73 protein-coding genes and 6 pseudogenes (2 of these 79 running past the window's edge) are annotated in these 57,671 nt (G+C 44.9%); 19 read left to right on the plus strand and 60 right to left on the minus strand.

Annotated elements, in window-relative coordinates; all coding sequences use genetic code 4:
- From tuf to rpsP, 29 genes and pseudogenes are all read right to left on the minus strand, one after another.
- Positions 1–897, minus strand: the 5' portion of a protein-coding gene (gene tuf / locus CSH31_RS00580) for an elongation factor Tu (RefSeq protein ID WP_127942601.1). Its footprint begins 291 nt before the window's first position; 897 of the gene's 1,188 nt are visible here — the first part of the coding sequence; its start codon is at positions 895–897; the stop codon falls past the left edge of the window.
- Between the two features lie 152 nt (positions 898–1,049).
- Positions 1,050–1,703, minus strand: a complete 654-nt coding sequence (locus CSH31_RS00585; protein ID WP_128008446.1) for a PhoU domain-containing protein — start codon at positions 1,701–1,703, stop codon at positions 1,050–1,052.
- Positions 1,704–1,705: 2 nt separating this feature from the next.
- A pseudogene (locus tag CSH31_RS00590) lies at positions 1,706–2,221 on the minus strand (phosphate ABC transporter ATP-binding protein); the annotation flags it as partial.
- The gene (locus CSH31_RS00595; RefSeq protein ID WP_128008448.1) at positions 2,212–2,850 is read right to left on the minus strand and encodes an ATP-binding cassette domain-containing protein; all 639 of its coding nucleotides are present in this window, start codon (positions 2,848–2,850) and stop codon (positions 2,212–2,214) included. The pseudogene CSH31_RS00590 and the gene CSH31_RS00595, both read right to left, overlap by 10 nt.
- Entirely contained in the window at positions 2,840–4,951 is a 2,112-nt protein-coding gene (locus CSH31_RS00600) for an ABC transporter permease subunit (protein ID WP_127942605.1), read from the minus strand. Before CSH31_RS00600 ends, CSH31_RS00595 begins: the two co-directional genes overlap by 11 nt.
- A gap of 60 nt (positions 4,952–5,011) precedes the next feature.
- A complete protein-coding gene (locus tag CSH31_RS00605) occupies positions 5,012–6,190 on the minus strand; it encodes a hypothetical protein (protein WP_128008449.1) in 1,179 nt (392 codons plus the stop codon).
- A 107-nt stretch (positions 6,191–6,297) separates the two neighbouring features.
- Positions 6,298–7,155: a hypothetical protein gene (locus CSH31_RS00610; RefSeq protein ID WP_128008450.1), complete on the minus strand. Its 858-nt coding sequence runs from the start codon at positions 7,153–7,155 to the stop codon at positions 6,298–6,300.
- A gap of 80 nt (positions 7,156–7,235) precedes the next feature.
- Complete coding sequence (locus CSH31_RS00615; protein WP_128008451.1) at positions 7,236–7,898, minus strand: hypothetical protein; 663 nt, start codon at positions 7,896–7,898, stop codon at positions 7,236–7,238.
- Positions 7,899–7,990: 92 nt separating this feature from the next.
- On the minus strand, positions 7,991–8,812 hold the full coding sequence (locus tag CSH31_RS00620) for a hypothetical protein (RefSeq protein WP_128008452.1): 822 nt from the start codon (positions 8,810–8,812) through the stop codon (positions 7,991–7,993).
- Positions 8,736–9,416: a hypothetical protein gene (locus CSH31_RS00625; RefSeq protein ID WP_128008453.1), complete on the minus strand. Its 681-nt coding sequence runs from the start codon at positions 9,414–9,416 to the stop codon at positions 8,736–8,738. Before CSH31_RS00625 ends, CSH31_RS00620 begins: the two co-directional genes overlap by 77 nt.
- Positions 9,417–9,500: 84 nt before the next feature.
- The gene (locus CSH31_RS04525) at positions 9,501–9,899 is read right to left on the minus strand and encodes a hypothetical protein (RefSeq protein ID WP_236630678.1); all 399 of its coding nucleotides are present in this window, start codon (positions 9,897–9,899) and stop codon (positions 9,501–9,503) included.
- Between the two features lie 159 nt (positions 9,900–10,058).
- The gene (locus CSH31_RS00635; protein ID WP_128008454.1) at positions 10,059–11,333 is read right to left on the minus strand and encodes an FAD-dependent oxidoreductase; all 1,275 of its coding nucleotides are present in this window, start codon (positions 11,331–11,333) and stop codon (positions 10,059–10,061) included.
- A 198-nt stretch (positions 11,334–11,531) separates the two neighbouring features.
- Positions 11,532–11,852 (minus strand): lipoate protein ligase C-terminal domain-containing protein, encoded by a 321-nt coding sequence (locus tag CSH31_RS00645; protein WP_128008456.1) that lies wholly within the window; start codon positions 11,850–11,852, stop codon positions 11,532–11,534.
- 74 nt (positions 11,853–11,926) lie between these two features.
- Positions 11,927–12,352, minus strand: coding sequence for a lipoate--protein ligase family protein (locus CSH31_RS00650; RefSeq protein WP_128008457.1), 426 nt, complete (start codon positions 12,350–12,352; stop codon positions 11,927–11,929).
- Positions 12,353–12,442: 90 nt separating this feature from the next.
- Positions 12,443–13,657: a transketolase C-terminal domain-containing protein gene (locus CSH31_RS00655; RefSeq protein ID WP_161565615.1), complete on the minus strand. Its 1,215-nt coding sequence runs from the start codon at positions 13,655–13,657 to the stop codon at positions 12,443–12,445.
- Complete coding sequence (locus CSH31_RS00660) at positions 13,545–14,579, minus strand: thiamine pyrophosphate-dependent enzyme (RefSeq protein WP_128008459.1); 1,035 nt, start codon at positions 14,577–14,579, stop codon at positions 13,545–13,547. The genes CSH31_RS00655 and CSH31_RS00660 overlap by 113 nt, the downstream gene beginning before the upstream one ends.
- Positions 14,580–14,622: 43 nt before the next feature.
- Positions 14,623–14,922 carry a hypothetical protein gene (locus CSH31_RS00665; RefSeq protein ID WP_128008460.1) on the minus strand — a complete coding sequence of 100 codons (300 nt, stop codon included), beginning with the start codon at positions 14,920–14,922 and terminating at the stop codon, positions 14,623–14,625.
- A gap of 332 nt (positions 14,923–15,254) precedes the next feature.
- Positions 15,255–15,857 (minus strand): annotated as a pseudogene (locus tag CSH31_RS04530) (FAD-dependent oxidoreductase); the annotation flags it as partial.
- A 137-nt stretch (positions 15,858–15,994) separates the two neighbouring features.
- Positions 15,995–16,297, minus strand: coding sequence for an FAD-dependent oxidoreductase (locus CSH31_RS00680; protein WP_128008463.1), 303 nt, complete (start codon positions 16,295–16,297; stop codon positions 15,995–15,997).
- A gap of 55 nt (positions 16,298–16,352) precedes the next feature.
- Positions 16,353–16,553, minus strand: coding sequence for a 2-oxo acid dehydrogenase subunit E2 (locus CSH31_RS04815; RefSeq protein ID WP_128008464.1), 201 nt, complete (start codon positions 16,551–16,553; stop codon positions 16,353–16,355).
- Positions 16,481–16,966, minus strand: a complete 486-nt coding sequence (locus tag CSH31_RS00690; protein ID WP_128008465.1) for a 2-oxo acid dehydrogenase subunit E2 — start codon at positions 16,964–16,966, stop codon at positions 16,481–16,483. The genes CSH31_RS04815 and CSH31_RS00690 overlap by 73 nt, the downstream gene beginning before the upstream one ends.
- A gap of 94 nt (positions 16,967–17,060) precedes the next feature.
- The gene (locus CSH31_RS00695) at positions 17,061–17,702 is read right to left on the minus strand and encodes a biotin/lipoyl-containing protein (RefSeq protein WP_128008466.1); all 642 of its coding nucleotides are present in this window, start codon (positions 17,700–17,702) and stop codon (positions 17,061–17,063) included.
- Positions 17,703–17,713: 11 nt separating this feature from the next.
- Entirely contained in the window at positions 17,714–17,959 is a 246-nt protein-coding gene (locus tag CSH31_RS04820; protein WP_128008467.1) for a phosphate acyltransferase, read from the minus strand.
- Positions 17,960–18,316: 357 nt separating this feature from the next.
- Positions 18,317–18,601 (minus strand): hypothetical protein, encoded by a 285-nt coding sequence (locus CSH31_RS00715; protein WP_128008469.1) that lies wholly within the window; start codon positions 18,599–18,601, stop codon positions 18,317–18,319.
- A complete protein-coding gene (locus tag CSH31_RS04825; protein WP_345775193.1) occupies positions 18,594–19,421 on the minus strand; it encodes a hypothetical protein in 828 nt (275 codons plus the stop codon). The genes CSH31_RS00715 and CSH31_RS04825 overlap by 8 nt, the downstream gene beginning before the upstream one ends.
- A 64-nt stretch (positions 19,422–19,485) precedes the next feature.
- Positions 19,486–19,716 (minus strand): hypothetical protein, encoded by a 231-nt coding sequence (locus CSH31_RS04830; RefSeq protein ID WP_128008471.1) that lies wholly within the window; start codon positions 19,714–19,716, stop codon positions 19,486–19,488.
- Between the two features lie 156 nt (positions 19,717–19,872).
- A complete protein-coding gene (gene rplS, locus CSH31_RS00740) occupies positions 19,873–20,268 on the minus strand; it encodes a 50S ribosomal protein L19 (protein WP_127942625.1) in 396 nt (131 codons plus the stop codon).
- Positions 20,258–20,927 (minus strand): annotated as a pseudogene (gene trmD / locus CSH31_RS00745) (tRNA (guanosine(37)-N1)-methyltransferase TrmD). The gene rplS and the pseudogene trmD overlap by 11 nt, the downstream one beginning before the upstream one ends.
- Before the next feature lie 24 nt (positions 20,928–20,951).
- Positions 20,952–21,236: a 30S ribosomal protein S16 gene (gene rpsP, locus CSH31_RS00750; RefSeq protein WP_128008473.1), complete on the minus strand. Its 285-nt coding sequence runs from the start codon at positions 21,234–21,236 to the stop codon at positions 20,952–20,954.
- Between the two features lie 29 nt (positions 21,237–21,265).
- On the opposite strand from rpsP, the gene CSH31_RS00755 reads away from it, so the two are divergent.
- Genes CSH31_RS00755 through CSH31_RS00770 form a run of 5 tightly spaced genes read left to right on the plus strand, consistent with a single transcriptional unit; the run spans position 21,266 to position 23,885 of the window.
- Positions 21,266–21,694: a hypothetical protein gene (locus CSH31_RS00755; RefSeq protein WP_128008474.1), complete on the plus strand. Its 429-nt coding sequence runs from the start codon at positions 21,266–21,268 to the stop codon at positions 21,692–21,694.
- Entirely contained in the window at positions 21,657–22,415 is a 759-nt protein-coding gene (locus tag CSH31_RS00760) for a hypothetical protein (protein WP_148668991.1), read from the plus strand. The genes CSH31_RS00755 and CSH31_RS00760 overlap by 38 nt, the downstream gene beginning before the upstream one ends.
- Positions 22,415–23,104 (plus strand): lipoprotein 17-related variable surface protein, encoded by a 690-nt coding sequence (locus tag CSH31_RS00765; protein WP_128008476.1) that lies wholly within the window; start codon positions 22,415–22,417, stop codon positions 23,102–23,104. The genes CSH31_RS00760 and CSH31_RS00765 overlap by 1 nt, the downstream gene beginning before the upstream one ends.
- A gap of 8 nt (positions 23,105–23,112) precedes the next feature.
- Positions 23,113–23,274, plus strand: coding sequence for a hypothetical protein (locus tag CSH31_RS04295; protein ID WP_161565620.1), 162 nt, complete (start codon positions 23,113–23,115; stop codon positions 23,272–23,274).
- Positions 23,208–23,885: an alpha/beta fold hydrolase gene (locus CSH31_RS00770; protein ID WP_128008477.1), complete on the plus strand. Its 678-nt coding sequence runs from the start codon at positions 23,208–23,210 to the stop codon at positions 23,883–23,885. The genes CSH31_RS04295 and CSH31_RS00770 overlap by 67 nt, the downstream gene beginning before the upstream one ends.
- A 75-nt stretch (positions 23,886–23,960) precedes the next feature.
- Here the strand turns inward: CSH31_RS00770 and CSH31_RS00775 are convergent, their stop codons facing one another.
- The 3 genes from CSH31_RS00775 to CSH31_RS00785 all read right to left on the minus strand — a co-directional run bounded on the left by CSH31_RS00775 (position 23,961) and on the right by CSH31_RS00785 (position 26,156).
- Positions 23,961–24,566: a non-canonical purine NTP pyrophosphatase gene (locus tag CSH31_RS00775; protein ID WP_128008478.1), complete on the minus strand. Its 606-nt coding sequence runs from the start codon at positions 24,564–24,566 to the stop codon at positions 23,961–23,963.
- A gap of 196 nt (positions 24,567–24,762) precedes the next feature.
- Positions 24,763–25,398, minus strand: coding sequence for a methionyl-tRNA formyltransferase (locus CSH31_RS00780; protein ID WP_128008479.1), 636 nt, complete (start codon positions 25,396–25,398; stop codon positions 24,763–24,765).
- 2 nt (positions 25,399–25,400) lie between these two features.
- On the minus strand, positions 25,401–26,156 hold the full coding sequence (locus CSH31_RS00785) for a nuclease-related domain-containing protein (protein ID WP_128008480.1): 756 nt from the start codon (positions 26,154–26,156) through the stop codon (positions 25,401–25,403).
- Between the two features lie 49 nt (positions 26,157–26,205).
- Here CSH31_RS00785 and rpsT point away from each other — a divergent pair, with 49 nt between their 5' ends.
- Positions 26,206–26,523: a 30S ribosomal protein S20 gene (rpsT, locus tag CSH31_RS00790; protein WP_128008481.1), complete on the plus strand. Its 318-nt coding sequence runs from the start codon at positions 26,206–26,208 to the stop codon at positions 26,521–26,523.
- 13 nt (positions 26,524–26,536) lie between these two features.
- Here rpsT and CSH31_RS04550 read toward each other — a convergent pair whose 3' ends face one another.
- On the minus strand, positions 26,537–26,692 hold the full coding sequence (locus tag CSH31_RS04550) for a YebC/PmpR family DNA-binding transcriptional regulator (RefSeq protein WP_236630680.1): 156 nt from the start codon (positions 26,690–26,692) through the stop codon (positions 26,537–26,539).
- Positions 26,656–27,273: a YebC/PmpR family DNA-binding transcriptional regulator gene (locus CSH31_RS00795; protein WP_236630681.1), complete on the minus strand. Its 618-nt coding sequence runs from the start codon at positions 27,271–27,273 to the stop codon at positions 26,656–26,658. Before CSH31_RS00795 ends, CSH31_RS04550 begins: the two co-directional genes overlap by 37 nt.
- Positions 27,274–27,293: 20 nt before the next feature.
- Here CSH31_RS00795 and CSH31_RS00800 point away from each other — a divergent pair, with 20 nt between their 5' ends.
- A complete protein-coding gene (locus CSH31_RS00800; protein ID WP_127942639.1) occupies positions 27,294–27,746 on the plus strand; it encodes a hypothetical protein in 453 nt (150 codons plus the stop codon).
- Here the strand turns inward: CSH31_RS00800 and nadE are convergent.
- From nadE to CSH31_RS00820, 4 genes are read right to left on the minus strand one after another with little or no spacing between them, the layout of a single operon-like run.
- Positions 27,691–28,425 carry an NAD(+) synthase gene (gene nadE, locus CSH31_RS00805; RefSeq protein WP_128008483.1) on the minus strand — a complete coding sequence of 245 codons (735 nt, stop codon included), beginning with the start codon at positions 28,423–28,425 and terminating at the stop codon, positions 27,691–27,693. The two genes, CSH31_RS00800 and nadE, sit on opposite strands and share 56 nt — an antisense overlap.
- Positions 28,426–28,441: 16 nt before the next feature.
- The gene (gene obgE / locus CSH31_RS00810) at positions 28,442–29,713 is read right to left on the minus strand and encodes a GTPase ObgE (protein WP_128008484.1); all 1,272 of its coding nucleotides are present in this window, start codon (positions 29,711–29,713) and stop codon (positions 28,442–28,444) included.
- Positions 29,714–29,740: 27 nt separating this feature from the next.
- A complete protein-coding gene (gene glf / locus CSH31_RS00815; RefSeq protein ID WP_128008485.1) occupies positions 29,741–31,750 on the minus strand; it encodes a UDP-galactopyranose mutase in 2,010 nt (669 codons plus the stop codon).
- Positions 31,740–31,985, minus strand: a complete 246-nt coding sequence (locus CSH31_RS00820; protein WP_345775149.1) for an FAD-dependent oxidoreductase — start codon at positions 31,983–31,985, stop codon at positions 31,740–31,742. The genes glf and CSH31_RS00820 overlap by 11 nt, the downstream gene beginning before the upstream one ends.
- A 127-nt stretch (positions 31,986–32,112) precedes the next feature.
- Between CSH31_RS00820 and gyrB the strand changes: the two are divergent.
- Together gyrB and gyrA are read left to right on the plus strand one after the other, a co-directional pair.
- Positions 32,113–34,031 (plus strand): annotated as a pseudogene (gene gyrB / locus CSH31_RS00825) (DNA topoisomerase (ATP-hydrolyzing) subunit B).
- Between the two features lie 10 nt (positions 34,032–34,041).
- A complete protein-coding gene (gene gyrA, locus CSH31_RS00830) occupies positions 34,042–36,708 on the plus strand; it encodes a DNA gyrase subunit A (protein ID WP_128008487.1) in 2,667 nt (888 codons plus the stop codon).
- A gap of 25 nt (positions 36,709–36,733) precedes the next feature.
- Here the strand turns inward: gyrA and CSH31_RS04300 are convergent, their stop codons facing one another.
- Genes CSH31_RS04300 through CSH31_RS00840 form a run of 3 tightly spaced genes read right to left on the minus strand, consistent with a single transcriptional unit; the run spans position 36,734 to position 39,030 of the window.
- On the minus strand, positions 36,734–36,904 hold the full coding sequence (locus tag CSH31_RS04300; protein WP_161565621.1) for a hypothetical protein: 171 nt from the start codon (positions 36,902–36,904) through the stop codon (positions 36,734–36,736).
- A complete protein-coding gene (locus tag CSH31_RS00835) occupies positions 36,874–37,305 on the minus strand; it encodes a hypothetical protein (protein WP_128008488.1) in 432 nt (143 codons plus the stop codon). Before CSH31_RS00835 ends, CSH31_RS04300 begins: the two co-directional genes overlap by 31 nt.
- 9 nt (positions 37,306–37,314) lie before the next feature.
- Positions 37,315–39,030, minus strand: coding sequence for a hypothetical protein (locus tag CSH31_RS00840; RefSeq protein ID WP_128008489.1), 1,716 nt, complete (start codon positions 39,028–39,030; stop codon positions 37,315–37,317).
- A gap of 131 nt (positions 39,031–39,161) precedes the next feature.
- Between CSH31_RS00840 and trmB the strand changes: the two genes are divergently transcribed.
- The 5 genes from trmB to tilS all read left to right on the plus strand — a co-directional run bounded on the left by trmB (position 39,162) and on the right by tilS (position 42,738).
- Positions 39,162–39,764 (plus strand): tRNA (guanosine(46)-N7)-methyltransferase TrmB, encoded by a 603-nt coding sequence (gene trmB, locus CSH31_RS00845; protein WP_128008490.1) that lies wholly within the window; start codon positions 39,162–39,164, stop codon positions 39,762–39,764.
- 155 nt (positions 39,765–39,919) lie between these two features.
- A complete protein-coding gene (locus tag CSH31_RS00850; protein WP_128008491.1) occupies positions 39,920–40,324 on the plus strand; it encodes a hypothetical protein in 405 nt (134 codons plus the stop codon).
- Complete coding sequence (gene tsaD / locus CSH31_RS00855) at positions 40,312–41,271, plus strand: tRNA (adenosine(37)-N6)-threonylcarbamoyltransferase complex transferase subunit TsaD (RefSeq protein ID WP_127942649.1); 960 nt, start codon at positions 40,312–40,314, stop codon at positions 41,269–41,271. The genes CSH31_RS00850 and tsaD overlap by 13 nt, the downstream gene beginning before the upstream one ends.
- Positions 41,272–41,287: 16 nt before the next feature.
- Positions 41,288–41,695, plus strand: coding sequence for an aminoacyl-tRNA hydrolase (pth, locus tag CSH31_RS00860; RefSeq protein WP_128008492.1), 408 nt, complete (start codon positions 41,288–41,290; stop codon positions 41,693–41,695).
- A 149-nt stretch (positions 41,696–41,844) separates the two neighbouring features.
- Positions 41,845–42,738, plus strand: coding sequence for a tRNA lysidine(34) synthetase TilS (tilS, locus tag CSH31_RS00865; RefSeq protein WP_128008493.1), 894 nt, complete (start codon positions 41,845–41,847; stop codon positions 42,736–42,738).
- On the opposite strand, the gene CSH31_RS00870 is transcribed toward tilS, so the two are convergent.
- The 11 genes and pseudogenes from CSH31_RS00870 to CSH31_RS00920 all read right to left on the minus strand — a co-directional run bounded on the left by CSH31_RS00870 (position 42,691) and on the right by CSH31_RS00920 (position 48,337).
- Positions 42,691–43,587 carry a hypothetical protein gene (locus CSH31_RS00870; RefSeq protein ID WP_128008494.1) on the minus strand — a complete coding sequence of 299 codons (897 nt, stop codon included), beginning with the start codon at positions 43,585–43,587 and terminating at the stop codon, positions 42,691–42,693. The genes tilS and CSH31_RS00870 overlap by 48 nt on opposite strands.
- A gap of 336 nt (positions 43,588–43,923) precedes the next feature.
- A complete protein-coding gene (locus tag CSH31_RS00875; protein ID WP_128008495.1) occupies positions 43,924–44,127 on the minus strand; it encodes a hypothetical protein in 204 nt (67 codons plus the stop codon).
- 233 nt (positions 44,128–44,360) lie between these two features.
- Positions 44,361–44,552: pseudogene (locus CSH31_RS04835) on the minus strand (phospho-sugar mutase); the annotation flags it as partial.
- The gene (locus CSH31_RS04310; protein WP_161565622.1) at positions 44,522–44,668 is read right to left on the minus strand and encodes a hypothetical protein; all 147 of its coding nucleotides are present in this window, start codon (positions 44,666–44,668) and stop codon (positions 44,522–44,524) included. The pseudogene CSH31_RS04835 and the gene CSH31_RS04310, both read right to left, overlap by 31 nt.
- 269 nt (positions 44,669–44,937) lie before the next feature.
- Positions 44,938–45,357 (minus strand): hypothetical protein, encoded by a 420-nt coding sequence (locus tag CSH31_RS00895; protein WP_128008498.1) that lies wholly within the window; start codon positions 45,355–45,357, stop codon positions 44,938–44,940.
- A 55-nt stretch (positions 45,358–45,412) separates the two neighbouring features.
- Positions 45,413–45,592: a hypothetical protein gene (locus tag CSH31_RS00900; RefSeq protein ID WP_128008499.1), complete on the minus strand. Its 180-nt coding sequence runs from the start codon at positions 45,590–45,592 to the stop codon at positions 45,413–45,415.
- 1,751 nt (positions 45,593–47,343) lie between these two features.
- Positions 47,344–47,487 (minus strand): hypothetical protein, encoded by a 144-nt coding sequence (locus CSH31_RS04315; RefSeq protein WP_161565624.1) that lies wholly within the window; start codon positions 47,485–47,487, stop codon positions 47,344–47,346.
- A gap of 8 nt (positions 47,488–47,495) precedes the next feature.
- A complete protein-coding gene (locus CSH31_RS00905; RefSeq protein ID WP_161565625.1) occupies positions 47,496–47,792 on the minus strand; it encodes a JAB domain-containing protein in 297 nt (98 codons plus the stop codon).
- On the minus strand, positions 47,786–47,992 hold the full coding sequence (locus tag CSH31_RS00910; RefSeq protein ID WP_128008501.1) for a hypothetical protein: 207 nt from the start codon (positions 47,990–47,992) through the stop codon (positions 47,786–47,788). The genes CSH31_RS00905 and CSH31_RS00910 overlap by 7 nt, the downstream gene beginning before the upstream one ends.
- Positions 47,980–48,168: a UPF0758 domain-containing protein gene (locus CSH31_RS00915; protein ID WP_128008502.1), complete on the minus strand. Its 189-nt coding sequence runs from the start codon at positions 48,166–48,168 to the stop codon at positions 47,980–47,982. The genes CSH31_RS00910 and CSH31_RS00915 overlap by 13 nt, the downstream gene beginning before the upstream one ends.
- Positions 48,158–48,337, minus strand: coding sequence for a hypothetical protein (locus tag CSH31_RS00920; RefSeq protein ID WP_128008503.1), 180 nt, complete (start codon positions 48,335–48,337; stop codon positions 48,158–48,160). Before CSH31_RS00920 ends, CSH31_RS00915 begins: the two co-directional genes overlap by 11 nt.
- Positions 48,338–49,434: 1,097 nt before the next feature.
- On the opposite strand from CSH31_RS00920, the gene CSH31_RS00940 reads away from it, so the two are divergent.
- The 5 genes from CSH31_RS00940 to CSH31_RS00960 all read left to right on the plus strand — a co-directional run bounded on the left by CSH31_RS00940 (position 49,435) and on the right by CSH31_RS00960 (position 52,251).
- The gene (locus CSH31_RS00940) at positions 49,435–49,740 is read left to right on the plus strand and encodes a hypothetical protein (protein WP_161565627.1); all 306 of its coding nucleotides are present in this window, start codon (positions 49,435–49,437) and stop codon (positions 49,738–49,740) included.
- 12 nt (positions 49,741–49,752) lie between these two features.
- On the plus strand, positions 49,753–50,172 hold the full coding sequence (locus CSH31_RS00945; protein WP_128008505.1) for a hypothetical protein: 420 nt from the start codon (positions 49,753–49,755) through the stop codon (positions 50,170–50,172).
- Positions 50,173–50,287: 115 nt separating this feature from the next.
- Positions 50,288–50,626 carry a hypothetical protein gene (locus tag CSH31_RS00950; protein WP_128008506.1) on the plus strand — a complete coding sequence of 113 codons (339 nt, stop codon included), beginning with the start codon at positions 50,288–50,290 and terminating at the stop codon, positions 50,624–50,626.
- 763 nt (positions 50,627–51,389) lie between these two features.
- Positions 51,390–51,716 carry an ATP-binding protein gene (locus CSH31_RS00955; RefSeq protein ID WP_128008507.1) on the plus strand — a complete coding sequence of 109 codons (327 nt, stop codon included), beginning with the start codon at positions 51,390–51,392 and terminating at the stop codon, positions 51,714–51,716.
- A 130-nt stretch (positions 51,717–51,846) separates the two neighbouring features.
- A complete protein-coding gene (locus CSH31_RS00960) occupies positions 51,847–52,251 on the plus strand; it encodes an AAA domain-containing protein (protein WP_201736470.1) in 405 nt (134 codons plus the stop codon).
- A 483-nt stretch (positions 52,252–52,734) separates the two neighbouring features.
- Here the strand turns inward: CSH31_RS00960 and CSH31_RS04320 are convergent, their stop codons facing one another.
- The 8 genes and pseudogenes from CSH31_RS04320 to CSH31_RS01005 all read right to left on the minus strand — a co-directional run.
- Entirely contained in the window at positions 52,735–52,872 is a 138-nt protein-coding gene (locus tag CSH31_RS04320; RefSeq protein WP_161565628.1) for a hypothetical protein, read from the minus strand.
- A 166-nt stretch (positions 52,873–53,038) separates the two neighbouring features.
- Positions 53,039–53,185 (minus strand): hypothetical protein, encoded by a 147-nt coding sequence (locus CSH31_RS04325; RefSeq protein ID WP_161565629.1) that lies wholly within the window; start codon positions 53,183–53,185, stop codon positions 53,039–53,041.
- A 141-nt stretch (positions 53,186–53,326) separates the two neighbouring features.
- The gene (locus CSH31_RS00965) at positions 53,327–53,683 is read right to left on the minus strand and encodes a hypothetical protein (RefSeq protein ID WP_128008509.1); all 357 of its coding nucleotides are present in this window, start codon (positions 53,681–53,683) and stop codon (positions 53,327–53,329) included.
- Between the two features lie 24 nt (positions 53,684–53,707).
- Positions 53,708–54,208: an HAD-IIB family hydrolase gene (locus tag CSH31_RS00970; protein ID WP_128008510.1), complete on the minus strand. Its 501-nt coding sequence runs from the start codon at positions 54,206–54,208 to the stop codon at positions 53,708–53,710.
- Between the two features lie 862 nt (positions 54,209–55,070).
- Positions 55,071–56,412, minus strand: a pseudogene (locus CSH31_RS04840) (class I tRNA ligase family protein); the annotation flags it as partial.
- 45 nt (positions 56,413–56,457) lie between these two features.
- Positions 56,458–56,613 carry a hypothetical protein gene (locus tag CSH31_RS04330; protein ID WP_161565631.1) on the minus strand — a complete coding sequence of 52 codons (156 nt, stop codon included), beginning with the start codon at positions 56,611–56,613 and terminating at the stop codon, positions 56,458–56,460.
- Positions 56,614–56,696: 83 nt separating this feature from the next.
- Positions 56,697–56,939, minus strand: coding sequence for a hypothetical protein (locus CSH31_RS01000; RefSeq protein ID WP_128008515.1), 243 nt, complete (start codon positions 56,937–56,939; stop codon positions 56,697–56,699).
- 81 nt (positions 56,940–57,020) lie between these two features.
- Positions 57,021–57,671 carry the 3' portion of an MATE family efflux transporter gene (locus tag CSH31_RS01005; RefSeq protein ID WP_128008516.1) on the minus strand. The gene runs 606 nt beyond the window's last position, so only the last 651 of its 1,257 coding nucleotides appear in the window; its start codon lies off the right edge, out of view; its stop codon occupies positions 57,021–57,023.

Raw genomic sequence — 57,671 nt, forward strand, 5'->3', positions numbered from 1 at the left:
TGAACCTGGCTTAGCAAGCACTTGTCCACGCTCAATTTGATCTTTGTCAATTCCACGCAGTAGCAATCCGGCGTTGTCGCCAGCTAAAGCTTCATCAAGTGTTTTACGGAACATTTCAATTCCGGTCACAACTGTCTTTTTAGTGTCACGTAGTCCCACGATTTCAACTTCTTCGCCAGACTTAACGCGACCACGTTCTACCCGTCCAGTCGCCACGGTTCCCCGTCCAGTGATTGAGAATACGTCCTCAACAGCCATCAAGAATGGTTTGTCAAGTTCGTGTTTTGGAGTCGGGATGTAGTTGTCCACAGCGTCCATCAGTTCGTAAATTTTTGCTTCAAACTTTGGATCACCTTCAAGCGCTTTAAGCGCTGAACCACGAATCACGGGCACTTTGTCGCCGTCAAATCCGTACTTAGTTAGTAGTTCACGAACGTCCATTTCAACTAAGTCAACCATTTCTTCATCGCCTTCTAACATATCTACTTTGTTAAGAAACGGAATAATCAACGGAACACCAACTTGCTTAGCAAGCAAAATGTGCTCACGAGTTTGGGGCATCGGTCCGTCAGTAGCCGACACAACTAAAATTGCGCCGTCCATTTGGGCCGCTCCAGTAATCATATTTTTAACGTAGTCAGCGTGGCCCGGGCAATCAATGTGGGCGTAGTGACGCTTTTCCGTTTCGTACTCAATGTGAGCGGTGTTAATCGTAATTCCCCGCTCTTTTTCCTCAGGAGCGTTGTCAATTGATGCGTAATCTTTCGCTTCTGACAAGCCCTTTTTGGAAAGAACCGTTGCGATCGCGGCTGTTAAAGTCGTTTTCCCGTGGTCAACGTGACCAATGGTACCGATGTTAACGTGTTCTTTTTTTCGATCAAATGCGGTTTTTGCCATGTGTAATTCCTCTCAAATTATCTTTCTTGCACACCTAATTGTAGCAAATTGTCGTGCAATCCAACCACCACTGCCTAGTCTTCCAACTAGAACCTATCCCTAGGATTAGCACTTGTTCTTAGAACAATTATACCAAAATATAAGCAAAAAGTTTATGTTAAATCAACGTTTTTACCCGTGTGAACGTAAGCGATTAGCTCGCAAATGTGCACCACGTAGTTGGTGGCCCGCTCGATCGCTCCGATCACATTAGTCGCAAAAATGACTGCCATCACCTGTTCCTGCTTCCGGTAACTGGTAATGGAACTAATTAGCGACATGCGCATATCGTTAGCCAGTTTTTCAATCGCTAAGTCGCGCTTGACTAGTTCAACGGCCAAATCAAAACTTTCCCGGCTAATTACTTCGCTCAGTTTTTTAATCATGCGCAAAAAAGGTTGGTGAACTTTGCTAATCGTGGCTAGTAAATTTTGTTTAAGCGGTTTGGCCTTAATAATAAAGCGCCCGATACTCTTAACGTAATCGCCAATTCTTTCAATGTCCTGGGCGATCATAATGTAAGCCATTGTACGTCTTAAGTCTTTGTCAAGCGGCGTCTTAGTAATTAAAAACTCTAAATCGCCGTGAATTTCGTCAAAAAGGGCGTTAACTTGCCGGTCATCATTAATAATTTTTTGCGCGGCGTCTTTGTCATCATTTTCCAACGCCCGGGCCATTTGACTGTGCTGGTTGAGCACCAGAACAAACATTTTGATTAGTTTTTCCTGGATTTTACGCGTTTCTATGCGAATAATTGATGTCGCCATTTTTACCCCATTTTACCACGGATGTAATCTTTGGTAAGACGCTGCTTCGGTTTAGTAAAAATCAGGCGCGTTTTATCAAATTCAACGAGTTTGCCGAGGTAAAAAAAAGCCGTGAAATCACTAATTCGAGCCGCTTGCTGCATGGAGTGGGTCACGACAATAATGGTGTATTTTTTCTTCAGTTGGCTCATTAGACGCTCAATTTTGTTAGTCGCAATCGGGTCCAGCGCCGAAGTGGGCTCATCCATCAGTAAAACTTCCGGTTCCATAGCGATCGCGCGGGCAATGCACAGACGTTGTTGTTGGCCGCCCGAAAGTCCCAGCGCGTCGTCAAACAAGTTATCTTTTACTTCTTCCCACAGCGCTGCATCGCGAAGCGCTTTTTCAACTATGTTGTTTAGTTCGCGCGGCGATTTAACACCGCTTGAGCGAGGACCATAGGCGACGTTATCGTAAATTGACATCGGAAACGGGTTAGGCTTTTGGAAAACCATCCCCACTCTAGTTCTTAACTCAAGCGGACTATCACGTGCGATTTTTTAAGGTGGTAAATTTGCTTTTGGTAGCTAGCGATTTTTCCCTGGTAGTCAGTTGCTAGTTCGCTGTCAGCGCGAGAATTTTTCGCTTCTTTTTTAAGTTGGGCGATTTTGGTTTTGAGTTGGACTATTTTATTTTTGCGATCTTTTTCGCTTTTCTGGACTTTGGTTTGTCAAGTTTGTCAAAGCTCTTTGCGACGCGAAACAAGCTCATCCCTATCGGGTCCCTTGGGTGCCAAATTGACTTGATCAGAAAGCGCACGAATTTGTCTTTCTAAATCAGTGTCTACTTCGCTGCCAGACTCGCGACCTTTGGTCAGTCCAAACCAGTTTGACCAGGCTCTTTTTTGCTGGTTGGCCACTATTTCGTACTTGCCATCAAACTTAATCGAACCGCCAAGCTTGACCCCGACAATTAAATCGTTCATTTTGTTAAGGCAGCGAATGAAAGTTGATTTACCGCACCCCGAAGGGCCAATTAGAGCCGTGACTTTCCGCGGCGGTAAATCAATCGAAACATCTACCAAAGCGTGTTTACGACCCGAGTCGTACCAGAGATTGAGGTCGCTCACTCGGAAAATCGGGTTAGAACTAGTGGTTTTATCAGACATATTGAGCCATCCGCGCGGCCTGACGGCGGTTTTTTCAGCGCGTGATTAACATTCTAAACCGCTGACCAATCCAAGGCACGCCTTGAGCCAAAAAGATAATTAGTGTCGTGGCGAGCAGTGCAACCGAGCCAATTTTGTAAGATAAGGCGATTTGAGATTGGAAATCAAGCGCTTCTCGGTTGTTAGCAAAAACGTCCAAAATGTTCGTTGTAAGTGTGTGACCAGGCGACAAAATACCGATGTCAACAATCGATGTCGCAAGTCCAAGAGTTAAAAATATCGGCGCTGTTTCACCCATAATTCTTCCCATTGATAGGATTGTACCGGAAACAATTCCAATCGTGGCTTGGGGAATGACGACTTTGAAAATCGTGCGCGTGCGGGAAGCACCGAGCGCGTAAGAACCTTGGCGGTAAGAGTCGGGAATCTTAATGAGAACTTGTTCAATCGAGCGAGTGAAAGTTGGCAAAATGACTAACACCATCGTCAGCGTTCCCGCCAAAAGAGAGAAAGGAACCGTTTGGAAAAGTCCGAGCGTTTTAATGAAAAACACCGCGCCAAAAAGCCCGAACAAAATTGAAGGTGTTCCGCCCAGCGAATCTAAGAAAAACTTGATTAGTTTACCCAGTTTTTTGTCCCGCACATACTCGGATAAAAACAGAGCCGCGCAAAGCGCGAAAGGAAAAGCAATCACAATCGTGAAGCCGATTAACACTAGCGTTCAAACGAGCGGATGGAGCAAAGTTGACGGCACTCTTTTAAAACCGCCAATGACTGGTTGAAGGTTGGAAAAACGCCAGTCGGCAATTTGGTACTGGGACATGCCAACGATGCAAATGTCTAAAACAATCCAACCAACGCTAGCCATCACTAGGAAAATAGCCACCATCTCCCAACTTAGTCGCCAATAATCCCGGGCGTGACTAGTTGAACTGCGGGCAAAGCGGGCAAAGTACTTGGAGTAAGGTTCGTTGTGGGCGCGCTTAAGACCAAAGGCGCGTCAAATGGGATAAGACAAAAAGTAAACCGTTCACCGGAAAAAGAGCCGCAGTTTACCAACAGTTCAAAGCGCGGCAAAACTAACGAGTTTGAAAGGCAAAGTCAAGTAGTACCAAACCACGAGCGACCAGTAAAGTCCCGCGTTTTGGTAAGCGTCGATCCGCTTCCAAGGTTTTTGACCAAGCGGAGAACGGTTAGTCAAACGGCGTTTTTGGGAGATTTTAGTCACAAAGACGACCAAAACCATGATGATAACAAAAAGCGCCAAACCAGCCGCAAAAAGCGGACTCGTGTCACGGCCGTGGTCGGTGAACATGTTTTTCGCAATTAACACTCCCAAAGTTCCAAAGTCGCTCTGCAAAAAGTTTCATAACCCCTCAGCTAAGGGATGAGCACTGTTAGAAATTAAAATGATTGACAAAGCCATCGTTTCGCCAATCGCGCGACCAAGCGCCACAATCACCGCAACGTGAACGCCGCTGCGAATCGCTTTTTTGACGCTCGTGTAAGAAACGTACACTAATGTGTTACCCAGCGCCAAAGACGAGTTAACTAATTCGCGTGGAACAAGGTAGAGCTGGTTCAAAATCAGCGCGATCAAAGTTGGCAAAATGATAATCACTAACATCAGCGTTCCGTTCAAAATCGTGTTGCCGTGGTCAGCGCCAAGCACCAAATTAGTGACTACTTTTAGCGACTTAATCGCGAAAATTCCAAAAACCACCGAAGGCACGCCGGCCAAAATGTTAATCGTGGTTCGCAAAACTTGTTTACCTTTGCGAATGCGAAAAAATATGAAGTAAGCCGCTCGAAGCGCAATCGGTGTCGCGATTAAAGTCGCTAAGAAAGATGTGAAAAGAGTAACTAGAAGCGGCGACCAAATACCCCAGCCGCCTGGTTCACTGAAATAGTTGCTAAAGTACATGTGCCAAAAACCGTAGCGCTGGTAGGCCGGGTAAGCTTCTTTGATCAAAAAGCTAAACATCAAAATTAGAGCCACGATTGCCAAGGTCGAAAAAATAAAAATGGTGACCTTGGTGAGCAAGTCTTGGAACGTTTTGCGACCAACGGTTTGGCTAAACGAGCGAGGAGCTTGTTTCACACCCACATTTTAACGGAAAAGCCCGTCCAGAGGACGGGCTGAAAAAATTAGCGGCTAAATTTATTTGACCTTTAAACCAAAGTCTAGACCGTCGATTTGGTTGGCAGAGGGCAAGCCTTCAGCAGCCAAGTCGGGTAAAGTTAAAGAGCTGGGCTGACCGGATTGCAAACTAATCTGCTCACTGCTTAGAGCGACAAAACCTAACCGGGCAATTTCGCTTTGAAACTCCGGGCTGAGAAGCGTTTTAACCATTTCAATTACTTTTGTTTTGCTGACCGGGTAAAGAATGTTAAACGGACGAATTCAATCGTAACTTCCGTTTTGAGCGTTAGCAACCGTCGGGGCACCTCAGCCGTCAATTTCGGCTAAAACAACTTTGGACTGACGGTCGTTTTTAATGATGTATCCGAGCGAGTAATACATCACCGAACTGGCGGTGTTAGCGTTTTTACCGTACATGGTATTTTCTTTGTCTTCAACTTTAAGTTCCGGAGCAATAATCGAATCGCTGTGAGTTTGCACTAATTTTTTATCAACTCCTAGCGCCGCAAAACTTTCGCTCGCCACGATTTTGTCGGTGAAAGCTTCGGCCTTACCCGACGTATCTTTACCGCCTTCAATCGCTAGCGCCCGCGGCTTGGACTCCTCAGGTTTGAATAACGAAGAATCTAAACCAGTAACTTCTGGGTTAGTTAAAAACTCTTGCCAAGTCGGGTAACGCTGGTCGTCTTGACTGAGACAATAAATCGCCACTAGAGCGTCAAATTTGATCCGCGGAATAATGTCGTTAGAACGATCTTGGTCGTTCAGTCGAAGGGAGTTCAAAATCGGATCAGGCAAATTAAGACCAATTCCAATCGCATCCCAAGCAAAAGTTAAGGTGCGAATTTGGTTGTTTAACCAATTGGTAACTTCCTGAGCAAAACCGGTGGTTGGATCAGAGTAATTGATGCCTTCCACTTTACCAATCGAACCAGGCGTTTTGCGCGAAGAAGTCATGGCAAAATCATAACTAATTTGAGCTTTAGCCATTTCCCGTGCGCCAAGCGTGGAACCTAAGTTCTCGTAGTTAAGCGTGTGCTGAGTTTTTTCGTTAATCAGACTTGTAATGGCGGTAACTGAGTTTGATCCTTTGCCAGACAATAAGTTTGGATTACCTCCGCAAGCTAATTGACCGAGCGCAAGTGCGCTCACCCCGCAAAATGAAGTGAGAGTAGAGAAAACTTTTTTTTGAAACATGCATGTCCTTTGTTAGCTATTCAATTGCTAACTTTGGAATTATAGCGTTAATAAAAAAACTAGCCTTGGGCTAGTTTTTGAATTAATGTCGTTTTTACTCTTTAGACTTACTTATCTTTCTTGTTCAACCAAGGACGAAGTAAGTTTCACGCAATCTCTTCGCTAGTTAGTTTGTAAGGGTTGCGAGCTGGGTTTTTAATTAGCTCATCTCAGTCACCTAGGAAAACGTTAGAGAAGTCGTACTTGCGTAAGTAGTTTAGTCCGTTGCTGTTAATTGTTTTAGCAGCCGGTTTGTGTAACTCGCTTGAGTTTTCTTTTAAATAAGGAGCTGGTGAGTCAGAGTTAAGCGATCAGATTCCCACGTAAGCAAGATTTTTTTCGCCCATTGCTCAGTTGTAAAGCTCTTTGGCGTCTTCCAGCGTGAAGACTCCGTTTTTATGGTCGTTAACACCGATCATCGGAGTTACTCCCACTTTATCTCAAACTGATTCCAGTTTTTTCTCTTGTGATCAAGCAGCGTTAATTGCTTTGAGAACTTGATCGTGAGTATTTTCAGTCGCTTCTTTAGCTAATTGGAAGTTAGTTTTGCCATCTTTAAGCGCTTGGTTATACATTCCAATCCCGTAGTCCATCGCCATGATGTTAATCACTGGCATGTCCTTAGGCTTGTTACCCATCATTCTGTAGTGGGTCGTTAAAATGTCTAGCATCGTAATTTCGGACTGAACTAGACCGCTTGGTAAGACTGGCAAAGTCAATGAAAATTCTCACTTCGGATTTTCACGTTTTAGACGCGCCATTGCTAGGAATAAAACTTTTAACTCGTCAATTCGCGTTCGAGCAGCTCCTTCAATGTCAAAGTCAACTTTGTAACTCATATCTTTTTCGCCTAATCCGACTAGTTTGGCTAAGTTGAGGTTGAACTCTCTAATTTTATTTTGGAGAATAAATGCCGCGTTGTTCACGTCGTTGTTTGCTTGTCTTAGCGCCGTGTGTCAAGGGTTTTTCTCGTTGTCACCAGTGTTGAATCCACCGTATGAAACAGTTAAGTTTTGGAAAATACCAGCTTGTTTAGCGGTTCAAGAATTTTCGGTACTAAGTGCGAATCGATGAAGTCATCGCTAGTTACGTTTTTACCTTTGATTGGTGAATAGAAACCAGCAAAACTTAAGTCAACTTCGCTATCGTGGACGTTGTCTTGTTGAACAAAGGCTAGCGTTAAGTGTTTTAAGTTCTTAACTTTCTTGCTTATTTCGTTTTTGTAATCAACTAGTGGCCAAAGCCCCATGTCAACGTAAGGTGAGTAAACGGTTTTAGTTTGAGCCGCACGGTGGTCTTTTTCAGTGACACTTTTACCATCTCTTAGTGGGTTGGCTGAGTGCCAAGTTAGGTGTTTACCTAGTTTTTCCAGTTTGTTGTTGGTTACATTATCAATTTGACCACCATCGTGACCGCCGTCTCAGTCAACTGATTCTTTACGAATTTCAACCAGAATTGCTTCTAAGTCCTTGTCGTTTTGGATTCAGTTGTAATCAAAAAATCCAGGCAAACTTTTTAAAACACTGGTGTCTTTTGAACCACTAAGTTTTTCTTCCGCAGGAATTTCTTTTTCGCTAGCGATTTTTCCGCTGAAAATTTTGGAGAAAGTTCCAGCTGGGTAAAGTCGACTGTTACGAATGTTGACGTTTAGCGGATTGTTGTCACTCATGTTGTGTGCGCTGTCTCCACCTTGAATAAACTGCGATGGATTGTCGCGGGAAATGTAGAAGTTAGAAATTTGTTGCAGTCCTCGCTTTTGGGCTAACTGACGCAGTTTGAAAGCGTCCTCGGCCCCAAAGTTGTAAGCAGCTTTTTCGCTGCGAACTCCAATTCACGGGTAACTGACATACGGTTATTAATCAGTCGGTCGTTAATTTCGCCTTTTTCCACAAGCTCGGGTGCAAACCCTTTTAGAAGTTCTTTCCAAGCGTGAAAACTGTTAGGAATCATCTTGTTTTCTAAAGCTTTGATTTCCCAATCTTCGTCGCTCAGTTTTCCGTCATTACCAGCCGCTTCGGTTGGTTGAATATAACCAGTCACTATGTTAAGACTGAAGTTAATCCCTAGGAAACGGGTGAACTCGTAAAGCGGGTAAATGTCATCACCGATGCGACTTGGACCGTCAGCCGGGTTGAAAGTACCTTTCTCAACTCCGATATTTAGTCCGTCTCGACCAGTCACTAGCGATAGACGCACTTTGTAGGAAGGATCTTGTTCAATTAGAATTTTTAGCGCTCCGGCTAACAAACGAGTTGATGATCCAAACTCCGTGCTACCTTTGGTGTTGTAAGGAGCAGCGAAGTAAAAGTCAAACGATTTGGTTCCCCACTTTTTAGAAATTTGCTTGAACTGCTCAGCCAATTGGTATTCGGTGTAGTTGTTCAGGTAAGCCGTGTGTCAAAAAGCGTTTGAAAACGGACCAAAGGTAATCGTTAAATCTTCGGGGTTGACACCGTCTTTAACTCACTGGTTTCAACGTTGTTCTTCAAACCACTTGCCAGACTGGTTAACGTCATCGGGGTTTAACCGCGTTTCAAGCCGGTTTAAGTTCCATTGAATCCATGGCGTTTTGCATGAAACCAACGTTAAACTTGTTGGCGATACCGTCTTTTTTAAACTGAGCTAAGTCGTTGTAGTTAGCGTTTTGGTAACCTTTTGAGTCAAGTCACCCTTTAATTTCGGCGCGGTAAGCACCAGGCACAGCTTTTTCCTTAAGAATGTACTCAACAGTGTCGCGCACAATTCCGATGTCAGCGTAAGGAACGTACTCAAGGTCAGCAATTTGATTATCAATCACACGCTGAGTTAAAGTTGAACGCAAACTATCTGAACTATCATTGATAGCTTGCTGGTAAATTTTGTCAATCGGACTTTCTACCGGTCCGTGACCAGTCATTAACTTCGATCAGTCGTAAGACATGACAAAGTTTCCTAATGATTGACGAGAATAGCGGTAGCGAAACTCTTCATTACGCTTGAAAGGCTCAAACTTTTCTTTTAAAACTTTGTCCTTTTGCTCCTGCTCTTTTTCCTTCTGCTCCAATTCTTTCTTGACTTGGTCGTCCGGATTAGCAGTTTCGTCGGACTGAGCCCCGCAGGCTACTAGGGAAGCTCCGATACCAAGAGGCACCGCCGCTCCCAGAGTTGCCAGCAACAATTGGCTTTTTTTGCTTTTTAGTTTAGTCATTTAACTCTCCTCTTCCTTGACAAATTCAGAATGTGCAAGGTTTGACTATTTTAACAAACTCATTATAACACAAATTTTTATTACTTACCGATAAACATCTTGTTTAAGTAAGTTAAGTACCTCATTTGCCAGTGCCAAACTAACTCCCGGGGTTGTATCAATGGTCAAATCCGGCTTAACCCTCTCTTGGTAGTAGTTTGAACGTTGGGTTATTTGCTCTGCACTTCACCCTTTTTTGTCGCTGAGACGTTCCCGTCTTACTACCGGATCGCAAACTAATTTTACCACCTTAACGTTTTTGAGCTCTAAATACGGCGACCCCAGTACCGGGCATTCGCAAAAATCAAAGTCGCTTTGACTAAGTTGCTGGGCAATCAAAGGATGGATTAATTGGTCAATTTGCTCTAACTCCAATTGTCCTTGGGCAAGTTGTTCGCTGAGAGTTTTTTCGTAAAACGCCCTCCGAACTGACAAAGCGAGCACCAAGAACATTTTTGATTCGAAAATAACCCGCCTGACCAGGCTGGTAAAGGCGGTTAACAATTTGGTCACAACTCTTGACTTTAAAACCTAACTCGCCGAGCTTTTCAAGCAAAGTCGTTTTTCCAACGCCAGGCAAACCAGTAAGCACAACGCGTAACACTAATCAACCACGTTCAAATACTGCAAACTAGCTCGGGTAATGAAGTTGACTGGTTGGTTGAGATGGGGTAAAAAGTAAGTGTCAATTAGACCCAGCTCATCAATTTTGACTTTTTTCTCAATCGCGAGCGAAAGCATGTACATCACGCTGGCGTGGTCGGCTTGGGAAGCGATTTGAGCGCCAATAATCTCACGGGTATCACGGTCAAAAACAACTTTGAAAAAGACTTTATGACGTTGAGGCATAAAAACTGGCTTATCGTAGTCCTCGACAAAAATGGATCCGACGTTGCGATGCGAGCAACCAACCTCTTGACTTTGGAGCTCGGTTAAACCGGTGCTCGCTAAAGTTCAACCAAAAACATGGATCGCATTAGTGCCTTGGACGCCGCTAAAAGCTAGTTTGCCTGGCTCCATGACGTTAATGGCCGCCACGATGCCTGAGCGGACCGCGTTGGTAGCCAACATGACCGGTTTAAAACAAGCGTCAGGGTTGTACTTTTGGGCGACGCAATCACCAATCGCGTAAATATCTGGGTTGGAAGTTTGGAAGTACTCGTTGACAATAATGCCGCGCTGGGGATCGGTTTCGATTTGCCCGCGAGCTGGTTCAATTCGAGCGCGGAAACCAACGCTAACAATCGCCATGTCAACTTGATATGTGTCCTGGTCGGTCTCCACCGCACGAATGTGGCCTTGCTCATCGCCGATAAAACGAGTCACCTTTTCGCCTAGTCGCAAGTTAATGCTAGTGTTTTGCTCAACGCCTTGGACTAATTTAGCGCTAATCTCGCGGTCAAAATTGTGAGGCGCGATGGCATCTTGCATCTCGATTAGGTAAACTTTTTTACCGTGCTTATCAAACGCTTCGGCTAACTCAACTCCGATGTATCCAGCTCCGATCACGGCGACTGAACGCACGTTTGGATCCTCAACCTTAGCAATAATTGACTGGGCATGCTGGTAAAGTTTGGAAACCAAAACCCCCTCTAAGTCAATTCCTGGCCAAGGCGGTTGAACTGGTCATGAACCCGATCCGATAATTAGCTTATCGTAAGGCTGGGAAAACTTTTCTCCCGTCTTTAAATTGGTTACTTCGACCACTTTTTGAGCGGCGTTGATCGCACTAATCTCGTGGCGCATGAAAACTTTGGCGCCCATTTTTTCAAGCTCTTCAAGCGACGAATAAAAAAGCGTCTTCGGGTTTTCAACTAGGCCCGAAACTCACAGGGCGATTCCGCAACCTAAAAACGAAAATGTTGTCGTTACGGTCAAAGATTAGCACCTCATCTTCAGGCTTTTTTTTGCGTAAAAGCGTTTTAGCTGCCCACGTTCCAGCGTGGTTGCAACCCATTAAAACTATTTTCATATTTTTTTAACTCCTTCCTGGGCACCAGACCAACCACTAAATCGGCTAAAACGGCGGGCTCCAAATTGTTAAAATAATCGTTGAAATCGTTAATCTCGCTCAGCCTACGCAAAATGTCTTCGCGTGAGTAACGAATTTTTCGGAGGTGATTTTCCACGTAAGCAATGTCTTTTTTGCCGAAAAAAATCACCGTAAAACTTAAGGTCGCTAATTAACCCGTTTTCCACGTTGAGATAAACTTCCACTAAACCGACACCCGGCACGTAAAGCGTGTTATTCAGTTCGTACTGAGGATTTTGACCGTAGTTGTGAGCTCAAGTCGCGTACTTGTTAGTGCGCAAAAGTTCAATTTGGTGCTTGTCTTCCTCAGTCAGTTCATAAGGCGTCATCGCCGGAAAGTCGCGCAAAACTTCGGCGAGCAGCATTTCGCAAAACTGGTTAATTGACAGCGGAGCCCTTAAGTGGTCCTTAATGTTAGTGATCCGACTTTTGACTGAGTCTAAACCTTTGGCCTTGATTTTGAGCGGTTGACGTTAAGCGCTTTGCTCACGTGCGAAGTTGAAACCGAAAACATGATCGTTCCGTGGTGAATGATTCAACCCTTGACCAAAGACTGGGCGCTGCCAGAAAACTTGCGCCCGTCAATCAAGATGTCGTTGCGACCAGAAATTTGCGCTTTGATGCCTAGGCGCTCCAAAGTTCGAACCACCGGTTTTAAAAACTTTTTAAAGTTGAGAAAGTGACCGTCTTTTTCTCGCTCAATGAAAGTGAAGTTTAAGTTGCCAAGGTCGTGGAAAACTGCTCCGCCGCCTGTCATCCGCCGCACGACTTTAATTTTGTGTTTGTCAACGTAGTCCTGGTTAACTTCTTTGTAAGAATTTTGGTTTTTTCCTAGCACGATGCAATTCTCGTTAATTCACAGCATGAAAAGCGCAGTCGGTTTGTGAACTAAAAAATACTCTTCCGTTGCTAAGTTTTGGTAAACATCGTGCGATGGTAGTTTTAAAAAATTGCATTAGACTCCCTGCTTATTGCGGCGGTAAAGTTCGACGCTAGTTTCGTGGCGCTCGGGTCTAAAATCGGCCAGAGGCGTAATCTTAGCGTGGATGGCAGCCAAGATGTTTTCGGATTGGGGATAAATTCAGCGGTCTAAACCTGCGCCCGGCATAATTCAATTCCGAGCTCCGAGCACAACCGGCGGTGCATCTAATTCATCAAAAGCCAACTCGCTGAGCGTTGAGGCCACGTGACGCATGAAATTATTCCGCTCAGCCCCGTTGTTGACCAAAACGATTTGGCCAGTCTTTTTGAGCGATTTTAAAACGATGTCATAGTCAAACGGCACCGCCGAACGAGCATCGATTACCTCGGCGCTAATTTTTCACCGCTTGGCGAGTTCTTCAGCCGCTTCTAAAGCCGGGTACAGAGCGCTGCCCAAAGTAACGATTGTAATGTCTTGACCAACACGGCGAATCACTCCCGCGCCAATTTTGATGGCGTAAGCCTGACTTGGCACGCCAGTCTTAACAAACTTTTCACCCATTCCGTAAAGGTTTTGAGTTTCAACAAAAACCACTGGGTTAGACTCTCTCAAAGCGCTAGTCATTAAACCTTTGGCATCGTAGGGCGTGGCTGGTTGAACTAGTTTTAAACCAGGAATGTGGGCGATGACTGACGTATAGTCTTGCGAGTGCTGAGCTCCGTAAGTCGCGCCGATTAAAACTCTTAAAACGAGTGGAACATTCAGCGTGCCGCCCGACATAGCTCGCCACTTGGCCATCTGGTTAGCGATTTCATCACCAGCCCGGAACAGAAAGTCAAAGTACATAATTTCAACTACCGCACGACCGCCGCAAAGAGCGTAGCCAACCGCCGAGCCAACGATCGCCGCTTCGCCAATCATCGTGTTAAAAAAACGGTGGTAAGGAAGTAGCTCGGTTAAACCGCGTCAAACCGCGTAAGCTCCGCCTCAGTCACGGTGTTCTTGGCCGTAAACAATTAAACTTGACTGCTCGGTTGCTTCCTGAGCAACTGCTTCAAAAATGGCGTCGCGAATTTGGTACTGGCGCAAAGCCGAAACTTCTTGGCCGTTTTGGTCAAAAGCGTAACGTGCTTTTTTAGTTAACTGAATGTAACGAGGGTTTTCTTCAAGCGGTTGACTTAGTTCAACTTGCTTGTAAGTGGGTAGGTCAAGCGTCTCGTGCGGGTCAAGCATAATTTCATCCAGCACGCGTGGTCTTTTTCCCAGTTGACAAAGGGAGACTTATAGAGTCAACGTTTAACTTATAAACTTCAAAAACGAGTTCTTCGGCCGTTTGGACCGCCTGGTCAAGCGCGGCTTGATCGAGTGCCTGAGCCGCTAAAATCTCTTTTTCAAACAGTAAAATCGGGTCGTGTTCGCGCCAAGCTTTGACTTCCTCGGCTGCGCGGTAAGGCTCGGCCGCATCAGCCGAAGAGTGGCCTTCGTAGCGGTAAGTCATAAACTCGGTTAAAGTTGGCCCAAGACCATCTTTAGCACGCTGGCTTTGCCGACGCTGAGCATCCATGACTGCCAAGACGTTTTGCCCGTTAACTCTCTCGGCTCACATTTGTTCGGGATTAACGCCCATGCCTACGCGAGCCACTCCCTTGCTGCCCATCGTTTCCCCAACTGGTTGACCACCCATCGCGTACTGGTTATTAATCACGTTAAGCATAAAAGGTGGACGACGGTCGTAAGGAGCATCCCAAAGTTCCCGGTACTGGTCCATCGCTACGAAATTAATCGCTTCCCAAACTGGTCCGCAAGTAATCGCTCCGTCGCCAATGTTAGCAATCACAACGCCCGGACGCTGGTTAATTAGTTTGTAAAGAGCCGCTCCGATTGCGATCGATGGTGATGCGCCAACCACGGCGTTGTTCGGATAAATGCCCAAGGGAGTGAAAAACATGTGCATTGAACCGCCCATACCCATGTTTAATCCCGTTGCTTTGGTAAAAATCTCGGCCAGTACCCCGTAGAGAAAAAACACCCGAGCGCGCTCCTTGGTTGATTCAAACTGACGATGCTCGCGCAGCATCTCGTCCACTTGACCGCCTTGGTGCTCGGCCATAATTTTTTCAAGTTCCTCATCGCTTAACTTTTTAATCGCGGTCAGTCCCTTCGCAATCACTTCGCGTGGTTGCGATGGGTACCGAAAATAAAGTCGTTTTGATCTAGATCGTAAGCTTGTCCAACCGCCACGGCTTCTTGACCAATTGAAACGTGGAGCGGACCGTCGTACTGGTACTCAACTTGACGGTAAAAGTTCGTCGCTTTGTTTCCAAAAGCATTTCGTCAAACTTACGCGCTAAAACCATTTGGAAGTAAATTTCCCGCACGTCCTCGGCGCTCAATTGACCCGCGCGCATCTCATCAACTAAAGTTTTTTGGTAAGTATAACTAGGAATATTGCGCGGATCGGGGTAGTGTCCCTGGCTTAAAATGGAAGGGTTAATCGGTTGAACTTTAGGCATGGGGCACCTCCTGCATAATTAGTTTCCTTGAGCAGTTCGGCCACGGTCGGATGGGAATTACTAAGTCGCGCACTAAGTCAACACTCATCATTTTAGTTACCATCAGACCAGCAATCGCGATAATCTCGGTGCGTACTGTCCGACCATGTGAACCGCTAAAATTCGGCGCGTTTTAGGGTCAACCAGCATTTGACAAGTCCGGCGTAATCGTCTACCTCGGTTACAAAGCGGCCTGAGTAAAGCATCGGCATTTTGTAAACTTGGTAATCTACTCCGTTTTTTGGAGCTCTTCTTCGCTTGGACCAACGTGGCAATTTCCGGATCGGTGTAAATTACGTTCGGAATCGCGTTATAGCAACCGTGTCCCAAGTTTGACCAAGCAGTTGGTGCATGACAACTTCGGCTTCGCGGTAAGCAGTGTGGGCTAACATGGAAACGCCGTTGACATCGCCAATTGCGTAAACGTTAGCTAAGTTAGTCTGGCATTTTTCGTTGGTAACTACCGCGTCTTTTTCTAAGTAAAGACCGATTTTTTCAAACCCCATGTTAGCCGAATTAGGTGTCCGCCCAGTGGCAGCAAAATTTTCTCGTAAGGAATTTGAAAAAACTTGTCCAGTCGCGCGGTTTTTCACGCTCAAATGGTGCTGATCAACTTTAACTGCTTGTGGCCTAAGTAAAATTTAACTCCGCGCTCTTGGTAGTAGTTCAAAAATTTGCTGACTAATTTCCTGGTCAAGGTTTCCACCCACTTGGTCTAAAAAACTCGACACGTGAATTTCGGGACCTAAGTTTTGAAAGTAAGCTGCCATTTCAAGGCCGATCACTCCGCCGCCGATAATTACGAGTTGCTTGGGTAGTTTTTCCAAAGCCAAAACTTCCACGTTAGTCAAAATTTTGTCGCGGTTTTTGATTAGCTCGTCCAATCCCTCAATCGCGGAATGTTTGGCACGGAACCGGTTGCGATTACTAACTTTTCGGCCACTAAATCTTGACCGTTAACTTTGATTAAAAACCCCTCCGAACTTTGGCCGCTAACTTGACCAAAGCCGCGGAAATATCGACTTTGTTAGCCTTAACTTTCGCTTCAACGCCTTGGACTAATAGACCAACTTTTTCGTCCTTGCGACGAACGGCTTGCTGGTGGTCGTACGAAAAAGAACCAACTTAACTCCGTAGTCGGCCGCGTGGGAAACGGCTCGGTAAACTTTGCGCGGTAAAGCAGAGCCTTGGAAGGAATGCAACCAACATTAAGGCAAGTTCCTCCGAAAGCATCTTTTTTCAATGATGGCGTTTTAAAACGCTTGCCGATTCGCTCGGCAAGTAGGTATCCGCCTGGTCCGGCTCCCAAAATCACCACTTGGTACTTACTAGCCATAATTCTCCTTTGCGACTAACTCGTCAATTCTTTCTAAAACGGTTTTTAAGATCGACTAAAAAGCGACCGCCATCGCTCCGTCGACTAAACGGTGGTCAATCGTCAGCGACAAAGTTAAGGCTTGGTGAAACTCAACTAGTCCCGCGCTGTTTTGACGAGCGCGCAGCGACAAAGCGCCCACACCTAAAATTGCCGCTTGACCGTCGTTAAGAATCGGAGTGAAAGACTCAATCCCCAGGGCGCCGACATTAGAAATTGTGAACGTTCCGACTTGAGATCAACGGCGCGGTACTGACCTTCGCGCACCAGTTTAATCATTTGCCGCGCCTGCTCACTAATTTCTCTAAGTGACTTGGAGTTGGCGTTTTTTAACACCGGCACGATTAAACCACCGGCGTATCAACGCGATCGCGATGTGGCATGGCGGTGAGCAATCGCTCGGTCGTCAAAAACGTGAGCGTTAATCGTTTGACTGTACTTAGGTAAAACGCGTGAAGTAGCCAAAATGATTAAATCGTTAATTGAAATGCGTGGACCACCTTTTTGGCTCGCATTTTTAAACTCTTTGTGAACTTTGGTCAAATTAGTCGCGTCAACGCTAATCACCAAAGTGGCCGCGGCTGACTGGCTTTGAGATTGGAGCATCGCTCGGGCGATGGCACGGCGCATCGGCTGATAATCAAAAGGCGCATCGCCGTTTGCTTGGGCAGCATCAGAGACTAACTGGTCAATTAAGTTAGCGCTTGGTGAACTGGGTGCTCCCTTAGTTTTTGGCTAAATTCATTGAACTTAAAACGTCTTGGCTAACTAAGCGGTTTTGACCGGGCTTGGCTGGGCCCATTAAATCCGGTCGTCAACCTGAACGGCGCAAAGTTCGGATTGCGCGCGGAGAAAAACTTAATTGCGACGATTCCAAAGCCTGTTCGGGCAACTTCTGCTCGAACTGAACATTTGGTTGAGGCTGGGCACTAGTCTTAGTCGCGGAAGTTAATCGCGGCTTTTCGGGCGCGGTTGGCGCAGACTGATCGACTTGGTGCTGACTTTTGGAAGCTGGACCAAACTCTTCCAGAAGAGAACTAATATCTTCGTCAAGTTGGCCAACGATAGCGACGGGCGAAAAGACGGCGATTTCCTGGTTAGGTTCAACGAGAATTTTTAAAACTATACCCTCTTCCTGCGCTTTGTGTTCAACTTGGGTTTTGTCGGTTTCGTAACTGAAAAATGGTGCGCCGATTTTAACCGGCTGTCCTTCGGCAATATGTCACTCGGACAAAATGACCGATTTAACCGTGTTCCCCATCTTGGGCATTTTGACTACTTTAGCCACGCTGACTCTTTTCCGTCGGATCTGAACTGACCGACTGCTAACTCTTTGGTTAAGCCGATTTTTTTGGTTAACGCTCATGACAAGACTAATTAAAGATAGGTGGTAAACCTCTTGCCAATCACAACCTCGCTTAAATCATTAACCGGAGCGTTAAGACCCACGATAATCGGACCAGTCGCCTGGTACCCGCCCGTTAGTTTCATAATTTTGTAACCGATGTTAGCCGCGTCTAGGTTAGGGAAGATGTAAATATTGGGCGCGTGAGCGAGCGGACGGTTCCATTTGTAAAGCCGGGTTTGGGCGTCATAAGCCGCGTCAAACTGAGTTTCTCCCAAGACGCGGTAACCTTGCTGGGCAAAGTTTCACTCGCCTGGCGAACTTTTAAAACGCTGGGCAACTTATTTCCTCCGCTACCGTTAGTTGAAAATGAAAGCAAAGCTAAGTAGGGGTCGATGCCAAAAAGACTTTTCACGCCCGCTGCCACCGACTGACTAATTTCAACTAACTCGTCTGAACTAGGTTCGGGCACGATGGCGCGTCGCCCAGAAAAAGGTTAGTTTGGTCTTTGCTCATCCAGAAAACGAAGTGACAAGCTTGCGGCGCGTACCAATGACTTGTAAACGCCGGGCGAAGCACTTCGGCCGTCGGAACCGTTGCTCCGCCGACCACGCAGTCTAACTCGCCGAGTTTGACTAAACACATCGCGAAGTAGTTGGATCGCTAGCCCAACGTGCGATTGTCTCGGAGTCGTTTTTTTGGCCGCGAAGTTCAGTCAGAAGGTCAATTATTTTTTGACGCGGATAAGTATTAATCATCTCCGGACTAATCACCACGGTTTTGACATTGGACAGTTCCGCTAGTTTTTGGACGGCTTTTAAAATGCGTGGGTCAGCGCCATCGGGATAACCGATCCGAATTTGCTCAGGGTAATCGGTTATCGTTTTAATCAGCGCGCTAATTAGAGGGTGTTTATTCATAGTCTTGTCTCCCGATCAGTGGTTGTCTGAGTCCAATCAGTTCAAGGCCTTGGCGGGCGATTTCAATCTCCTCGTCGGTTTCCGAAGCGTAAATGGCAAACTGGGAAGCGCGGGTTGATACCTTGACCCACTTAGGCCCAAATAAATCGATTTGCGTTTCTAAAACTAGTTTAGAGACGCTAACTTTTTCCACGAAACGACGCAAAACTTTTAAGCTGTTTTTCCCGATACCGCCGGTAAAATAATTCCGTCAATTTGGTTGCCAAGTTCGTTCAGATAAGCGCTGTAGTAACTGACTAAGCGGTCGACGTACATTTCAAACGCGAGCTCGGCCTTGGGCTGACCCTCAGCGATGGCCTTCTCAATCTCGCGCATGTCATTGGTAAATCCGCTCATCGCCAAAAGACCAGATTGACGGTTGAGCAAATCATCGACTGCTTGGTAGTCTAGGTTTTAGTTGCCGCTGGAGAAAAATCGCCACGGCCGGATCGATGTCGCCCGAGCGAGTTCCCATCATCAGCCCGGCTAACGGAGTGAGTCCCATCGATGTGTTAACTGACTTACCGTCTTTAATCGCACAAACCGAAGAGCCGTTGCCAAGGGTGAAAAATAATCAAACTCGGACGGTCAATTTTGCTCTCCTGACAAAAGCGGTGCAAGTTGTACTGGTAATAATTCCGTGCATTCCGTACTTGCGCACCAGGTGTTTTTCAAAAAGGTAACGGGGAATTGGATACAAAAAACGCCTCTCATCCAAACTTTGGTGAAAGGCGGTATCAAAAACTAAACGTTCGGAGCTAAGACGAGTTTGAGCATTAATTTGACGCCCAGTAAGTTAGGCGGGTTGTGAAGTGGAGCTAGGTGGCTAAGAGCCGCAAGTTCTTCTAACACTTCGGCGTTGCCAAAGTGGCTCGCTGGTAAAAACTGCCGCCCATGACTACCCGGTGACCGACCAGTGCGATTTCGCTGGATAAGTCGTTCACGACTCCCTCGCTTTTTAAAAGTTTAATTAAGGTGTTAAAAGCCGTTTCATGGTCTTTCAAAGGCAAGACTTTTTGAAAGACTTGCCGGGCCGAGTAAATTTGATGTTGCCGTTTTTTCGCCGATTTTCTCAAGCAAAACTTGGGCCAGAAGTTCTAGGTTTTGGTCAAAGACTTTCGCTTTAACCGAGGAACTTCCGGAGTTGATTACCAGTGTTTTTTGCATTTTAAAGCTCCAGTCGCATTAATGCTTAACTAAGTAAAATTATACAACACTGGTTAAATGCAAACTTAACGACTCTTAGCCGACTGATTAGGAGCACTAGGAGCGGCTTTTTTAGCCACGATTTGTTTCAGACGAGCCGCTTTACCGCTTCGCTCGCGCATGTAGTATAGTTTCGCTCGGCGAACCTTGTTGCGACGAACCACATCCACGTGGGAAATGATCGGTGAATTGAGCGGGAAAGTTCGCTCAACTCCAATGCCGTAAGAAATTTTGCGAACCGTGAAAGACTTGGAAGCCCCGCTGTTTTTAATCGCGATGACTAGTCCTTCAAAAACTTGGATTCTCTCTTTGCTGCCCTCGCGAATTCGAACGTAAACTTTGACATTCTCGCCTGGGCGGAAATCGCCTAAGTCGTCGCGGCGCGATTGTTCATCAACGTGGGTTAATAGTTTATGACGCATGTTTTTTTCTCCTTAATAAGTCTGGTCGTTTAGACCGAGTTTTGGCCAGTGCTTGCTCTTGGCGTCACTGGTTAATTTTTGGTGGTCGCCGCTCAGTAAAACGGGCGGAACTTCCATCCCTTTGTACGAGCGAGGTCGAGTGTACTGGGGATACTCAAGCAAATCGTTGCTAAAAGAGTCGTCGTCTTGGGAACTAGCTTTAATCACGCCCGGCACTAAACGAATTACCGCGTCAGCCAGGGCTAAAGCAGGTATTTCGCCGCCAGTCAAAACAAAGTCGCCGATTGAAATCTCCCAGTCAACTAGCGAGCGTACCCGTTCGTCAAAACCTTCGTAATGTCCCGCGACGAGCGTGAGCTCTTTTTCACCAGCCAGTTGACGCGCTAACTTCTGGTTAAAAACTTGTCCTTGCGGAGTGAGCAAGATTTTTTTGCCACCAGAGCGCTCAAAGCCCGGTCAATCGGTTCGACTTGGAGCAGCATTCCCTGACCTCCGCCGTAAACCTGGTCGTCCACGCGGCGGTGTTTGTCGAGCGAAAAATCACGCAAATTAACCACGTTAACCGTTACCAACTTTTTTTCAATCGCGCGTTTAACGATCGACTCGTCCGCAAAGACTTCAAAAAAACGCGGGAAAAGCGTGACGATGTTCAGACGCATAACTACGAAAGGGCGACTTTGGCTTTAGAAGCAGTTTTTTTTAGCGGTTTCTTTTTTGGAAACTGCTTTTTCGGCTTTAGTTTGATCGTACTGTTTAAAAAGTGTTTTAACAGTGGGCGAGGGTTGAGCACCGTAGCTAAGTCACTTTTTTTGCAGTTCCACGTCAATAAAAAGTTCTTTGCTGTGCGGGTTGTAGTAGCCGATTTCTTCAATGAAACGACCGTCGCGCGGGGCACGACTGTCAGCCGCTACGATTCGGTAAAAAGCGCTGAATTTTTTGCCGATTCGTTTCAGTCTTAGTTTAACCATACTTTCCACTCCTTCGCACTAATCTTACCATGATTGAAATTTTAATGTCAAGTAAAAGTGCTTGACAAAAACGGGTCAGAAATATTTTTGCTAAAATGAGGGAGAAGATGCACAGACTGGAATTCATGCGCGGAGAACTCGCACGCGCGCGGCAAATGCGAGCTAACAAAGTCTTTCTCGGATGCTTCTTGTTCTTAGCAATCGTAACTTTTTTGGCCCGTTTTACGATCGCCGTCCTACTTGATTTTGGTCTCAAAGACGGGCAGTTTTACCCCGATTGATGAAAAACTATCATTAGCGGCGAACAAACTGCGGCGGGCGGTCCCAACCTAGAAGACCCTTACTGGCGCCAACTTTTTGACCGAAGACCAAACTTTTTTGTGAATGATGACCCAGTTCACTTGGCTAACCACTCTTTTGATGATTTTTTACCTCTTTTTCCGGTTTTTCGGCGTTAACCGCGATTTGCCCGAGTGGTTGCGTTGAATTGGTTCCCAGCGCACTTTGAGCATCGTCACGATTTACGAAATTACCATCGCGCTGATTTACTGGTTTTCTTACTTGAGCGGCGTCCGAATTGAAGTTTCGGGCGCGCGAATTCCGGTCTGAAGTTTTTTAGTTACTTTGGTGGTCCACGCCTTTTTGCCGTTTTTTGTCACTTTTTACTCGGTGATTTTCTTAATCCAAGACAAAAGCGCGTCGTTGTTGCGCGAGAGATTTGTTTTTAAAGCGATGACTTGACCAATCATCTACGCCTTTTACTACATCTTAGTGGCGCTAGTTTGAAAAGACCCCTACGCAATTACCGACTTCAAAGGCGAGTTTTACCTCAGTCTTGGCAAGATGATCGGAGCGCTTTTAACCATTTACTTTTTGATCGGAGTCATGGTCATTGTCCACAACTACATTTTGGTTCGTTTTAACCACAAGTATCTGGCTAGTCATGACAACGACGCGCTGCTGCACCGTAAACAAGTACTTGCTCGAATTAAAACTAAAGCGGCTCGCAAAGTGATGAAAGACGACAAAATTCGCGACCAACTCAACCAACTGACCCACGAGATTATCCAGTTTGAACGGGAAGTGGAAATTAAAAAAAGGATCGCTCGCCACAAGTGGAAAATTGCCCGGCGTAATTCGAGAAAAAATCCTTTTGAACAAACGGAGCCACCTAGCTAATGGCAAAGTCTCAATTAACCAAGAAACTGTGACTAACTTTCAAAACTCGTGGCGCACTCAGTCTGTTAGTCTTATCTGCTCCTTTAACCGGACTTAGTTGCTGGCAAAAACCCCAGACAATCCACGAGCAAAAAGACCGGCAACTTGACGCTCTACTTGACATTATTGGCAACTTAAGAACTAGTTGAATGAGTCAGTATCCGAGTCAAGTGGCGCGCCAAAACCAAATCATCGGCGACTTATCAGAGCTTGGCGTTGAGCAACGCACTCCTTCCATCACGGGCGTGGTTTTTCGCTTTCGGGTAGTTCGAATTGACGATATAAACGGTGAGATTACGTTGGAAACAGTGGTTCAAAAAAACGAAAACATTAGTCGGCGTCTTATTTACGTGGGCGGATTTTACTCCCAAAACTGAAACGACCTAAACCAGGCGCTCGAAAAAGCTGGTCATGAACTCAAGAGCGATTGAAACCACCTTTTACCTTCCCAAATAGTTGAAGTGGGTCAGTTTTACGAGCCCGAAAAGTTGGGCGTTAAACTGGAGTTAAACGGTCTAAAAAACTGGGAGGCTCGCCTTTTGGTCAGCAGGGTTGACGACCAAAACGGTCAAATTGAAGGCCGCTTTTTAATTACTTATGCTAACGTAGTCGGTACGCTAAACGTGACGATTAGCGGTTATGGAACCTAGGGGAAAATATGAGCGAAAAAATTGAAACAACCGAAGATGCGCTAGTTAAAATCAAAATTAACCAGTCGTTTATTTCCTACCACTTGCAAGATAAAAACATGCGTTGGACGGCGATTTTTGTCCACGATTTAATTCATCAAGCGATTTTGCTAAACCAGTCTTTGGTTTAAAAACTAACTACAACATCATTTCGGTGAACTTACCTGGCAGTCGCTACTTAGATCACGACGAAGCCGAACTGGGCATTGACTTTTACGTGAAGTTGCTTGAAATATTCATTAAAAATAATGTCAAAAGCCGCAAAATTGTTTTAGTTGGTCATTCGCTCGGCGGCGGAATTGTGGCCGCCCTAAGCAAACTAAGCAAAGTTAAACGAGTGGTTTACGTGGCCGCCATTAACCCTCACATGATTTACGCCCGCAACTGAACCGCTCTTTACGACTTATTTTTCGGTCAAGGAATTCACAAAAGCCTCAAAAACATGTTGGTCAAAGCTGGCGCTAAAATTTACAAGTCACTAGTTGATAAAAACGCGGTGGTCAAAGAGATTTGCGACCAACAAGGTCGCTTCGTACCAATCATTAAAAACTACCTACTTAATACGGAGTACATGAGCGAAATTCTCAAAGACCAGTACCGGCAAAGTCTCCGGAAAACACCGCTTTTCATTATCGGTGACCAAGACCGAATCGTTGAAACAAGTCGCTTTGTCAACTTCGTTGAGCAGGAATTAGGTCAAAAAGTGGTGGTGTTGCCCGAACTAAGCACAACCCCTTTCTAACCCAATCTAACGCCATCAACGACATTCTCAACCAAATCATGCCGGCCAAAAAACGTTTTTTCCGCCGCACTTTAATTAAGGTGCATCCTTGGCAACTTGTTCAATCAATTGCTGTCAAAAATTCCAAAAACGTGCAAAAGCCCGACCCCGGTGACTAATTTTATTTTTGCTAGCTAAATCTAACTCGGCAAACACCTTTTGCTCGCTTTGCAAGTAAAAAGCCGGGTCAAAACCAAAGCCATCGGGACCGACTGGCACTACCAGTTTCCCGCTTACTTCCCCTTCGAAAACTCGCAGTCCGTTTTGGTCGCAGTAAGCAATCGCCGAGCGATAACGGCACGAGTTATCTTGCGAACCGAGCTGAGCCAAAAGAGCGAACGACTTAACTCGAAACGGAGCGTCTTTGAGTCAGCGACGCGAGTAAAGTCCCGGAAAGTTACCTAGCGCCTGAACCTCTAAACCCGAGTCATCAGCTAAAACTGGTTGGCGGTAAAGCTCGTAGTAAAAGCGCGCTTTGAAAGCGGCGTTGGCGGCAAAACTTGCGCCCTCTTCGGGTGCTTCAGGCAAACTTTTAAGAATCAAAAGTTGGCCCGCTAATTGATCAGGGTCATAACTTTTTCAAAGCGCCGTGAACTCCTCAACTTTGTGAGCGTTAGTTGTCGCGAGCAAGATTTTTAGCATTGGCGGGTTTGCCTTTTCCGACTGGGCACTTGCCAATCGCAAGCAAAAAGTACGCCGTCTTCACAATTGATAACCGGCGCGTCTTTAATCTTTGAAGGGCAAGCGCGAAAAATTTTCATCACTGTTTCGCCTATCTTAAAAAGAGCCCCTGGGCTGGGACTAAGCGCGCGAATCCGGTTAAGACTTTGCTTAATAGTTAACTCGGGCTCAGCACCCGGAAATGCTGGTCAATTTTGCGGGTTTGGCTGGCGATGGCGTGGTCTTGGGGTCGGGATTTAACTTGGCCAGTGGCGACTTTTTCAAGCCAGCCGACAATCTTAGCATTAGTTAAACTAACTAGTTTAGACAAAGCGCTCGCTAAGTTATCTTGCTGACTAAGCTTAGTTTTGGCTTGGAAATAAATCGGACCCGAGTCAATTTGTCGAACCATCTCAACTAACGTAATTCCGGTTTGATCTGCTCCGTCGGCCAAGGCATAGTGAACTGGGCTCGGCCCGCGGTAAAGCGGTAAAAGCGACGCATGGATGTTAAGCGGTTTTAGGCGACCCATTTTAAGCACTGAATCAGGTAGTCAAAATCCGTAGGCAAAAGTTAGGAGCAAATCAAAATCAAAACTTTTGAGCATCTTTTCAAGTTGGCTCGCTCGGGTTGGTTTTAAAAGCGGCAAATTTTGCTGACTAGCTCACATGCTAACTGGTGTGGGCGTGAGAATTTGACCCCGACCAACTCTCGCGTCAGGCTTTGAAACAACTGCCACAACTTCAAAATGCTGGGCGATGAGAGCAAAAGTATCCACCACAAAAGACGGACTGCCAGCTAAGATTATTTTCACCTTTAATCCTTGCTCGCCTGAGCTAAGCGCTCGTAGACGATTTTGTCGCGGGCACGGAAACTAAGGTTATTTTTTAAAACTCTGGCTGTTTGCTTTTTAACTTTGTTAGATAAACTGACAGGTAGTTTAGCGCTAATTTGGTCAAGGACAGCAAAAAGATCAACGTGGCGCGTAACAATCACGTGACTTGGTAAATTCGCAATTTCTACCAAGGCGGTTTTGTTGGAATAAATAACCAAAGAGAGCGTCGCTAGTTTGGTTGGCAAAAACGGTTGTAAGAGTTTGATGTGAAGATCGTTTTCTAAAACTGCGTTAGTCACCAGTTCGGTTTTGCCCTGGTAGTTTCGCTTTCACGTAGGCTGGTCAGCCTCACCCCGGATCATCCCTCTTAAAGATTTGACTTTAACGACCACTAAAGCCTGGCTAGTCAACAAAATTCCATCAATTTGAATCCACTCGTCTTGCTCATTTTTAACTAGCGCCGACTCAATGTACTTGTTTGAGGTGTGGCGAGCCCAAAGTTTAATGTCATCGGCGATCGCTTTTTGGGCCACTAAACCAACCCGGCGAACCAGTTTGCGGTAAACATAACTTTTGGTTAAGTAATAAACTAGCCAAATTGCCGCCGCGATCATTAGAGTTAAACCGCCAGCAATTCCGATGTAATAACCAAGACTAGCCTGCGTTCAAACGGAGGCTTGGGTAAAACTAGGACTAGTTAAAAACATTACCAAGATTATAAGGACAAAAATCGCCACGTAAAAGAAAAATTTGCGTATAATTTATCTAACTTTCGCGGAGGAGCCTATGGCCAGCATTAAAGCCAAAATTAAAAACATCGCCAAAATCAAACGTCAAAACGTTCGTAACCGTGCGGTTAAATCCCAAGTTAAGACGGCGCTTAAAAAAGCTCGTCAGGCTGTTTTAACTGACCCTGCTCAAAGCCAGCCGCTAGTATCCAAAGCTCACAAAGTGATTAACAAAGCCGTTAGCAAAGGCGTTTTGCATCCCAACAACGGCAGTCGTAAAATTTCTCGCCTTGACCTTTTTGTCCAACAGAAAATTCAAAAACCGCCTGCTCAGTCAGCCCAGACAAAAACATCTGATCCAGCGCCTAAAAATTAATTTAGCAAATTGTCTATTCTTCCAGCGAAGCCGGGTCTAAGTTGTGGTAAACGGCTTGGACGTCTTCATCGGCTTCAATTTTTTCGACTAAACTTAAAATTTTTCGCGCTTTTTCGGGTGGTAGTTTAACTTCTAAATTCGGCAAAAAGTCACCTCAGCGCTCATTCATTCGTTAATGCCCCGTTTTTCTAAAGCAGTTTTAACCGCTTGAAAATCTTGGGGAGACGTTTCAACAAAGTAGCTCTCGGGACCTACTTCAAAATCTTGCGCGCCGCTTTCTAGACTGTTTAACATCCATTGGTCGTCGCTTTGGTTGGCGCTGCGGGCAAACTCCAAAAGTCCTTTCCGCTCAAAAATGTAGCTGACTGCTGAAGAGCTGACCACGCTGCCGTTAGCTTTGTTAAAGTAAGACTGAATCGAGGAGCTGACGCGGTTGGCGTTATCAGCTAAACAGATAATCAAAAAGGCGACTCCGTTCACGTTCGCTCCGTAAACAAATTCTTTGTAGTTTTTACCCGCTCCGCTGCCGCTCGCTTTTTGAATCGCGTTTTCAATGTTTTTTTTAGGCATTGAAGCGGCACGAGCTTTGCTAATCGCGTTTCTGAGTGTCGGGTTAGCTTGAGGATCAGGCCCGCCCAAGTTGACGGCAACCATGATTTCCTTGGATATTTTCGCAAATGTCTGAGCCCGCTTAACGTCTTGGGCGCCTTTGCGATGTTTGATATTCGCTCATTTACTGTGTCCGGCCATTAGTTATAATGGATTATATTATGAAGTGGCTCAAGGTCATCAAAATCCTCGCTTTTCCGCGGTTAAAAAAAGCCGCGCGGCAAGAGTATCAACCTTTTTTAAATCAAAGTCCGATGGAAGATATGCTAGTCGTTTCGCACACTTTACACCGGCAAACTTACCAGTGGCTGCGCAAATTCAAAACTCCGCAGTACGGTCGCATGTGACTTTTACGCAAAAAAAAGGCTTTCAACACTTTGTTTTTTCAGCAACCTTATGACGTAGTTGTTTGCGACCGTTACGGCAACGTTTTAGCAACTTTTGTCGCGCTTGGTAGTGGTTATGTTTCCAATTACTACCGGGCTGGTTATTTTATCTACTTCATGGTCGTGGGTTCGATTAAGTTTTACGACATTCGACCGAGCGACCGGTTAACTTTTAAACGCCTTTTGCCGAGTTTGCAAATTCTTCAGGACTTAATGGGCTTGAAATAGGTTCACGCTTGTGGGCGCTAGTTTGGACAAGATCTTGAATTTTTTGCCGACTGGCAACCGACACCGACTCGCCGGCTAGGAAGGCATCAATTTCTAAGTAAGAAAGGCCGAGTTCTTTTTCGTCGCTTTGACCCGGATAAAGGTTGGCGCTAGGCGTTTGCTGAATAATCTTTTCGGGCACTTTTAACTCACGAGCAAGTTGTCAAACTTGCGTCTTACTTAGGTGCAGAAGCGGAAAAAGGTCGGCGCCGCTGTCGCCGTGCTTAGTGAAATAACCTAAGTTTCACTCGGCACGGTTTGTCGTTCCGACCACTAAAAACTGCCGCTCTTGACCAAGGGCGTAAAGAGTTAGCATTCTTAACCGCGGCATTAAGTTAATTCGGGCTAAATGATTGCTAAGTTCAAGTTTAGTTGTCAAAAGCCGGTAAACATCGCTTAAGTCAACTAGCTTAGAAGGTATGCCGAGCTGGTTAACAACTAACTGAGCGTTAGCAATTTCATTGTCTCTTTCAATTGGCATTAAAACTGCTAAAACTCGCTCGCCGGCCGCCTCTTTTAAGAGACTAGCGACTAGCGCCGAATCAACACCGCCCGAAAGACCAAAAATAAATCCTTTGGCTCGAGCAGACGCCAGTTTTTTGCGCAATCAACTAACTAAGTAAGCGTGGTAACTTTTCATTTTTAGTTGCTCCTAATTATAAATCAGGATCAGTTTCCCAAGTGAGTTGATGGTCAAAGATTTTGACGTTATCACCTGCCTTAGCTCCCAGTTTAGCCAGCTGGTCCCAAACGCCGAGCTGACGCATTTTACGGTTAAAACGCCGAATGTTGTCAAGCGAATTGAGCGGAATTCTTTGGCAAATTTTTTCAACTTCGCTGCCCGTAACCGAAAAACTGCCCGGACCAATTCTTCGAACTTGGGTCGGAGCAGTTTGGTCAGTCAGTTCAATCACTAAGTCTGTCTCTTCCGCGCTGACCTGAGCTGGCCCGACTTTTTCTAAAAGATTAACTAAACGCTGTTTGAGCGTTTGCAAACCAGCGCCGGTTTTAGCCGAGAGCGCTAAAACTCGCTCGGGTCCCAGTTTTTGGACTAAGCTTTGGTAGCGCTTTTCAAAACCCGGGCAGTCGCTTTTGTTAGCCGCAACTAACTCTGGTAAATTAGCCAATCGTTTGTCAAAACTAACTAGTTCGTGGCGGATGGTCTGGTAGTCTTTTCACCAGTCGCCCTCATCCTTACCTAAATCAAGCACGTGTAAGACTACGCGGGTTCTTTGCACGTGTTTTAAAAAGGCGTGACCAAGTCCTTTGCCCTCACTAGCTCCGGCGATTAAACCGGGCAAATCGGCTAACACAAACGAAAAATCACCGACTTTAACTAATCCAAGTTGGGGTACCAAAGTTGTAAAGGGGTAGTCAGCGACTTTAGCCTTAGCCTGGGAAAGACGACCGAGCAAAGATGATTTGCCGACCGAAGGAAGACCAACTAAACCTACGTCGGCTAAAACTTTTAAACTTAAATCAAGCCGGCGTTTTTGACCTGGTCGGCCGTTTTCGCAAAGTCGCGGAGCGGGATTGCGAGCCGACTTAAACCGGGCGTTGCCGTGACCGCCCGTTCCGCCTTGAGCCACTAAGTAATTTTCCGACTTAACGATATCGTGAACTAGTTTGCCCCGCTCGTAAACAAGCGTGCCAAGCGGGACCTTGACGTATAGGTCTTGACCGCCAGCACCAGTTTTGTTTTTCGACTGACCGTTTGCGCCGTCCTCGGCTTGAATAATTTTGAGTTGGTGAAGGTGAATTAGCGTGTTTAAACCGCTGTCGCCCTTTAAAAAAACGTTGCCACCGCGGCCGCCATCTCCGCCGTCAGGACCACCCCGGGGTACTTTTTTCTCCCGGCGAAAAGAAATGATGCCGTCACCGCCTTTACCGGCTCGGACTTCAATTTGGCACTCGTCAACGAATTTCACTCTCTAATTTTAGTCTTTTTAAACCGCTTAACCCCACTCGGCCATGATGTTAGTTTTAAAACGCGAGTAAATAATGGCTCCAATCCGGATGATGGTCGCAATCATGTAACCGCGCGTGAAGCGGACTAGACCAAAAAAGGCGCCGCCTAAAATTAGCCGTCCGTACTTAGGTTGGAGACCCAAAAGCATTTTGAGCGTGTTCATAATCGCCCGGTGTTTAGCTGAGATGCTCGGGTCTTTAACAATAATTAAAATTCGCCACTGGGCTAAGCGCCTGAGCGCGATGATCGCGTAGAAAAGCATTTTACGCGAGTAAATTTTGTCTAAGTTGACTTGCTGTCAAATCGTGGTTAAAACTTCTAGTTGATGCAAGGCGTTTTTAACCATCACTTTGATGTTGATCGATTGTTCATCCCGACCAACGTAGTAGCGATAAAGCGGTAGGGGCACATAGTAAAAAGACTTAACTTGTAAAAGCGGAATCAAGGCGAACTGACTGTCGGTGTAATAAATACCTTCCAGTTGACGGTACTTAATTTTGCGCAAAAAATCTAGCCGGTAAACAAGCGAGTGCATCGTGATTAAATCGCTGGGTAAAGCGATTTGACGTGTGTCAATGATTCGAAACGGTTCGATGTAGTTGCGGAAAGATTTGCGGTAAGTCTTGTTAACGCCAATTTTTTCAAACGTGTGGTCAGTTACAATCACGTCCACTTGCGAAGAAAGTCCGGCGCTAATGTAAAGCAGTTTGATGAAATCGTCGGTGCTAAAAGTGTCATCAACGTCCAAAATCTTAAAGTAAATTCCCCGAGCCAACTTAAGGGCGTGGTTGATCACGCTGCCGTATTGGCCGTTAGGTTGAGCAATCACCCGAATAAAGTCCGGTCGAACTAAGGCGTTATAACCGCGCGCCAGTTCGCGCGCGACTCGAAGCGAGTCGTCGCTTGAACCATCGTCAATCACAATTACCTCGTAAAGACGAGTTAAGTTACGCTTAATCATTTGGTGGTTAACGACCGAGTGCAGTGCAAGCGGCAAAAAATCTTGACCGTTATAACAAGGAATAACGAGCGAATAAAGCGGTCTTTTCACGGCTAGTCTGGTTTTTCTCCCAGCAAGACAGTTGCTTTTTTCCAGCGCGATTTTAACCGCCTGGTCCATGTTTATGTACTTAAAAGTCGCCAAACGACCGACGAGGTGAAGGTTAGGGTAGCGACTGGCTAAGCTCTGGTATTTTTGGTAAGCGGTTTTAGCTTGGTCAGTCATCATCGGGTAGTAGCGCGTGCCAAAACGAGGTGAATCAGGCTCGTAAGCACCTGGGTACTCGCGGGTAATCACCGTTTTGCCAGTCGCTTTTTGACCTGTCATGTGTTTGTATTCGCTAATCCGAGTCATCGTTGGGTCGGCCGGGTAATTGACTACCCCGACGGGTTGAAACTGGTCAATGTTCAAAGTTTGAACTTTAATGTCAAGCGAGCGGTACTCTAAAAGTCCGTAGCGGTAACTAAAAAGCTGGTCAATCGGACCCGTGTAAACAACCGGAATTTTAATTTCTTTAGCGCGGTAATAAATTTTGCCGTCCCGAAAACTGACTAAATCGCTCGCATCGGTTTTCAAAACAACTTTAATGTTTTTGTGAGCCAGCATTTTTTCCACGCTCTTGGTATAGCCCTCAATTGGCAAGCCCTCATATTTGTCAAAGAAGTAACGGTCCTGGTAACCGATCATAACTGGCACGCGAGCTAAAACGCTCGGATCAAGTTCGCTCGGGTCTTTACCCCACATTTTACGGGTGTAGTTAGCGAAAATTTTCCGGTACACAAAATCGGCTACCTTTTGAACTAGTGGATCCGGGTTTTTACGGAGTTCGCCGATCGTAACGCGCTGGTCAATTCCGTAAGTTGTTTTTAAAGCCGTTTTAATTTGCTCAGCCTGGTCGGGAAAAAACTGGTCTACGCCGGTGAAATTAAAAGGATCGGAATTAGGTGGTTGTCAACTTTGCCAAGTACCCGGTTGTGGTAACCGTTTAACTCCCAAAACTGACTCATGAAACGGTAAACAGTCTCGTCATTAGTGTGAAAAATGTGGGACCGTAAACGTGGGTCATCACGCCTGACACGTTTTTGTCGTAAATGTGACCCGCCACATGGGGACGCTGTTCAATCACTAAAACTTCCCGGCCAGCTTGAGCCGCTTGGTAGGCGATGACGGCTCCCGAAAGTCCGGCGCCGATGATAAGAATATCCATTGTATAATTGCTATTATAGTTCAATTGGTCAGATTGACAAAACCGACTTTAAACTCCATTTCGTAAGCGGTTAATGACCAATAAGACGCCAATTTATGGTATAATTTCTTAGTAATTTACTTTGGTAAGTAAATCTAGTTAGCAAGGGGTTTTGGTGCAAAAATACGATTCGACTAGTATCGCAGTTTTAGAAGGTTTAGAGCCCGTTCGTACCCGGCCAGGGATGTACATCGGCGGAACTGGCACGCGCGGTTTACACCACCTAGTGTGGGAAATTTTGGATAACTCGGTTGACGAGGCAATGGCCAATTTTGCGACTAAAATTGACATCATTTTGGATGCTGAGGGCGGAGTTACAATTAGCGACAACGGACGCGGAATTCCGGTTGACATTCACCCGTCGACTGGTCTTTCCACGCTTGAAACTGTTTTAACTCGTCTCCACGCCGGTGGTAAGTTTGATTCTGAAACTTACAAAGTTTCGGGCGGACTCCACGGAGTCGGTGCTTCGGTTGTTAACGCTCTAGCGAGCGTTTTTGAAGTCTGAGTTGAACGCGATGGGAAAATTCACGCCTTAAAGTTTGAAAACGGCGGCCAACCAACTGGACCGCTTGAGGTAGTTGGGACAAGCGAAAAGACGGGCACAAAAATCCGCTTCGTGCCTGATTTTACGATCATGGAAAAAAACGAGTGGGATTTTGCCGGCATTGTTGACCGAGTTCGTCAAACCGCTTACCTAAACCGCAACTTAGCCTTAACTGTCACCGACGCTCGGAGTGAGCAAATCATTGAGCGCAAGTTTTGCTTTGAAGGCGGAATTAAGCAGTATGTGAACGATCTCAACGTTGGTAAAACTGCTCTCCACGAGCAAATCATTTACGCCCAAGGCGAGTTTAACGGCGAAAAAAGGTACCGTGCAAGTCGAAGTTGCGATGCAATACGACCAAGCTTTCCAAAGCAACATCGTTTCTTACGCCAACAACATCGCCACTAACGAGGGCGGAGCCCACGTAACTGGCTTTATGGACGCTTTAGTCCGCATTTTTAATAACTACGCCGAAGAAAACAAGATTTTCAAAAACGAGAAGGAAAAGTTAACGCGCGAAGATGTCAAAGAAGGTTTAACGGCGATTATCTCAATTCGCCACCCGAACCCAATGTTTGAGGGGCAAACCAAAGGTAAACTGGCTAATCGCGATGCTCGCACAGCTACTAACAAAATTTTGTCCCACAGCTTAGAAAGATTTTTACTCGAAAATCCCTTTGAAGCGCGTCAAATTATTGACAAAGTGATGCTGACCCAACGCGCTCGGTTTAACGCCCAAGCTGCTCGCGAGGCAACTTTCCGCAAGGACGCGTTTGAAATCGGTTCTTTGCCCGGCAAATTAGCCGACTGCTCAACTAAAAGTGCCGCTGATTCGGAACTCTTTATTGTTGAGGGTAACTCGGCCGGCGGCAGCGCTAAGATGGGTCGAAACCGGGAAATCCAAGCCATCTTGCCGCTGCGAGGAAAAGTGATTAATGCTCAAAAAGCTCACATTGACAAAGTTTTCAAAAACAATGAAATTGGTTCTTTAATTACCGCTTTAGGTACCGGCGTGGCCAGTGAGTTCAATCTTCAAAAACTGCGCTACTACAAAGTGATTATTATGACTGACGCTGACGTGGATGGGGCTCACATTCGCACTTTGCTCTTAACTTTCTTGTACCGCCACATGCGGCCTTTAATTGAGTACGGTTTTGTTTACATCGCCCAACCGCCGCTCTACAAAATCACCACTAGTCGACAAACTTTTTACGCCTACAGCGAAAAAGAAAAAGAGCAACTTGTTGAGGAACTAGACGCTAACTCAAAAATTTCGCTCCAACGTTACAAAGGGCTAGGAGAGATGAATCCTGGTCAGCTTTGGGAAACAACCATGGATCCTGAACGCCGTAAAATGCAGCAAGTTCAAATCGAAGACGCAGCTGCGGCCGACTTAACTTTTTCAATTCTAATGGGTGACGACGTGGAAAAAACGCCGCGAATTCATTCAGGAAAACGCCCGCTACGCCCGGGTGGAGGTCTAACGGAGTAACTATGTTTAATAATTTTGACGACGACGATAAAAAATACCAGGGCGAAGACGAAAAAATCGCCACAATTTTTGGCGAAGAACCAAAAGCTGACCTTGATAGTTCCGATCCAACTGAGCAAAACGAATTAGCCTCGCCCAAAAGCGAACCCGAAATTAGTTCGCAAATCATTAGCGACGACATTGACGGCCTTTCGCCGGTCGGAATTTCCAAGGAAATGCGCCAATCTTTCTTAGAATACGCTATGTCAGTCATCGTAGCGCGGGCTTTGCCCGACGCGCGCGATGGTCTTAAACCAGTTCACCGCCGGATTCTTTACGGTCTTCACGAACTGGGTCTTTTGCCAAATGTGGCTTACAAAAAATCGGCTCGGATCGTCGGAGACGTGCTCGGGAAATACCACCCGCACGGCGATAGTCCAGTTTACGAGGCAATGGTTCGAATGGCCCAAGACTTTTCGATGCGTTACCAACTAGTCGACGGACACGGAAACTTTGGTTCAATCGACGGAGACCCGGCCGCAGCGATGCGTTACACCGAGGCTCGCATGTCTAAACACGCGGCTCTGATGCTGGACGGAATTAGAAAAGAGACGGTCAACTTCGTGGACAACTACGACTCGTCGGAAAAAGAACCCGCGGTTTTACCAGCTCGTTTCCCCAACCTACTTGCTAACGGCGCGACTGGAATTGCCGTCGGAATGGCAACTAACATTCCGCCGCACAACTTAAGTGAAACGATTGAAGCGCTAATTATGCTCGCCCAAAACCCGGCCGTAACTACCGAACAACTGATGCAAGTCTTACCTGCTCCCGACTTTCCCACGGGCGGATTAATTACCGGTGTCAGCGGACTTCGCCACGCTTACCAAAGCGGTCGCGGATCGGTTTGCATTCGTTCAAAAACCGAAATTGAAACGCTTAAAAACGGTAAGCACCGAATTATCGTCACCGAAATTCCTTACCTAGTTAACAAAGCTCACTTAGTGGAAAAAATCGCTGAGTTGGTTAAAAATAAAGCGCTGGATGGCATCACTGATTTACGCGACGAAACTTCCCGACACGGGATGAGAATTGTGATCGAACTAAGACGTGATGTTGTGCCCGAAGTAGTTCGCAACCACCTTTTTAAAATGACCAACTTACAAACTAACTTCAGCATTAACATGCTTGCTTTAGTCGGGGGTCAACCCAAAACTTTGGGACTCAAAGAAATGCTCAGCGTTTACTTAGCACACCAAGTGGAAGTGTTAACTCGTCGCACAACTTACGATTTAAACAAAGCCCAGACGCGTGCCCACGTTTTGCAAGGTCTTAAAGTGGCAGTGGAAAACATTGATGCCGTGATCCAAATTATTAAGAAAGCCCAACACGACCAAGCGGCTCAAAACGCTTTACAAACTCGTTTTAATTTGTCGCCCGAACAAACTAAAGCGATTATTGACATGCGACTTGGTCGGCTAACTAGTTTGGCGACGGAGAAAATGCGCGAGGAACTGGCTGACTTAGAAAAACAAATCACCGAACTGAAAGCCATTTTAGCCGATAAGAACTTGCTAATTCAAACTATCATTAGCGAACTACGCGAAATTCAAACTAAGTACAGCGATGTGCGTCGGAGCGAAATCGTGGAAGGTTTAATCGCGATTGACGACGAAGATTTAATTCCCCAAAAAGATATCGCCATCACGATGAGCGCCAAAGGTTATGTGAAAAGAGTGCCACTTGAGCAGTTTCAAATTCAGCGCCGAGGCGGTGTTGGAGCTCGTTCAATGAGCACTTACGAAGACGACCAAGTTGATTCGATTTTAACTACTTCAACTCACACCGACTTACTAATTTTTACTTCGGTCGGCAAAGTTTACCGCATCCGCGCTCACCAAATACCAGAGTCTTCTAAGCAAGCCAAGGGAACGCCGTTTGTCAACGTAATTCCTGACCTAGATAAAAACGAAAAAGTAGTTTCGCTGCTCAGTCTAAGCGAGTATAAACCTGAGCATTACCTTTTAACTGCCACCGAGCAAGGAGTAGTTAAAAGAACTTTGCTAAGCGAATACGCGCGAATTAACCGCAACGGTAAAAGGGCGCTCGGACTACGCGAAGATGACGTATTGGTCAGAGCTTTAATTGTCAAAGAAGGCGACCAAATCGTTTTAGGCTCTTCGGGCGGTCGGGTAGCTCGGTTTGGAGTCGAACAAATTCGTCCAATGGGTCGAAGTGCGGCCGGAGTGCGAGGAATTAAACTCAACTTATCAGCCGGTGAAAAGTTAGTGGGACTTTCTTATTCGCGTCACGCGGAAGACAAACTGCTCGCGATTGGGGAACAAGGTTTTGGTAAACTGACTCCGATTGACCAGTACCGTCAAACTAACCGCGGCGCCAAAGGGGTAATTAGTCTGAACACGAAAAAAGCCGGTCAACTGCGGTTTGTTCGGATCGTCAAAGGTTACGAAGACCTTTTGGTTACGACTAAAAAAGGGATTACCATTCGCACAGCACTTGAACAAGTGAGTGTCAGCGGACGCGCGACTAAGGGCGTCAAATTATTACGCTCGGAGCGGATAACGCCATCCAATCTTTGTCAATCATTGACAGCGCCAAAATTGAGCAAAAAGTTGAGGAAGCAATTCGTAAAACGCAAGAAATCGAACTTGCTCAAGTTGAGGCACTAACTTCAGAGTTGGCCAAAATCAAATCTTAACGCCAATACTTTTGGGGTAAGTAACGCTGGGAAACTAGGTAGTTAACAAAGTCATCAAAAATTTGCCGGTCAAAAATGTCTTCGCGGTAGTGAATTAAGTCTAAAACGTGTTTAACAGTGGAGTGGACTTTTTTAACTAGTCGGCGCGGGTAACCGTACTTGCTCACGTGGCGGTTAAATTCGGGATAATCAACAACGCGCGTTTTCTCGCCGGGGTAAAGTTTAATGTCCAAATCGTAATCGATAAACTTAATTGTGTTGTCTTCAAAAAAGGCGGTGAAGACAAATTAACGTAGTAGTAAATGCCGGTGTGACGAATTAAACACATCGTGTTAAAAAAGCCGTCCAAGGGAAAAAATCAAACGAGCGGTTCGCGCATCACCCAGCGTGAACCTTTTCTTTCCTGGACCTTAGTTTTGTACATTAATAGAGCGATTGAGTACTGTGAAACTTCAACAACTTTCACGCCGTTCCACTGGCGGTAAAGCGTACCGTCGTGTTTGTAGGCTTGAACGTTAATAATCGAGTTCATGACCGGCAAAGAAACATCCACTAATTGTCCTTTCAACTAAACGACTTAAGCATTGTTAAGCAAACTGATTTGCACGCTTTTTTGGTCAGCGCTTAAAACGGCTTGGTAAGTACGTCCGACTTTTTTAGCCCGCTGAGGATTAGAAAACTTTTTGGTTCAAACAGGTCCAGTTTGCGAACGCCGTAACGATTCTAAAGCTTTCAGATCCTGACCAAACTCATCCTTGGCAAAGTAAAGAATTTTGCCAACTAACTCAGGTCCGTGGAGTCAACCGTCTCTTTCCCCGTTAGTCACGTAAAACGTGTGGCTATCAACCGAGGAGTAAATCGAGCGCACATCAGAAGCTAAGTGAGTCAGCGCATGGTAATCGTAAGGACGTGGATGTTTAATAATCGGGATCGCCCGAAAACTGCCATCTTCCTTCAAATACCCGACGTAGTTGTAATCGGTTTGGGTCGGATCTAACCAACCTGCGAATTTAATCCGGTCTACTTCTTCGTCTGATTTCATCGGTACTCTGACAATACCGCCTTTAACGTTGCTCAAATTACGGGCTGTGTTTTCGTGTCAAATCAAAGCTAAATCGGCCGAGTTAAAGTGCCCATTGTGCTCGCGCCACAAATTAATTAAACCGCTTGATGTACTTTGGTCAGCAAAAGGACGGTCGTTTAAGTAAACATCGTTTTGCTGAAAACCTTCGCTGTACATTAGCGTGTCGCGAAGGTAAAGCGTTAAGTTTTGGTGCCTGTCGTCGTAAGGCGATTGCCAAGTGCCTGAACGCAGCACTAAATCACGTTCGCGAAATGGCATGGTAAGTTGCATGTACTTACGGGCAAAAAGTTCGTGAATTGAGAAAAGGTACGAAATTCGTTCGCTCGCGTTTTCAGGGTTGATGGGCGCCCATTCCCAATCTGGGTAAGCTGGTGAAAACGCGTAACCTTCGTTTCTTTCAAAACCTTCCCAAATTTTGCTAAAGTCGCGCTCAGAACTGTTAGCAATTTCAAAAAGCGTTTTGGAATCGTAAACGGTTCCGATTGATTTGACTCGAACCGTTTTGGCGCGGTTGTTCTGTTTTAGTTTAATCGTGTCAAGAAGCGGTTGGTTGGAAATGAAATTGTCGTAAATGTAAGGCTCGCCGTAAAGCGGTGTAGGCACATCGTAGCGAAGCAGTTCTTTGAACTTGCCTAGGAAGTACTGGTTTCAAGGTTGAACAACGTTGGGTTGAGAATAAATCTCTTTGCTGACCCAGGTTAAATCATCAATTTCTAAGTTCATTAGTCAGGCGTTAGCTTCGTGGTGACGGTACTCGTGGTAAAGCGTTTGAAATAGCAGTTCCACCTTAGTCTCTAAGAAAGAGTGGTCGGGCGCTTGACCCCGGTTAGAAAAAATGTTGACTAGCGGACTGGTGTTAATGATGATTTGCGAAGTACCCGGGTAGTAAGTGCCGTTAACCGAATCGGAAATTAGCGCGTCAGAACCCTCCTCGGTCAAAATGATTTCTTTGAGCGAGTAAATTTCCGGTCCCACACCTAAGTCGCGGTCAATTCTTTGTTTGAGAAGTTCTAAACCGCGGTCGCCCAAAAACCAAAGCGGCTCTGTCTCGGTGCCAAAATGTTTCAAATTCCGCTCGCGAATCGGTACGCCACAGTAAGAAATTTCCATTCACTGAGCCGGTGTGACTGAGCGTTTTAACTCGCCAAAACCGCGGGTAAAAGCGTAAATGCTCAGACCCAGCGAACCAATCGCAGTTAAAAAGAGCACTCCAACGCCTCAACCAACTAAGTTGCGAGTGCTTCGAATGGAGGATCAATAACCTCTGGGACGGGGAATTTTTCAGTTCACGATCGTTAACTTTCTGCCAGAATTATAGACTTTTTCCCTATCATTCTAGCGTGCACCTCCGTAAGAAGCAATCTCTCATCGACCGTTTTATTCGCTCGCCTTACCTAATTAAAACTTGTCCTTACCAACTTGAAAAAGACACGATCTTGGAAATCGGAACGGGCAAGGGAGCGATGTTAGTCGCCTGAGCAAATTACAAACATAAGCAGCCTTTTGTGGGTTTAGAAAAAAATCTCGCGGCGGTTAGTTTTATTCTCAATAAAATTCACCATTTTGTTCCAAACTTAAAAATCATGGTGGGTGACGCGGAGCATTTACCCCGTCTTTTCCAAGGTAAGTTAGCTCAAATATGGTTAACATTTCCCGATCCTTGACCTAAAAAGCGGCACGCCAAAAGACGTTTAACTGATCCAAAATTTTTAAAAATTTACCAAGCGATGCTTAGACCGGGCGGCATCTTACAACTTAAAACTGATAACCGTGTCTTTTTTGACCAGTCGCTGGCGTTGATCCAAGATTTTGGTCTCAAACTTGAGCAAGTTAGTTACGATTGGCACGCCGAGTTGGGCGAGCAAAAAAACTTTCCGAGCGAATACGAAGTTAAGTGGTCTAAACTTGGCAGCAAGATTAACTTTTTAAGAGCACGTTTTTAGAGTTAAAATACTTCTGCTATGTACAAAGTTATCTTTGAAACAACTTTGCCCGACCTTTTTGTGGCGCTGGTTAAAGACGATCACATCGTCTGGACGCGTCACCTTTTAGACTGCCGGGAAAAAAGTGAAAATTTGCCCAAGTCTTTCAAGATTTGATGAGTGAAAACTCTCTCCGGGCTGACCAAATCAGTCGCTACTACGTTACGCTGGGACCGGGTTCTTTCATGGGCAGTCGCGCTAGCCTGGTTTTAGCACGCAGCATCGCTTTGACCACTCAGGCCGAGCTTTGAGTCGCTAGCACTTTCTCTTTTATCACTAACCAAGTTGACGGCACCTACTACTTAAAAGCTTCCAAAACCCAAAGTTACCTTGGTCAAATTGAAAACGGTCGACTAAATTGCCAACTAGTCCGACTTTGCCCGAGCGAGCCTTTTGACTACTACCGGGCTTTTTTTAAACACCCAACCAAAGTACTTGACCACTTTAAAAAAGCCGATAACCTAGCCAAACTAGAGCCGATTTACCTGAAAGAACCGGAGGCTGCCGTATGAAAATTCTAGCTTTTGAAACATCGCACGACGACACATCGATCGCTTACTACCAAGACGGTCAAATTTTGGCTTTGGAGCAAAAAAGTCAGGCCGAATTTCACCGCCACTTTGGCGGGACAGTGCCCGAGTTCGCCGCGCGTTTACACAGTCAAAACTTAGCCGAACTGCTACCCCGTTTAATTAACCGGTTTGACCTTTCAAAAGTTGATGCGATCGCTTACACCGAAAAACCTGGTTTAATCGGTTCGCTCCACATCGGAAGACTAACGGCCCAAGCACTCAGCTTTGTTTACCAAAAACCCATTTTTGGCATTAATCATTTGCACGGCCACATTTTGAGCGTTGAGTTTAGCGGCAAAATTACTTTCCCGGCTTTAGCGCTAGTTGTTTCGGGCGGTCACACCCAAATTTGAAGAGTTGATAATTACTTAACTTTCCAACTTTTGGCCGAGACGCGCGACGACGCACTGGGTGAAGCGTTTGACAAAGTGGCAAGAGCGCTTGAAATTGGTTTTCCCGGTGGTCCGGCGATTGACAAAATTAGCCGTGATTACGCTAACGAAAATTTAATTGATTTTAGTTTGGATCTCTTGGAAGAGGGTGATTTTTCTTTCTCTGGCATCAAAACGAAAGTCTTGCAGTATCTCCGAGAAAACCGACCAATTTCAACTGAAAAAAAACTGCTTGTGGCCAAAAGTTTCCAATATCACGTTTGCAACTACGTGATTGAAACTTTTAAGAGACACCTCCACTCTCAAGAGTACGGCAGCATCATCCTCAGCGGAGGGGTGGCCGCTAACTCTAGACTCCGCCACGAATTTAGTCAACTTCACGAGCGAGTTTTAATCCCGAAACTTGAACTTTGCACCGACAACGCAGCGATGATTGCCCTAGCTTGCGATCGGCAAAAGAGCCACATTTTGAGCCACCAGCAACTTGAACCACTGCCTCAATAGTGGTTATAATTCATAGATGATTTTGATTGTCGGTCTTGGTAACCCGGGTGCAAAGTACGCGAATACCCGCCACAACATTGGTTTTAAAGCGATTGACGCCTTGAGTAAACTCTGGAACATAGAGCTCAACCAGAGCAAGTTCCAAGGCAGTTTTGGTAAGTCGGGGCAAGTAATTTTGGCGCGACCAAGCACGTACATGAATTTGTCGGGTCACTTTGTCAGCCAACTCGCGCGCTACTTTCAAATTGAAACGACCCAAATTTTAATTATTTACGACGAAGCGGCTTTACCCACGGGCGTAATGAAACTGCGGCAAGGCGGCTCAAGCGGCGGGCATAACGGAATTAAAAGCGTCATCGAGCAACTTGGTCAAGATAATTTCATGCGACTTAGAATCGGATCGGACCGGTGCAAGGCAACTTAGAAACTTACGTCCTAAGTTCTTTTAGCACTAGTCAAATCGCAGTTTTAAACAGTCAAAAAAACGTTTGCTCCAAATGGTGGAGTCGCTAGTTGAAGAGGGGCTAGAAAGCACCATGAACCGCTTTAACTAACCAGGCTATAATTCAAGGCATGAAAGTTTTGGCAATTAGTGGCGGACCCGACTCAATTTTCTTGCTTCATAAGTACCGACGCCAAAAAGTGGTCGTGGCTCACGTCAACTACCAACTGAGAAAAACTAGCGATGCCGACCAGTCTTTGGTCGAATCTTACTGCCGGCGCTACCAAATTGAGTGCCATGTTTTGCGAGCAAAAAAAATTAATGGCACGGGCAATCTTCAAGCCAAAGCTCGGCAAATTCGTTACGACTTTTTCCAAAAAATTTACCAGCGTTACCAAGCCAAAATGCTTTTAACGGCTCACCACAAAGATGACTTTTTAGAAACGGCTCTTTGACACCAGAAAACTAAGCGCCAGCCCGATTACTTCGGAATGCGAAAAGACCACCAAATCCAAGGCATGCGTGTCAAAAGACCTTTTCTACACCGCTACTGAAAAGACCAAATTCGAGTTTACCTAACTAAACGCGGTCTTGAATTTGCAAGCGATTTAACTAACGATGATCCCCGTTTTGCTCGCAACCGAATTCGAGTTAAACTAGCCGAATTACCAACCAAACAAAAGCAAGCTTACTATCGCTGGTTTTGTTTGAGTAACCAGATCCTAGTTAAGAAAAACCGTAAAGTGGCACGACTATTCAAACACTGGCAAAAAACTGGTTTCCGGATCGCATTTTTAGAGCGGCAAACTTTTCAAGCCGCGCTGGTTTGGAAACTAATTTACCAAAATGCTTCGCCGATTAAAGTTAGTTCCCAAAAGTTAGATAACATTACCCAGTTTTGCCTCAGCAAAACCCACGCTCAAAAATTTGTCTTAGATAGCGATTGACACCTAGTCAAAAAGAGCGGGCGACTTAGTTTAGTTCGGGTAGAAAAAAATCAGCAAAATTCAAATCGTCAAAATTAAAATCCACGGCAACGCAGTGTAGTAATAAACGCGCGTGGAACGTCCGCGTTTTTTGCCAGCCAAACGCAAGTTTTTGTTAATCAGTGAGTAACGTCTAACGCGACGCTCACCAACACTAATGTTAAAGACCAAGAGCGCCGACATAATTAGGGAAGGTCAAACTCAAAGAAGTTTCCAGTTTAGATCGATTCCCGAAGCGAGCGATTCGGGTGTTAAGTTGTTTTCGTGTAAAAATTCCGAATCTTGGTAAAGGTATTTGTTAACGGTAATGTTTAACCATTCACCAGTTCCGCTTCCGCCCGGAGTAATCGAGAGCGAGTTGGCCGTTTTAATAATGTCAAAAGTAACGATTTGGGATCAGTAAGTCCCGCGCGATAAGTCCGTGCGAACAAATCCGCCCAGAGAAAGCACTAAAGCGTGAGGTTGGAAAAAGACCGGTAAAAACGTGTAAAAAATGATTTCAAAAACGATTCACCATTTAGCTCACAGCGACCGCATGCCTTGGCGCATTTCGGCAAATTCAAATTGAACCCGGGCGGCTCAAATACCGGGGTCGTAAATTTTTACAAAGGGCAGCCACTCTAAAAATGAAATCGTTTTCTCAACTATTCAGTGTTGAAAACGCACGTGGAGACTGAGTAAGAAAATCATAATCGTAGCGAATAAGTTTCACGAAAGACCGACCAAAAACCAAATTAAAGTCGCTCGGGAACCAGTTTGATTAGTCGAAAGAAAGTCGCGGTAAATTGGGTAACCGATCGGCAGCAGAACCGCTGTTTGCAAAACAATCCCCGCTTGGTAAATGACAAGCGAAGAAATAATGGAAGATAAAAGCGGACCACGCCGCACTCCTTTGCGGCGTAAGTACCAGTAGCCGATCGCATCACACGCCGATCGAAAATGGCGTTACAAAAGTAATCATTAGACCCATGAAAGAAGCGATGATTAAGTGGTGAAACTTGACTTTTTCGTTTTGAAGAGTCAGCATCCTTTTCCGAACCCAAGCTTCTAACACGAGGGTGAAAGTCATTCAAACGACCAAACTAAACCAAACAATTCGCATTTGTGAACTAAAAACTAAGTGAGCCACGTCAAAAACGGTCCGGTTCCGAGCGCCCTTATAAACGTAAAGAAAGACAACCACTAAAAGCGCGGCGATAATGGCAGTAAAAAGTCCGTAGCGAATTATCGAACTAATTTTAATTTTAGTTGGATGGGCGACTCGATGTTATCTTCAATCAAGTTGCTAATCGTTTTTTCGGTTGTGACAATGTCAACTAATTCTTGCTCGGTTGTACCAATTGTTTGAATGTAAATCTTCACTTTCGGCTCGGTGCCCGAAGGTCGGATGGCAAACCAAGTCCCGTTAGACAAAGTAATTTTGAGCATGTTTTGGTTAGGTAGTGGATGCCGACAACGTTATAATCAACGCTTTCAACCACTTTTTGACCGGCAATTTTGCGAACTTTTTTGAGCCTAGTAAACAGTTTGGCTTGGGCACTTGGTGTCAGTACTTTTGACATGACAATCGAACGGTGAATGCCGTGCATTTTAAAAAGTTCAAGCAAGCGATCGTAAAGGTTAGTGCCCTGCGTTTTGTAATAATTAGCCATCTCAACCACTCCAACTAAAGCTTGGAGCGCGTCTTTGTCGCGGCTAATGTTTGGATTGAGCAAAAAGCCGTACGACTCTTCGTAAGCAAAAACAAACTGCTGGTTAGTCTTGTCTAGCGCCTCAATTTTTTCGGCGATGTTTTTAAAACCAACGTGAGTCTGGTAAACTTTTAGTCCGCGCGGCGGGCAATTTGGGCCGATAACTCACCCGAAACAGTCGTCTTAATGATGTAACCGCGTTTGGGCAATTGACCGCTCTGCTTAAGTTGGTTAATTAAGTAATCTAAGTAAAGAGCGGCGACTTGGTTTCCGTTCAAATATTTTAAAACGGTGTTTATATTTGACGACTACGCCTAATCGGTCAGCGTCAGGATCAGTCACAACTAAAGTCGCTTTCTGAGTGCGGGCCAGCGAAACCGAGCGCGCGAAAGCGTGACCGTCCTCGGGATTAGGCGACTTAAGAGTGCGAAAATCTGGGTCTGGCACCATTTGCTGACTAACGTTGAGATGTTTCAATGTTCATCCGTTTGAGCAACTCATCGCCAATTTTTTCCGCCCGTTCCGTGAAGCGGTGAAAAGATGACTTTTAAAACTTTCGAATCATCGGGTCTTTGCCGCAGTTGTAAAAGTGCTTGGATGTAACTTTCCACGATGTCTTGACTAACGTAGGCATAGCCACCAACTTTTCGCTTCACTTGAAGCGGATCAACTTGAACCATGTTGGCTTGAACTTTTTTAGCAGCCTCGCCCGTAAGTTGACCACCCAGATGGTCGTAAACTTTAAACCCGTTGTACTGCTTAGGATTGTGACTGCCGTAATCACAATCCCGCCAGCCAAAGATAATTTACGGACCGTGTAAGAAACTAATGGCGAAGGTTGGAGTTCGTTTGCTTCAAACAAAAATGCTTTAATTTGGTGAGCCCTTAAAACGTCGTAAGTCACTTTAGCAAAAAAGTCCGAATTAGCGCGGTTATCGTGTCCGATGATCACGCCTTGTTTGAGCACTTTAGCTGCAAAGTGCGTAAGTACTGGGCGTAAGCTTGACTGGCCGCTGCGATAGTTAATTCGTTAATTCGGTCGGGCCAAAACCCATTAGTCCGCGCATGCCAGCGGTGCCAAAAACGAGTGGTTCTTGAAAACGAACGCTCAAATCTTTCCGAATTAAATGGTTTAAATCACGTTTGTACAAGGGGTCTTGGACCAAGGCATTTTGCCAACGTTCTACGAGCGGGTTAGCCATAAGCGAATTATACTTTATAAATCTGGGCGCGCTAGGTGCGACAAATTTGAAGATTGACTGTTAGTTTAATCTTTTGGAAAAACACCCCAAACTTGCTAAACCAAGTTGGTCTATAATGTCAAAGTCTAACTTTGCTTAAAATCATTTGAAAAATTGAAACGGAGAAATCTAAATAAAACCGACTTACGAGACTGACGCGCAGCATGCAGAAATTAGTCAACCCCAGCCAAACGCTGTTCAAGCACCCAATTTTTTGCCCGGCAAAATACTTATTTGGGTAGCGGTTGTGGTGTCGCTTTTCACAACTCTACTGGCCCTCATTTCACCAACCAGTTTTGTTTCTGAATTATAACATGGGGCAAGCAAACCGCGATAGTTTTTGTGATCGCAACGAGCATTTACTCAGCCCTTGGCAACCTTCTTTACGCCTTACCTCTCTTTCTTGTCAAAAGAACTAATGTTATGAGAGTTTGGGCAATCGTGTGACTAGTTTTGGCAGTTCTTGGTTTAGTTTTTTTGCCTCTTAACTTAAGGATGTTCGGTCCTCTCTCAACCGTACTTGGCCTAGCTAATGCGGTCTTAATTTTGGTTGGTTTCAATTTGATTATTGTCAAAGCCAATCAAGCGCAAAAATCGATCCAAGAATTTTTCGCAATTTTAACCTTATAGCCGCCTAAAAAAAGCGCTTCGCCCTAAATGTGAAGCGCTGATGTAGTTGGTTAAACTTTATAAAACTCAATAGTTAGTTTTTAATGCTAAATACAAATTCAAACTAATTCCTCGCCCTTGGTCTAAATCTTTTCAAAGGGGAGCGTTTTATAATAAGTAACCAGCCATCGGGAAGGAAATTCACATTCTAGCTGCTAAAGTTAACATCAAAGCAGTTCCGGTTCCTTTTTGAGCGTTTCATACATCCTTTTAATTCCCGCGCTAGTTATAGTGAACTTTGCGTAGATGCCCAAAAGATCAAACCACGTTGGTTGGATGTTATCCTCTCAAAAACTTAACTCATCCGTTTAAATCCACGCATTTTGTGGTTCGCTTTTTAAAACATTTTCTCCACCCAATTTCATTTTGTTTGTTGGCCTCTTGGGTTGCGGTGCTCGCAAGCGTCGTCGGTGACGCAGCCGCGATCGCGCTGTTTAGTAGTAACGACATTTTTAGAAGCATGTTTTCTCCTTAATTCAAGGATCGTTTAATCCAATTTTGTTCGCCAAAAGTGTTTGTCAGAAAACAGCTCTACACAAACTCTCGGTTTAACAAACTGGCCAATCCACTCAACTTTTCAATTTTTCGTAATATATCTATTTACACTCTCATTATACAAGGAGGTTGTCAGTCTCTCAATAAGGTGGAGCAATTTAAATTACCCCGTTAAAAAATCGGTTTAATTAAGTGTCCGGAGCCACTTTTTTTTGACTAGCCAGGTAAAAGTTCACCCTTAAAACGATTATAATTTTAGCGTTAGATTTGCCAAAAATCTATCAAAAAGATGAAACGGAGAGATAAGAAGAATGAGAGAAACTTATGAGACTAACACAGGTCAGCCCAACTTTTTTATAGGAAGACTTTTGGTCTGGATTGGTGTTTTAATAACGATAGCAGCCATCATAACTGGTATTGTGATGGCGTCTAACAACAGTGAAGTAGGTCAAAACGCGATGGGCTTTTTCTGGGGTGTTATGCAGCTAACATTCTGTTTTTGCTACTTTACGTGTTACCGCTGATGATTGTTAAGAATCCTAACACGCTTAAATTTGGGCGATCGTCTGGATTGTGCTTTCGGCCCTTAGTTTGATTTCAGCGATAGTTAACATCGTCAACACCTCAACTGGTCTAGTCAGCGGAATTCTCGGATCATTAAACGCAATCTTTATTTTAGTCGGATCTATCATGATCGTGGCTAACGCTCGTAACTACCGTTACAGATTTTTTCATAAGATCCGTCGGCACAAACAACAATGTGACCGAGTAGTTGAATGCCAAATATTTTGGCGCACTGAACAATTTTAGAAGTAATCATTCGGTCGGCTGGAGAAGGATTAGTTTTTTCCTGACGGATGGTTATGGAAGCAGTAAAAACGGCGCGCTTGAAAAGAGAGAACGTGCCAATAATTTTGGCCGGTTCAATTGAAACAAAAGAGTTGGTTCCTTTGTAGATCGTCTCCCAGTAAAGAACGACGTTTTTCTGGTCTAGCAAAACAACCAGGAACTTTCCTGGTTTTTTGTTGCGATTTTTCAGCGGGCAAAGTTTGCTGCTTGATAATCGTTCTCGATTCGCTGCCCATCAGTCGTTTTACCAATCCGCCGACTTAGTTCAAAAAGCGCCTTGAGTTCAATCGCCTTAACTAATCCAATTCCGTGAATTTGGTGTCAATCGGTTATTCCTAAAGACGCCAAGTGGTGTAGGTTCCAAATCTTTGCCAAATTTTCTTAGCTAGATCAATCACATCTTGTTGGTGGTGGCCTGAACGTAAAAAAATCGCCAATAGTTCTATGTCGCTTAAATTTTCAGCTCCTAAGCGCAAACACTTTTCGCGCGGACGAAGTTGGTGAGGTAAATGCTTAATAGGCATAGTAAACCACTCGGTAAGTCTGACTCGCGGATTTAGACGTTTCGCGGTTATCCCACTTAATTTCTTGTTTTCCGTCTTTAAAACTGCCAACGCTTGAATTTGAAGCGTGAATAGCGGCGATCACTTGGTGAATCGAACCAAAAATTAACGGCAAGCGACGGCTACCCATCCTCAACCGCCTGAAACTTGGTCTAGTTCACAACTTGATAAAGGTTTAAAGTTTGCTAATTTCAATTTTCCTCCCAACCAAAGTTGGGTAAGTTGGCTAAAAGTTGGAACTTTTAAGAATAACTAACGGTTTGATCGGGGTAAAAAGGATTTTGCTTTCGAATCGTTAGCCAAATGAAAAAAAATCACCTAAGTCAATAGTTTGTGCTAATGTGTAAAAGGGACATGATTTTTGAAATGTTGCCGTGTACTTAGGTCAATTGTCAACTAAATCTTAATCACTAAGTTTGTATATTTTCTACGAACAACATTTGAATTAATTGAAAAACAAGGGAAGCACACTGTGGATAAAAATAAACTTTACGAATACCTCTGGGAGTTCGCGAAAAAAAATTAAATTCAATCCAGCGCTTATGGTCGAGCCGCGGTTGTTTGCAGCGATAAAGCGCTAGAAGAATTGGCAAATTTGGCACCCCATCGCAAAGAAGACATGCTTGGTGTTGAGGGACTTGGTTCATCGTTGTAGATAAATACGGTGATCGATTTATGGAAGTTTTGAAACTTTATCACAACGCCAAAGTGGATCTTGCACCGATCAATGAAAAAACAAAAAAAACGCTGGATAATTGCAAGATCGATTGGTTAATTATCAACAAACGAAACGCCTTCTTTACACTGGCAAATTACTCGCTAAATTTGGAATGGACTTGCACAGCGATGATGAAACTAAAAACACGGAGTTGATTGATTTTTTTAATTTCCCAGAAAAAAAAGTCAACAGTTTGAAATTTGCAATTTCAACCCTGGCAAACTAATTCGAACCGAGGAGCAAAAGTATAAGCGACTTGTATCGTTACTACGTGAAGTTGCCAAAGATTTCCGTGAAAGTGGTCAGTACGAACTTTACGTTGCTTATCCGTTTGTAATTGGTAAAATCGCAGGCGACAATTTTAGTGTGCGAGCTCCGCTCGTTCTGTTTCCGGTTGAAATTGTTAAACAACTTACTCATTCGCTATTAAAGTTAGCACCACTAGAGAAATTCTCTACAACAACAACCTAATCTTGTTGGAGAGCAAATACAGCAGAATAAATCGGGAAATGCCCGATCCGACAATTGAGGAAATTAATCCCGCGACTTTTAAAAATGAAGTGCTCAAGTTTTACGCTCAAAACGGTATCGCAATTAGTCAAGATGAATGGACAGAAGAGACTAACGAGAACCAACTAAAATTACTGACCAAAAAAGAACTTGACTTTAAAGTCCAAAAGCCCCACAACTACTCCCCGGAGACTGATGTTGACAAAAACACCGACTTACTTCAAGAAGCATCTAACGCGGAAAACAAAGAAGTAGGCCCAACTAAATTTAAAGATGACTTACTGCCGTTTACGCTGGAGATCTAGTCGCGAGTAGTCATGGCATTTCGGATACAGAACCTTTTCCCAGGCCAGCCAACTTGACCGGCTAAAGCTGGCGGTCATAACTTAAAAAACTCAAAATTTGTTGAGTATAAAAGTGACACTTTCCCGCGCTTTCTAAATGGTGAGTTTATTTGCAAAACAACATCGTACTCGGAAAATTTTCTTTTGTACTCAACTGCTATTCAAAAGGATTTTAAGAAAATTGTTGACCAAGGTGAGTTAACCTCATTGATTAACGAACTTTTATCTGGCTACGACGAGCAAATTGATTTATACGGCGACGAGGTTTCTGCGCGCGAAGAAAAAGACGATGAGAAAAAAACGTTTTTAAAGAGTCGGAATTTTATTACATTAATGATCTCAATAGTTCCCAGGAGAACGCGATCTTACAAATCTCCCAAAAAGATAAGTTAGTAGTCCAGGGACGCCCGGAACAGGCAAATCACAGATGATCACCAGTTTTGATTGCTGATTTTGTGAGCAAAGATAAAAATGTTTTGATGGTCTCCCAGAAAAAGCAGCTCTAGAAGTGATCTATTCTAGACTCGGAGAACTATCAAAGTACGCTCTTTTTCTTAGCGACCCCAAAGATAAAGATGGCTTTTACCGGCAAATGGACCAACTAATTTCAAGTCGATCAATCCCAGACTACTTTGACCAGCAACTAATGGATTTAGCCGGCTCAATCGAAGAAGAAAGCGCCAAACTAGACCAAATTGCTGAAAAATTGTTTGCTAGCCCAATGAAGATGCGCCGATGTATCAAATTTACCGAGAAAACGTTAGCAACCAGTTTAAAGATGAAACACATAACCACGCCCTTATGTTCGAAACTATTCCGGAACAATGCTTTAACTGAAGTTATTTAGTTGCTAAAAGATTTACAAAAATGTGTTAACGGTCAATTGCTCAAAATTTCCAATTATTTTCCAAATTAAACGCAACTAGTCCTTGACTAAAAACCGTGTTACCAAATTTATCTAAGTACCAGTTCAATCAATTAACCGAAAAAGCGAAAAACTTGCCTTGACCAGCGCAGTTACTTGCAGTCAGCATGAATTAAACGGATATTTAAAAAGAAGGAAGAGAAAGTCCGCGCTTAAAAAACTGCTGGCCAAATTTTTCCTAAGTTACCAACCCAAAAAATTATTTTTTAAAAACCCAGAGAAATTAGATGGAGTAAAAAATTACTTTGACTTTTTGAAAGTCAAAGAAGTAGACGCTGCACTGGACAAAGAACAAAAAGTTTTTTGCCAAACAGTCTGCAAAACTCTCTGAAAATTCTGACGCAGAATTAACCCATTTTAGCTAAAAGCGTCTTTGAGTTTTGGCAATTAATAAAATTGAGGATTTTGAAAAAGAAAACCGGCAACTACTAGGCCAACGTAGCTCAATTTAAAGAAATCGTGGCAATGATTTCCGAAACATCGGTAAAAAAAGAAAACTTACCAAACAAAAATTAAAATCGCATCTACAAACTGCCTGCCAAGAATTTATCTCTAGTTCTAAACGATTCGGGGAATTGGCCAGAAACGTCAACGGCAAAAGAAAACCGAGTTTGCATAAATTCATTAACAAGTTTCATTTGGAACTTTTTAGAGGAGTTAAAGTTTTGACTAATGACGCCAGAAGTTGTGTCTGAAATTTTACCTTTGGAAAAAAGCATGTGTTGACTTAGTCGTTTTTGACGAAGGATCGCAAATTTACGTTGAAAAAGCGATCCCAACCATCTTACGAGGTCAAAAAGTAGTTATTGCCGGCGACAACAAGCAACCCGTCTTCCAGTTTAGGTATGGCAGAATTGATTACGATGAAGAAACTGATGACGAAGATCAATTCGGACAAGGGGCAGCGCTTGAAGAAGAGAGTTTGCTCGACCTTGCTCGCGCTAAGTACCACCAAACTATGTTGGACTACCATTATCGTTCCAAGTACGAAGAATTAATCGCTTTTTTCTAACTACGCTTTTTACCGTGGACGTCTTCGTGTTTCTCCTAATTTTAAAAACACTTACCCCTCCAATTGAAGTAATTAAGGTTTCAAACGGAATTTGATTTAAACGCACAAACCACCGGGAGCAGTCCAAGTCTTGAGACTGCTCAAGCAATTTTTAGAAAACTCGGCAAAACCAAGAAACAATTGTGTCATTACGTTTAACAGCGCCCAACGGGATTTAATTCTTGACTCATCGATGAAGAATGCGGTAAAAATCCTAAGTTTGCTACGCGCTACAAAAAAGGTTAGAGCGCAAAGCGCTGAAGGGGAAGACATCGGCATCTTCATTAAAATATCGAAAATGTCAGGCGACGAAAGAGATACGATCATTTTTTCCTTTGCTTACGCTAAAAACGAAAGCGGTCGCGTAATTCGTAATTTTGGTTGACTAAACCAAGAGGGCGGAGAAAACAGATTGAACGTGGCGATCACCCGAGCTAAAGTAAAAATTTACATCGTGACCTCCCTTAGTCGTCGGAACTACGAGTTGAAGATTTAAAAAACCGGGGCCCTAAACTTCTTAAAAATTACTTAGAATACGCCGAAGCGATTTCAGCTGGCAACCATGAGCAAGCCAAGCGATTCTGCATTCCTTAAACGACGTTCCAAAAGAAGATCAAGCACCAACTTTCGAAGCGATTTTGAAGGAGCAAGTTTATGACGAACTTGGTGCTCTAGATTTTAAAGTTGAAACTCAGTCGGGATTGCGGGTACCGAATTGATTTAGCGATTAAAAATCATGACCAGACCAAATATATACTGGGAATTGAGTGCGATGGGAAGTTTTACCACAGTTCTCAAACGGCCGCGAAAGAGATATTCACAGGCAAGCTTACTAGACTCTTGCGGATGAAAAATTCACCGCATTTGGAGTCGAATTGGTGACGCAATAAACGCGGAAATTCAAAAATTGTCCAACTAGTTCAAAGTCGTTCAAGAGAGAAAACACCTAACTAGTTGGCAAGTCGCGCGTTAATTAAAACTAGCCAACTTTTTCAGACCGGGGACTTTTTTGGTAGCCGCGTCCAACTTTAGCGATCAGTTTACTATTGTGCTTAACCGCATCAGCCGAAAAAAGAACTTCTACTTTCATCAAAGCTGCGCCAACTCCCGTAAACATCAACCGGGTTTTTTGTTTTTCAAACTCAGCAATGCGCTCAGCCGAAAAACCAGATGAAACGATGATTTTTACTTTTGAGCACCAACGCGGTCTAACTCGCGGCGCAAGTCTTTAATCAAAAGCGGCGTGACACCGCGCTGGGCAGTGTCTTTAAAAAGCGCGTCCACTAAATTGCGCGCCGTCAACGCGAACCCCAAAAAGCTCTTTTGCCAAAACGCTGCCAAACTTTGAGCGACTCGTTAATGACGTCGTTATGAAAGTCAACCAAGGCTACCAAAGGCTGGTCAGGAAAAACGAGTTTAAATGCTTCCAAGCCTTGATTGAATCACCGCCAAACATTTGAATTAAAGCATGGGGGACTGTGCCGACAACTTGAGCACCATGACCTAGCGCTGTGCTCGGTGACTTGCTTTCTAATGCCGCCCAAATAGATGCTGCGCATCATAAAGTTGGTTTAGGTAAAGATCGGCTCGGTCACCATGAAAATTAACTCTTTACCTTGGGCTGCCTTGACGCAGCGGCGCGCGTTAGTCGCAGAGAAGAGCAGCGCGATAAAATCCCGTCAATAACGCCCTCATAATACCCAACTCGTGGTAAGTCCCACAAGCTCTAAAACCACTTGGCGCGCTTTGAGCAGTTTGCCGTCGGGTAAGTAGCGAATTTGGTAGCGGTGTGTAGCGGTGTTTTTTTCAAAAAACTCTAACACTTGACTCATGCCTGCTAAGACAACGTTATCGTCCCACTGAAAAAATTGCAAAGTAGTTGAGCTTTTGGGTAAAAAACCGCCGGCAATCGCTTGAGTGTTGAGCAAATATTTAGCAACGTATCGGTCGGTTTAAGTCGAGTCATATTTAACTTTCGGGCGGCAATAAATTAACTTTTTGCCGGTCAAAAAAGTCGTCAATTGCGCGGCTAAACCGTTCTGGTCAACCGCAGCAGCGTGAAAACGAGCGGCTTTTTTAGTCTTCTGATCCGCGTTAGCTACCGCGTAAGAGTAGACTGGTAGTTCCAGCATTGAAATGTCGTTAGCCGAATCGCCAATCGTCATGACTTTTTCCAAACTAACTCCGAGGTGTTTAGCTAATCACTTGACGGCAAAACCTTTGGAAATTTGGGGTGGCAAAATCGCGACAGTGTGGTCGTCAACTAGAATTCAGTTTAACTTGAGCTCACTAACTACCTCTTGGGCTTTGACTAATTTATCAGCGCGACTGATCAGCAGTAAGTTTAAAAGTCCGGGACGAGTTGGATCAAAAGGCGAAACTTTTAAATCACCGATCATTTGGAGACGTATTTCGTGCTGAGCATCAAGTCTTTCTGCCAGCTCAGAACTCATGAAAAAATCGTGCTCAGTTCAGGCGCAAAAGTAAATTCTTGGTCAGAAAGATGCTCGTAAACACTTTTGACGACTTGCGGTTCTAACGTCTTAGCAAAAGCGGTTTCTCTAGCTGACGGTCGTAAATGTAAGCTCCAGTCGAACTAATTACGTAGCGCAGACTAAGTTCAAGCGCTAGTCCTTTAATCATCTTGAAGTAACCATTACCAGTCACAACCACAAACTTCGGCGCCGTGGATTGAGCTTGGTGATTTTGCTTTGGTTCTCGCGACTTAAACTGGCCGGACCTTTGTCATAAATAGTGTGGTCGGCATCGGAAAAAATTAGGTACATTTTTGATTATAACACTCGCTAATTAACTGTCTTTGGAGCGGACCTAAGCACAAAATTAATAATTTTGCCCGCTACGTAGACCACCTTGAGAACTTGGACGTCTTTTAAATAGCGACTGACAGCGGCAAAGACTCAGCCTTTTGACGAACTATTTTAGCGCTGGTCTGAGGATCATCTATTCCAAAGTAGCTCGTAATTTGCCATTAACTTGGACGGCTAAGTAGTCGGTTCAGTCACGATTTTGCGCTGGTCAAAACTAGGTCAAGTTTGTTCATGGAGCGGTTTTTTCTTTTAAATAAGCCAAAATTTCCTCGGCCAAATGAGGTGCAAAGAGCGACAAAACGACGCAAATCTTTCAGCTCTTCTAGACTTGCTTTGAGATTAGCGATCAAGGCGTGACAAAAACCATAAGTTTGGAAACTGCTACGTTGAATTTAAGTTGCTCGACCAGTTGACCCACTTGTTTGAGCATGAGATGGTATTGGCTAGTAATTTGGGAACTGCCTAGGGCGGTTTTGCGAACTGCGTTTCAAACTCGGTCAAGTCACTTACGCATCGCTTGAGCGAGCGCGTGGACCAAGTTTTAGTTTCCTCAAGAGGACCACTAAACATTTCGTAAGTCTTAGTGCGTCGGCTCCGTAAGTTAAAACGATTTGGTCGGGACTAACCACGTTGCCACGTGACTTAGACATCTTCAGTCCGTCGGGACCCAATCATCCCCTGGTTAACCACTTTAAGAAAGGGCTCCTTAGTCGGGACTAGTTTAAGGTCATAAAGTACTTTGTGTCAAAAACGAGCGTAAAGAAGGTGCAAAACGGCGTGTTCTTGCCCGCCGATGTAAAGGTCAACCGGCAACCAGTGTTTGAGTGCTTTTTGGGCCTCAGGCGAATCAAGCGCTAAATATCCGCCGGTCCGCTTTTTCAAAATGTAAGCTAGGTAGTACATGAAGAGCCAGCTCACTGGGGCATCGTGTTAGTTTCTCGGCGTCACTTTTTTCCTTCTAGGTCAACTCACAGCCAACTCGGATCGGCGTTAGCTAGGGAGACTCGCCTTGACCTCCGGATTTAATTTGGTCAAGAACTGGTAAAGTGACGGGCAAATTGGGGTCAAGTTTAATTTCTCCCTGAGGACCGTGCAAAAATCGGAAACGGCTCACCCCAATAGCGTTGGCGCGAAAAACTCAGTCGCGTAAATGGAGCGATCCGTCGGGGTTTTTAATTCAGTTGCGTTGTAAGTTGATTAACGAACTGGTCAGTCAACTTGATCCAATTCTTGAAAAAGTTTGTCGGCGTAAGCGGTGATTTTTAACACTCACTGGCGCATTGGTTTTTCACGACCGGAAAATTTCCGCGCTCAGAAACCAGTTTTCCATCAGTCGTTTGCAAAACCTCTTCGTTAGCTAAAACAGTGCCTAAATCGGGGCTCCAATTGACCTCTACGTCGCGCATTTCGGCTAATCCGCCGATAAAGAGCGCTGAAATCGCCTGCGTTTGAGCGTAAAAATTCGGATCGGTAGTGTCGACTTCTTTGGCGTAATCGTAAGAAAAACCGAGCATTTGCAGTTGACGACGAAAGTTGGCAATGTTTTGAGGCGTAAAGCGTTGCGGTAATTGTCCCGTTTGAATGGCGAACTGCTCGGCTGGCAGACCAAAAGCGTCCCAACCAATCGGGTGTAAAACATCGAATCCTTTGAGACGTTTAAAGCGAGCCACGATGTCGCTGGCGGTGTAGCCTTCTAAGTGACCAACGTGTAAACCCTTGCCCGAAGGGTAAGGAAACATGTCTAAAACGTAATATTTGCGACGCTTATTAGTTAATTCGGGCGTTGCAAAAACATCGTGATCAGACCAGTACTTTTGCCACTTTTTCTCATCTGCTGGTGGTCGTACATAAGTGTAAAGATTATAAACGAGTTTTTAAACATCAAGCGGTTCGCTATCAATCACGTCGTGACCGCTTTGGAGCGCGTTATCAGCCTCAACGTGAGCAGCGTCAATCACCTGGGCTCAATCAATCGTGTAGTAGTTAATTTCTTGGGCAATTAGTTTGAAAATATCGGATGTAAAAAACACGATGTAAGCAAGTCAAAAACGACCCTAAAGCGGGCCAAGCGTCTTTAAGCGGCCCATTACAATCCAAGCTCAACCAATTTGCGCTAAGTTAAATAGCCAGTCGGTCAAGGAAAAAACGAAAGTTCGTCCGCCCGACACGCCGTTTCGGTAAGTCGTGTAAACCAAATTCAAACCGGGTAAAAAAGCGCGATGACATAAAGAGTGTTACGCACTTCGATCAGTTGGGCGCCTGTGTCAACGTTTGGGTCACGTGTGTCGACTAAAAAAGTCATCAGCGGCGCAAAAGAAGCGACAATCACAACTAAAACTGACAAAGCAACCGACATGCTAGTGTTAAAACCTTTAAGCTGGTTAGAGTGAATTTTGGCCGATTCAATCCGACCATTACCAAGCTCTGACCCGACAAGTTAGCCGCCATCACGCCTACGCCAGCAAAAGCTGTCGTAAACACATTCATAATCGCGTTGCTCAGTCCGAGCACAGCCGTGGCGCCAATCCCTTGCCCGAGCGATCCCTGGGGATAACCCATGTCGTAAAAATATACTGCGAAACGTAACAAGGGCCACCATCGTGGTGTAAGCAAAGAAAAGAGCGAAGCGAGCAAAAAACAATTTGGTCGTGTGCCAGTCAAAACTAAAAACAGTCCAAGGGGCAAACCGGAGTTGGGAGTTAGTTTTGACTACGAAAGTAAAACCGACGATAATCGCAACCATCCGGGCCGCGACCGAAGCTCAAGCCGCTCCTTTGACGCCCACGTCAAAACCGTAAATTAAAATCGCGTTGAGAGTGATGTTCATTGAAAGCGTTCCCACGCCTCAGTAAACTGTCACGTGTCCTTTGCCTACCTCGCGGAGCTGAATACCTAAGTTGCCCGAGATCGAGAAAAGAATTCACTGCAAAGCGGTGATTTGAATGTACTCGCGAGCCATCGCTAAGTTTTTCGCGTACTGAACTTCTTCGCTGGCCAAATGCTCGGGGCGCTTCAAGAAAAGCGAGTTAAGCTCGTGGGAATGATTCAGGCTAAAATCGCAATTACCAAAGTCATGCCAGTCGTTAGC

The organism is Mycoplasma sp. ATU-Cv-508 (assembly GCF_004011945.1).
Taxonomy (GTDB): Bacteria; Bacillota_I; Bacilli_A; order Mycoplasmatales; family Metamycoplasmataceae; genus RYZV01.